The organism is Cupriavidus sp. 05N38, assembly GCF_056397345.1.
Genome location: NZ_JBFTNF010000054.1, coordinates 1 through 49300 on the forward strand (window position 1 = coordinate 1; position 49300 = coordinate 49300).

At 69.7% G+C, this 49300-nt stretch carries 44 protein-coding genes; 23 read left to right on the forward strand and 21 right to left on the reverse strand.

All coding sequences use genetic code 11. The features are described from left to right. The 12 genes from AC1DK4_RS29985 to AC1DK4_RS30040 form a co-directional block, all read right to left on the reverse strand. Positions 1-707, reverse strand: a 707-nt coding sequence (locus tag AC1DK4_RS29985) for a fused MFS/spermidine synthase (RefSeq protein ID WP_477131961.1), incomplete at its 3' end; no start/stop codon positions are given. A 60-nt stretch (positions 708-767) separates the two neighbouring features. Continuing rightward, the gene (locus AC1DK4_RS29990) at positions 768-2471 is read right to left on the reverse strand and encodes an arylsulfatase (protein ID WP_441619264.1); all 1704 of its coding nucleotides are present in this window, start codon (positions 2469-2471) and stop codon (positions 768-770) included. A 99-nt stretch (positions 2472-2570) separates the two neighbouring features. Then, positions 2571-3644 (reverse strand): HAD family hydrolase, encoded by a 1074-nt coding sequence (locus tag AC1DK4_RS29995; RefSeq protein ID WP_477131962.1) that lies wholly within the window; start codon positions 3642-3644, stop codon positions 2571-2573. A 14-nt stretch (positions 3645-3658) separates the two neighbouring features. Then, entirely contained in the window at positions 3659-4942 is a 1284-nt protein-coding gene (locus tag AC1DK4_RS30000) for a formylglycine-generating enzyme family protein (RefSeq protein ID WP_441619261.1), read from the reverse strand. 140 nt (positions 4943-5082) lie between these two features. Continuing rightward, on the reverse strand, positions 5083-6117 hold the full coding sequence (locus AC1DK4_RS30005; RefSeq protein WP_441619259.1) for a LysR family transcriptional regulator: 1035 nt from the start codon (positions 6115-6117) through the stop codon (positions 5083-5085). Between the two features lie 394 nt (positions 6118-6511). Next, positions 6512-7468, reverse strand: a complete 957-nt coding sequence (locus tag AC1DK4_RS30010; protein ID WP_441619257.1) for a SphA family protein — start codon at positions 7466-7468, stop codon at positions 6512-6514. A 181-nt stretch (positions 7469-7649) separates the two neighbouring features. Next, positions 7650-9134: a hypothetical protein gene (locus AC1DK4_RS30015; protein WP_441619255.1), complete on the reverse strand. Its 1485-nt coding sequence runs from the start codon at positions 9132-9134 to the stop codon at positions 7650-7652. After that, positions 9131-10825, reverse strand: a complete 1695-nt coding sequence (locus AC1DK4_RS30020; protein WP_441619253.1) for a vWA domain-containing protein — start codon at positions 10823-10825, stop codon at positions 9131-9133. The genes AC1DK4_RS30015 and AC1DK4_RS30020 overlap by 4 nt, the downstream gene beginning before the upstream one ends. Further along, complete coding sequence (locus tag AC1DK4_RS30025) at positions 10825-11859, reverse strand: vWA domain-containing protein (protein ID WP_477131963.1); 1035 nt, start codon at positions 11857-11859, stop codon at positions 10825-10827. The genes AC1DK4_RS30020 and AC1DK4_RS30025 overlap by 1 nt, the downstream gene beginning before the upstream one ends. Beyond that, a complete protein-coding gene (locus tag AC1DK4_RS30030) occupies positions 11846-12379 on the reverse strand; it encodes a DUF4381 domain-containing protein (protein ID WP_441619249.1) in 534 nt (177 codons plus the stop codon). Before AC1DK4_RS30030 ends, AC1DK4_RS30025 begins: the two co-directional genes overlap by 14 nt. Positions 12380-12398: 19 nt before the next feature. Continuing rightward, the gene (locus AC1DK4_RS30035) at positions 12399-13340 is read right to left on the reverse strand and encodes a DUF58 domain-containing protein (RefSeq protein WP_477116197.1); all 942 of its coding nucleotides are present in this window, start codon (positions 13338-13340) and stop codon (positions 12399-12401) included. Positions 13341-13388: 48 nt separating this feature from the next. Further along, positions 13389-14387: an AAA family ATPase gene (locus AC1DK4_RS30040; protein ID WP_441619247.1), complete on the reverse strand. Its 999-nt coding sequence runs from the start codon at positions 14385-14387 to the stop codon at positions 13389-13391. Between the two features lie 313 nt (positions 14388-14700). On the opposite strand from AC1DK4_RS30040, the gene AC1DK4_RS30045 reads away from it, so the two are divergent. From AC1DK4_RS30045 to AC1DK4_RS30055, 3 genes are all read left to right on the forward strand, one after another. After that, positions 14701-15093, forward strand: a complete 393-nt coding sequence (locus AC1DK4_RS30045; RefSeq protein WP_441619245.1) for an RT0821/Lpp0805 family surface protein — start codon at positions 14701-14703, stop codon at positions 15091-15093. A gap of 179 nt (positions 15094-15272) precedes the next feature. Next, complete coding sequence (locus AC1DK4_RS30050) at positions 15273-17702, forward strand: carbohydrate-binding family V/XII (protein ID WP_477131964.1); 2430 nt, start codon at positions 15273-15275, stop codon at positions 17700-17702. Between the two features lie 101 nt (positions 17703-17803). Then, a complete protein-coding gene (locus tag AC1DK4_RS30055; RefSeq protein WP_441619241.1) occupies positions 17804-18298 on the forward strand; it encodes a hypothetical protein in 495 nt (164 codons plus the stop codon). Here AC1DK4_RS30055 and AC1DK4_RS30060 read toward each other — a convergent pair. After that, a complete protein-coding gene (locus tag AC1DK4_RS30060) occupies positions 18295-18474 on the reverse strand; it encodes a hypothetical protein (RefSeq protein ID WP_441619239.1) in 180 nt (59 codons plus the stop codon). The genes AC1DK4_RS30055 and AC1DK4_RS30060 overlap by 4 nt on opposite strands. Before the next feature lie 1169 nt (positions 18475-19643). Between AC1DK4_RS30060 and AC1DK4_RS30065 the strand changes: the two genes are divergently transcribed. Next, on the forward strand, positions 19644-20372 hold the full coding sequence (locus tag AC1DK4_RS30065; protein WP_441619237.1) for an SDR family oxidoreductase: 729 nt from the start codon (positions 19644-19646) through the stop codon (positions 20370-20372). Between the two features lie 51 nt (positions 20373-20423). After that, positions 20424-21017, forward strand: coding sequence for a 2-hydroxychromene-2-carboxylate isomerase (locus AC1DK4_RS30070; RefSeq protein WP_441619235.1), 594 nt, complete (start codon positions 20424-20426; stop codon positions 21015-21017). A gap of 24 nt (positions 21018-21041) precedes the next feature. Here AC1DK4_RS30070 and AC1DK4_RS30075 read toward each other — a convergent pair whose 3' ends face one another. Further along, the gene (locus AC1DK4_RS30075) at positions 21042-21230 is read right to left on the reverse strand and encodes a hypothetical protein (protein ID WP_441619233.1); all 189 of its coding nucleotides are present in this window, start codon (positions 21228-21230) and stop codon (positions 21042-21044) included. 66 nt (positions 21231-21296) lie between these two features. Between AC1DK4_RS30075 and AC1DK4_RS30080 the strand changes: the two genes are divergently transcribed. After that, a complete protein-coding gene (locus tag AC1DK4_RS30080) occupies positions 21297-21683 on the forward strand; it encodes a hypothetical protein (RefSeq protein ID WP_441619231.1) in 387 nt (128 codons plus the stop codon). A gap of 17 nt (positions 21684-21700) precedes the next feature. Here the strand turns inward: AC1DK4_RS30080 and AC1DK4_RS30085 are convergent, their stop codons facing one another. Next, positions 21701-23038, reverse strand: coding sequence for an AI-2E family transporter (locus AC1DK4_RS30085; protein WP_441619229.1), 1338 nt, complete (start codon positions 23036-23038; stop codon positions 21701-21703). 297 nt (positions 23039-23335) lie between these two features. Between AC1DK4_RS30085 and AC1DK4_RS30090 the strand changes: the two genes are divergently transcribed. Then, on the forward strand, positions 23336-24214 hold the full coding sequence (locus AC1DK4_RS30090; RefSeq protein ID WP_477131965.1) for a YihY/virulence factor BrkB family protein: 879 nt from the start codon (positions 23336-23338) through the stop codon (positions 24212-24214). 20 nt (positions 24215-24234) lie between these two features. Here AC1DK4_RS30090 and AC1DK4_RS30095 read toward each other — a convergent pair whose 3' ends face one another. Together AC1DK4_RS30095 and AC1DK4_RS30100 are read right to left on the reverse strand one after the other, a co-directional pair. Continuing rightward, the gene (locus AC1DK4_RS30095) at positions 24235-24990 is read right to left on the reverse strand and encodes a sulfite exporter TauE/SafE family protein (RefSeq protein WP_441619225.1); all 756 of its coding nucleotides are present in this window, start codon (positions 24988-24990) and stop codon (positions 24235-24237) included. 132 nt (positions 24991-25122) lie between these two features. Next, the gene (locus AC1DK4_RS30100) at positions 25123-26115 is read right to left on the reverse strand and encodes a LysR family transcriptional regulator (protein ID WP_477131966.1); all 993 of its coding nucleotides are present in this window, start codon (positions 26113-26115) and stop codon (positions 25123-25125) included. Positions 26116-26296: 181 nt separating this feature from the next. On the opposite strand from AC1DK4_RS30100, the gene AC1DK4_RS30105 reads away from it, so the two are divergent. The 7 genes from AC1DK4_RS30105 to AC1DK4_RS30135 all read left to right on the forward strand — a co-directional run bounded on the left by AC1DK4_RS30105 (position 26297) and on the right by AC1DK4_RS30135 (position 33212). Further along, on the forward strand, positions 26297-27664 hold the full coding sequence (locus tag AC1DK4_RS30105; RefSeq protein ID WP_441619221.1) for a D-serine ammonia-lyase: 1368 nt from the start codon (positions 26297-26299) through the stop codon (positions 27662-27664). A 44-nt stretch (positions 27665-27708) separates the two neighbouring features. Next, entirely contained in the window at positions 27709-28689 is a 981-nt protein-coding gene (locus tag AC1DK4_RS30110) for a Bug family tripartite tricarboxylate transporter substrate binding protein (protein ID WP_441619219.1), read from the forward strand. Between the two features lie 142 nt (positions 28690-28831). Beyond that, positions 28832-30055, forward strand: a complete 1224-nt coding sequence (locus AC1DK4_RS30115) for a DSD1 family PLP-dependent enzyme (protein WP_477116185.1) — start codon at positions 28832-28834, stop codon at positions 30053-30055. 32 nt (positions 30056-30087) lie between these two features. Continuing rightward, positions 30088-30243, forward strand: a complete 156-nt coding sequence (locus tag AC1DK4_RS30120) for a hypothetical protein (protein ID WP_441619288.1) — start codon at positions 30088-30090, stop codon at positions 30241-30243. A gap of 346 nt (positions 30244-30589) precedes the next feature. Beyond that, complete coding sequence (locus AC1DK4_RS30125; protein ID WP_441619215.1) at positions 30590-32047, forward strand: cytochrome ubiquinol oxidase subunit I; 1458 nt, start codon at positions 30590-30592, stop codon at positions 32045-32047. 2 nt (positions 32048-32049) lie between these two features. Continuing rightward, positions 32050-33057: a cytochrome d ubiquinol oxidase subunit II gene (cydB, locus tag AC1DK4_RS30130; protein ID WP_441619213.1), complete on the forward strand. Its 1008-nt coding sequence runs from the start codon at positions 32050-32052 to the stop codon at positions 33055-33057. Beyond that, a complete protein-coding gene (locus tag AC1DK4_RS30135; RefSeq protein ID WP_441619211.1) occupies positions 33057-33212 on the forward strand; it encodes a DUF2474 domain-containing protein in 156 nt (51 codons plus the stop codon). Before cydB ends, AC1DK4_RS30135 begins: the two co-directional genes overlap by 1 nt. Positions 33213-33342: 130 nt before the next feature. Here AC1DK4_RS30135 and AC1DK4_RS30140 read toward each other — a convergent pair whose 3' ends face one another. Then, entirely contained in the window at positions 33343-34347 is a 1005-nt protein-coding gene (locus AC1DK4_RS30140) for a D-cysteine desulfhydrase family protein (protein ID WP_441619209.1), read from the reverse strand. Positions 34348-34454: 107 nt separating this feature from the next. Next, on the reverse strand, positions 34455-35219 hold the full coding sequence (locus AC1DK4_RS30145; protein WP_441619207.1) for an SDR family NAD(P)-dependent oxidoreductase: 765 nt from the start codon (positions 35217-35219) through the stop codon (positions 34455-34457). Between the two features lie 138 nt (positions 35220-35357). On the opposite strand from AC1DK4_RS30145, the gene AC1DK4_RS30150 reads away from it, so the two are divergent. The 9 genes from AC1DK4_RS30150 to AC1DK4_RS30190 all read left to right on the forward strand — a co-directional run bounded on the left by AC1DK4_RS30150 (position 35358) and on the right by AC1DK4_RS30190 (position 45886). After that, positions 35358-35954, forward strand: a complete 597-nt coding sequence (locus tag AC1DK4_RS30150; protein ID WP_441619205.1) for a TetR/AcrR family transcriptional regulator — start codon at positions 35358-35360, stop codon at positions 35952-35954. Positions 35955-36028: 74 nt separating this feature from the next. After that, the gene (locus AC1DK4_RS30155; protein ID WP_441619203.1) at positions 36029-37348 is read left to right on the forward strand and encodes an MFS transporter; all 1320 of its coding nucleotides are present in this window, start codon (positions 36029-36031) and stop codon (positions 37346-37348) included. 317 nt (positions 37349-37665) lie between these two features. Beyond that, positions 37666-39696 carry a hypothetical protein gene (locus AC1DK4_RS30160; protein ID WP_441619201.1) on the forward strand — a complete coding sequence of 677 codons (2031 nt, stop codon included), beginning with the start codon at positions 37666-37668 and terminating at the stop codon, positions 39694-39696. A gap of 24 nt (positions 39697-39720) precedes the next feature. Then, the gene (locus AC1DK4_RS30165; protein WP_441619284.1) at positions 39721-39900 is read left to right on the forward strand and encodes a hypothetical protein; all 180 of its coding nucleotides are present in this window, start codon (positions 39721-39723) and stop codon (positions 39898-39900) included. An 80-nt stretch (positions 39901-39980) separates the two neighbouring features. After that, the gene (locus AC1DK4_RS30170) at positions 39981-42113 is read left to right on the forward strand and encodes a phosphocholine-specific phospholipase C (protein WP_441619199.1); all 2133 of its coding nucleotides are present in this window, start codon (positions 39981-39983) and stop codon (positions 42111-42113) included. A 130-nt stretch (positions 42114-42243) separates the two neighbouring features. Beyond that, the gene (locus AC1DK4_RS30175; RefSeq protein WP_441619197.1) at positions 42244-43113 is read left to right on the forward strand and encodes a LysR substrate-binding domain-containing protein; all 870 of its coding nucleotides are present in this window, start codon (positions 42244-42246) and stop codon (positions 43111-43113) included. A gap of 122 nt (positions 43114-43235) precedes the next feature. Beyond that, positions 43236-43922, forward strand: coding sequence for an HAD family hydrolase (locus AC1DK4_RS30180; protein ID WP_441619195.1), 687 nt, complete (start codon positions 43236-43238; stop codon positions 43920-43922). A 165-nt stretch (positions 43923-44087) separates the two neighbouring features. After that, positions 44088-45116, forward strand: a complete 1029-nt coding sequence (locus tag AC1DK4_RS30185) for a M14 family zinc carboxypeptidase (protein WP_441619193.1) — start codon at positions 44088-44090, stop codon at positions 45114-45116. Continuing rightward, positions 45113-45886 (forward strand): alpha/beta fold hydrolase, encoded by a 774-nt coding sequence (locus AC1DK4_RS30190; protein ID WP_441619191.1) that lies wholly within the window; start codon positions 45113-45115, stop codon positions 45884-45886. The genes AC1DK4_RS30185 and AC1DK4_RS30190 overlap by 4 nt, the downstream gene beginning before the upstream one ends. On the opposite strand, the gene treF is transcribed toward AC1DK4_RS30190, so the two are convergent. Together treF and AC1DK4_RS30200 are read right to left on the reverse strand one after the other, a co-directional pair. Then, complete coding sequence (gene treF, locus AC1DK4_RS30195; protein WP_441619190.1) at positions 45883-47565, reverse strand: alpha,alpha-trehalase TreF; 1683 nt, start codon at positions 47563-47565, stop codon at positions 45883-45885. The two genes, AC1DK4_RS30190 and treF, sit on opposite strands and share 4 nt — an antisense overlap. Positions 47566-47799: 234 nt before the next feature. Further along, on the reverse strand, positions 47800-49300 hold a 1501-nt coding region (locus AC1DK4_RS30200), incomplete at its 5' end, for a putative bifunctional diguanylate cyclase/phosphodiesterase (protein WP_477131967.1).

The following is a 49300-nucleotide window of genomic DNA, read 5'->3' on the forward strand; positions in this document are numbered from 1 at the left end:
CGGTAGCGCCGCGCCAGCACCAGCGCCGCGCAGCCGGCCACGCCGTTGAGCGCCGCCGCCGCGCAGGCGCTGCCGAGCACGCCCAGCCACGGCACCAGCGCAAAGCCCGCCAGCAAGGTGCCGGCGATGGCGCCGGCGGTATTGGCCGCGTACAGGCGCCCGCCACTGCGGCCCACGCCGTCCGGCGCCGGCGCGAGCGCGCGCATCAGCACCGGCAGCGTCCCGCCCATCGCTACCGCCGGCAGGCCCGCCAGCAGGATCGGCAAGGCCCACGCCAGCACGCCGGCGCGGTCCTGCAGCCAGGCAAACGGCATCGCCGCCATGGACAAGCCCACGGTGCAGGCCAGCGCCAGCACCAGCACGGCCAGTTCAAGCCGCGCGTACAGCCGCAAGGGACAGGCGCTGCGGTCCGCCGCGCGCCCGAACAGCCAGCCGCCGAGGGCCAGTCCGCCGAAGAAGGCGCTGACCGCGATGGTGACCGCGTGCACCTCCACGCCCACCACCAGGGTGAGCTGCTTGATCCACAGCACCTGGAACACCAGCCCGGCCGCGCCCGAGGCCAGCAACAGCAGCGCCGGCCAGGCCCACCCCAGCGTCGCCATGTCTCGCGGGGGCGCCAGGTCCGGCCTGGCCACGGCCGGGCGGCGCGCCGTCCCGCCCCGTCTGCCAGGCTTTTTGTCGATCCGCGCCACGTGGGAATCCAGCATTGCTTGCCACCCTGGAAAACGCGGCCGGGCGAGGCTAGTGCATCGGGCCTTCGCCCCCCGCTACTGCTGCCCTCGCTTCTTGAAGGCCTCGTCGATCTTCCTGTCCACCTGCTTGCGCACCTGGTCGATGCTGAAGCTCGCCGGCCGCTGGCTGGGCGGATAGTCGACGAAGGTCTGCAGGAACATGGTGGCCTTCATGGTCGCGATTTCGGTCAGGTACGCGTTCTTGGCCAGCCAGTCATCGTACTGGTCGGACACGATGTCGGCCCGCTCGTAGGGATCCATGCGCAGATTGAACATCTTCGGGACACGCAGGCAGGTGAACGGATTCCGCCACACGGCGAATCCCCCGGGCGAGGTCTGCTCGCAGAAGACCGCCTTCCAGTCGCCGAAGCGCATCGCCACCAGTTCGCCGTCGTCGTTGAAGTAGTAGAACTCGTCGCGCGCGCTTTTCGGGGATTGCCCGGTCAGCAGCGGCAACTGGTTATAGCCGTCCAGGTGGACCTTGAAGTTCTTGCCGCCGAAGCCGGCCCCCTTGAGCAGCTTGTCCTTGACACCGGCGTCGCCGGCCGCCGCCAGCAGCGTGGGGAACCAGTCCAGCCCCGAGAACATCTCGCTGGTCACGGTGCCAGGCTTGATCTTGCCCGGCCATCGGACCATGGCCGGCACCCGGAACGCGCCTTCCCAGTTGGTGTCCTTCTCGCTGCGGAACGGCGTGGTGGCGGCGTCCGGCCAGGAGAACTGGTTGGGGCCGTTATCGGTGGTGTAGATGACGATGGTGTTGTCGGCGATCTTCAGGTCGTCCAGCGTCTTGAGCAGCTTGCCTACGTCGCCGTCGTGCTCGATCATGCCATCCGCGTACTCGTTGCCGGGCATGCCGCTCTGCCCGCGCATCGACGGGCGCACGTGCGTGTAGACGTGCATGCGCGTAGTGTTCATCCACACGAAGAACGGCTTGTTGGCCTGGGCCTGCTTGGTGATGAAGTTCTGCGCGGCGGCCGTGGTCTCGTCGTCGACGGTCTCCATGCGCTTGGTGGTCAGCGGGCCGGTGTCTTCCACCTTGCCGTCGGCGGTGCTGTGGATCACGCCGCGCGGCGAGAAGTTCTTCACGAACGGGTCGTTCTTGTCCTTGGGCCAGTAGTCGCGCTGGGGTTCTTCCTCGGCGTTGAGATGGTACAGGTTGCCGAAGAACTCGTCGAAACCGTGCTTGGTGGGCAGGTATTCATCCTTGTCGCCAAGGTGGTTCTTGCCGAACTGGCCGGTGGCATAACCCAATGGCTTGAGCGCTTCGGCAATGGTGATGTCGCCCTTCTGCAGGCCCACCGGCGCGCCCGGCGCGCCGACCTTCGAGAGCCCGGTACGCAACGGCGTCTGTCCGGTGATGAACGACGAGCGCCCGGCCGTGCAGCTGTTCTCTGCGTAGTAGTCGGTAAATATCATGCCCTCGCGGGCGATGCGGTCGATATTGGGCGTCTTGTAGCCCACCACGCCCAAGCTGTAGGCACTGATATTGGTCTGCCCGATATCGTCGCCGAAGATCACCAGGATATTGGGCTTCTTGCCCGTACCCTGTGCCGGAGCGGGTGGCGGCTTGGCGGCGGTGGCGGCTGGCGCCGGCGCGGGCTTGGCCGCGCCCTGCGCTTGCGCGTCAGGCGGCGCGGACAGGAAGAAGACGGCGGTCGCCGCGGCGGCCAGGCCGCCGATGCCGGCCAGCGCCAGCGCCGTCCCGCGGCTCCGATGCAATTTCCCCAACGAAAAGTTCATGGCAAGGCTCCCGACGAAATCAAGACGAGTCCGTCCGCGTTCGGCACGAACGGACATGTGCAACAAAGGGATTGCTGAGCGCGACTGCGCCGCGCGGTGCTACTTGGGTGGCGGGTAGATCTGCTGCCAGTCCTGCTTCATGCTGATCACGGTCCAGCCGCGCGCGGTGGCCGCGTCCCAGGCCTTGTCGAGCTTGCCCACCGCCGACTGGCGGTCATAGGCGAACTCGCGCTCGGCATCGTCGTGATGCACCAGCAGCGCCAGGCGCCGGCCGGCGCCGCCGGTGGTGTATTCCAGCATCTGCAGGTCGCCGTCAGAGTTGCCCACCGCCAGGATGGGCCTGCGGCCGATGCGCAGGTAGATGCCGACCGGCTTGCCCGGCCCGTCGTCGACGAAGGCCAGCTTGGGCTCGCGCACCAGCACCGGCTGGCCGTTGCGCACTTCGTACTTGATCGATGCGGTGGAGCCGATCACCTGCTCGGGCGGGATGCCATAGACCTGCTCCGACCAYGGCCGCATGAASTCGATSGTGCCGCCSGARACGATGTAGGTCTTGAAGCCGTTGGCGCGCARGTAGGMCAGCAGCTCCAGCTGCGGCTGGTAGACCAGTTCGGTGAACGGGCGGTTGAGCCTGGGATGGCGCGACTTGTCCAGCCATGCGCGGATCGCCTTGTCGTACTCGTCCACCGTCATGCCGCTATTGGCCGCCATGACCAGTGGCAGCAGCTGTTTCTCCTGGGCGTGCAGCGCGGCCATGTCGTTGGCCATCAGGGCCTTGAGGGCGGCATTGTTCTTCCACTCCGGATGGCTCGGCGCGGCGGCCTTGACCTGGTCGAGCAGGAACAGGAACTGGAAGTACAGCGGCTGCTCGCTCCACAGCGTGCCGTCGTTGTCGAACACCGCGACGCGCTCCGCCGGCGGCACGAAGGTGGGCGCGCCGGCGCGCGTGACATCGGCCACGAAGGCGAGGATGGCCTGCCGCGCGGCGCCGTCGCGCCACGATGGCAAGACAGCGGCGGTACTTGCCTGCGCCGCCCGCACCGGCGCCGCCCCGCCACCGCTGTCCGCTGGCGGCCCCGCGCAGCCTGCCAGCGCCGCCGCCAGCGCGACGGCCGCGAGCCCGGCGGCCTGGCATCGGCGCGCGTGGCAGGACAACAACGTGAAACGCGGCATGGCCGGCTCCTCCCTCAGTGGCGCGCGGCAGGCTGGCCCGCCGTGGCCTGCGCCAGCGCCGCTTGCCCCTGCTCGCGCAGGGCCTCCCATTTGGCGTCGTCCATGACCAGCCGGAAACCCAGGTGCGACATGCTGTTGTACGGATCGGTGCCGCGCCGGGCGCTGGGCCGGTAGCTCAGGCAATAGTCTTCATTGCAGAGGAAGGAGCCGCCGCGCGTGACCCGCTTGGGCGCCGTCACCGGCACGCCAGGGTCGGCCGGGTCCCACGACTGCGCGGGACCCGCCGGAGAATCGATGGTGCGCCTGGCCACGGCCTCGCGCTCGAACTGGTCGGCGCGATACCAGTCGGCCACCCATTGCCAGGCGTTGCCGGTCATGTCGGACAAGCCATAGCCGTTGGGCGGGAAGGTGCCGGCCGCGCTGGTGCCGAGCGCGCCGCCCGCCTTGGCGCTGACCACCGGGAATGGCTGCGCCTGCTGGCCCTGCCAGACATTGGCCATCTGCTTGCCGTCGGGCGCGAACTGGTCTCCCCAGCCGTAGGTGGCCTGCTCCAGGCCGCCGCGCGCGGCGAACTCCCATTCGGCCTCGGTGGGCAGCCGCTTGCCGGCCCACTTCGCATAAGCCTGCGCATCTTCGTAGGAGACCTGCACGACGGGGTGATCGTCCTTGCCCGCGATACTGCTGTCGGGGCCGCCGGGATGGCGCCAGTCGGCGCCGGGCACGTAGCGCCACCAGCGCGAGTAATCCTGCAGCGGCACCGGGCCGGCGGTACCGACGAACACCATGCCACCCGCCACCATTGCGCTGTCCGGCGGCCGCGGCGTGCCAGGCGGCAGCTGGACCCTCAGGGTTTCCCAGTCGGGCGGCTTCTCCGCGGTGGTGACGTAGCCGGTAGCCTGCACGAACTTGCGGAATTCGGCATTGGTGACGTGGTGCTGGTCCATCCAGAAACCGTGCACGCGCACCTTGTGCGCGGGCCGCTCGTTGGGCTGCGCCAGCTTGTGGTCGCTGCCCATCAGGAACTCCCCGCCGGGCACATGCACCATGCCGGCCGGGCCGTGGACGCCGTCGCCGGCTTGCACACCGACTGGCCGGGCCGCGTCCGTGCCGCCCCGCCAGTAAGAAAATGCGCCGCCTGCCGCCACCGCCACGCACAGCAACGCGCCGCCGAGCAGAACGCTGCGGCGCCGCAGCGCCGCGCTGGCCGGCAGTGCCGCCGCCGGCGCCATGGCCGCGTTTGCCGTGCTGGCCCCGGCCATCGCCTCGTTGCGCCGTTTGCTGTTCCGGCTCCGTCCCATCCCGCCTCCTGCCGTAGGCAATGCAAAGATATCCTCACAACTGCGCAGCCATGCTCGCAAATCGCACGGCAAAACGGAAATCAATTCTTTGCGCCTTCGATCTGAATGATTTCATCGTCGCGGTACGGCATCGGCCAGCCTCATGCCGGCACCGCGGCTTCCGTGTCGTAGCGGGCATTGGGCAGCGCCGCCGCCAGGCTGCGCTGCAACTGCGCGCGTACCCTGTGCGCGGTGCGGCGCAAGGCCGGATCGTGCGCGATGGCAGCGATGCACAGCTCCACCGGCGGCGGCTGGCCGAACAGGCCGGACGTGGGCAGCACGGCGAAATCCCGTGCCTGCAGCGCGCTTTCCAGTCCCGGTGCAGGCAGCAGGATGGCCGCCGGCCTGGCCTGCGCGAGATCGAGCAGCGCCTCCATCGAGAGCGATGAAACCCGCGCTGCGCCCAGCGCGCTGACCGTGTGGATCCAGTTGTCGATCTGGCCGGAGAGGCCGAGTAGCGCTTCCGGGATCAGGCATGGCGCGGCCCCGCCAGCCGCACAGCGAGGGCCGGCATGCGAGCGGCAGAACACCGGAATCAGCGAGCTTTGCATCCTGGCCACCGTGCAGCCCCTGCCCTCCAGGCGGGTCTCGCCCAGCGACACCACGATCTCCAGGTCGCCGCCGGGCTCCGCCTGGCCTTGCCTGGCATGCGACAAGCTGAGCCGGCTGACCGGCACCGTGGTCCTGACCACCTTGACCACCAGCTCCGCGGCGAGATCGATCGGCCCCGCCAGGCGCACGCGCGCCAGCCCGACGCAGTCGGCAAGCGGCGGCGCGCGGCCGGAGCACGCATCGTCGAGAATGCCGAGCATGCGCCGCACCTTGGGCAGGATCTCCAGCGCCCTGGCGGTCGGCACCAGCGCGCCCTTCTCCGCGCCTGGTATGAACAGCGCGCCAAGGCGGTCTTCGAGCGCCTGCAGGTGGTACAGCACCGAGGAGGACTGGATGCCGTTGGCCTGGGCCACGGCGTGCACCGTGCCGCGCTCGGCCAGGTCGACAAAGGTGCGCAGGTAGCGCGTGTGGCCGCGCGGCATCGGCGCGGCCCTGCTGTCGCGCAACTGGGCCACGGCGGGCGGCCGGCTCGCGCCCTTGGTCCTTCGGCCTGACGTGGTCAGGGCATCCGTCGTGTTTCGCATTCCAATCGCCACCGCCGCCCCTTTGGTTTGGCAATTGCAGGGCTTACCTTCGTTGCCATTATCAGAATGAAGGCCGGGGCTGCGTTCTCGCGGACGCCTTCGCCCCTGCGTCTCCGGCTTACCGATTTGCGACTTAGCTAAGCAAAATTAGCTTCTTAATTTGTAGGTGCTGGCAGCGTGTCCCGTAGTGAAAGTTTTCGTAGGCGAGAGAGCGCGGCAGCACATGGCAGCGCACAAAAGAGGGGAAAGTGCTGCGCGGCAGACAGGCGGCGCGATGGCGGTGCCACCCGGCGGCAAAACCGGCCCAATGCCATCACCCATTCGGGTAGCGAAAAAATCGAATTCGCCTGATCCGCAGGGAACGCGCGAAGGGGGCTGGCCAAGCCCTTTTTCGTCAGAACACGACAGTCGCGGTTCCCATGAAGGTACTGGTACTGCTCAGCCGGTTCTGGCTCGATACCGTCGGCACCCAGCGCAGGCCGAGCGAGAGCATGCTCTTCGCGCCGATCTTGCTGTCGTAGGTCACGATCGGCCCGATCGCCCAGTCGTGTCCGCGAAAGCCATTGAGCCGGTCGGCGGTGGGCCCGGTATCGTTGCCAAGCTGCTGGGTGGTGCCGATGATCAGGCCGGCCCCGAAGCCATGGCCGAACTGCCTGGTCAGCATCGTGTCGAGCGTAAACAGCGGCGCGTTCTGGTAGTCCGTTGCGCTGTTGCGCGTGTAGAACTGCAGGCCCGCCACCACGTTGATCTGCATTGCGTACTGCGGCAGGATCCGGGTGTACGCCACTTGCGGGATGAACGTCCAGTTGTTGAGGCTGGGATTGGCCAGGGAGCTGGCGTCGTACTTTCCGGTGGGAGCCCAGATATTGAAGCTCAAGGCGATGTGCTCGGTCTTGGAGAAGTGGTAGCCGGCGATGACCGGCGTGAAAGCGATGTCGAACAGGTTGGATGCCGTGTCCTGCCTGCCGCCCTGCAGGCGGCCCACCGCCACGGTGGCGTTCACCTGGGTCCAGACATAGGGCAGCGTGAAGCTGGAAGCGAAATTCCACGCGCCGGTCTTGGTGTCCCACACCTTCATGATGGTAGCCAGGGTGAAGGCCACCTTGCCATCCACGCCGAGCGTGGTCTGGCCACCGATCGGCACTTCCCGGCCGCCGCCGATGGAACCGTTCAGGTAGATCTCGCCGAGATTGACGGCGAGGATGGGCTCCGGCGCCACGATGCCCGCATTGGGCGTGACGCTGGTGCCCGTGACGGGCCGCCCGAGCGCGCCTTCGGTGGCTTGCGCGTGCGCCGCGCCCAGCAGGAGCGGCAAGGCGATGGCGAATTGCTTGGTCAGCGTGGGGCGCATATTGGGTTCACCTCGGACCGTGGGCGGGGATGCCGTGGCGCCGGCAACGCCGGGCGCCGCGCGGGCGTGCGAAGTATTCTGCGGGGGATCGCACCTGGCCTGAACTGAATGTTTTCCCGGCCGGTGGCAAAGATTTTCGGCAAGGACATATCCCACCGCCCCTGGCCGGCCTCTGTTCCGCTCATGCCCCGCCTGCTAGCTGCCTGCTAGCGCCTGCTAGCTGCCTGCTAACTGCCTGCTTGCTGCCTGCTTGCTGCCTGCTAGCCGCTTGCTCGCCGCCGGGGTTGAGCGGTGGCAGTTCCCGCGCATGGCCGCGCCGCGCCGGCGGCTGCGCGGCGAGCACGTGCCGGGCCTCATCCAGGGACCGGTCGAGTGCCGCATCGACGGCCGGGCCCGCCGCCACGGCTTGCGCGCCACCATAGTTGCTCGCAAGCCACGCCTGGCCCGCCTCCGTGAAAGGCCCACGCGCGGCAGCACGCCCGGCATCGGCCAGCGTGGCCGGACCAGCCAGTCCACTGCCCCGCTTCGCTGCCAGCCGGTCCAGCCAGGCGTAGAGCGCGCCGGGCGCTCCCTGCCCGCTGCCCCGCAAGGCGCGCCGCAGCCGCATGAAGGCAGCCCGCTCCGACCCGTCCCGGGCGAGCAGCCGCCGTCGCCGCGATGCCCGCGCGCGCGCCCACAGCAGGCGCAGGCGTGGCAGCAGCAGCCATGCCGCAAACGCGAGCAACGCAACCGCGACGATGGCCCCCGCCACCTGCCGGACAGCGAAGCGGGAGGTGCCGCCACCCAGCGCCGCCGGGGACTCGCCCGGGATGGCGACGGCCGGCTGGTAGCCCCCGCCCGCCGCCGCGCTGAAATGCAGCGGCGGCACGCTGGCAGTGCGCAAGCGGCCCGCGCGCACGTCCCACCATTGCACGCTGACGCCCGGCAGCGTGTAGCGCCCGGGGCGCTGCACGACGTAGGTGGCCGCATCGATGCGATGGCCGCCGAGGAATCCCTGGCGCTCGCGGCTGATGTCTTCCACGCGCGGCGCCTTGGGATAGACCGCCAGCCCGCTCACCGGCGCGAACACGGTGGGTGGCAGCAGCATGGCCTGCACGCCGTCCGCGCTGATCTCGATGGTGCGGGTGAAGGCGTCGCCCTGCTTTAGCGCCCGCAGGTCACGGTCCAGCGTCTGGCGCACCTCGAGGCGCACGGTGCCGATGGCATTCCCGGCGCCGGGCGGGCGCGGCACTGCCTTGATCGCCAGGGTCAGCGGCGGCGTCCTGACCTTGACCGGGCCGGCGGCCTCGCCCACCTGCAGGGTCAGCTCCAGCGGCGGAATGGCGAGGTCGCCGCCGGACTGCGGCGTGATGATGTAGCTGCGCGACACGCCGAACCAGCGCTGCCCGCCGATGTCCTCGCTCAGGTTGCTGGCATCGTCTCCCGGCGGGCTGACGATGGCGCCCGGGATATCCAGCGCGGGAAAGACCGGCGCCTGCGTGAACCAGTTGGTGGTCAGCGCATCCACCACCAGCCGCACGGGCTGTCCGGCCGCGACCGGTCCGGGCGGTTCCAGGTGGGCGCGCGCCATGCTTGCCGGCCCGTCGCCGGGCGCGGCCAGCGCGGGCAACATCGCCAGCAGGCAAGCCAGCACCAGCACGGCGGCCAGCAGCGCGCGGCGGCTCATGGCGCCGCTCCGCGCGCGCCGGACGCCGGGGCCGCCGCCGGCGGCACGGGCGCCGGCTGCCGCGCTTCGATCTGGAACTTCTGCCGCAGGAAATCCGCCGGCGATACCTGCAGGTTGCGCATCCACAGCTCCGCGTTCTGTTGCTGCAGCCGGCTCATGTCCAGCTTGCCCTTCTTGCCGCCCTGCTCCTTGTTCTCGAACTCGACCTTGTCCGGCGGCAGGTCGGGCGCCTGTTCCTGGTCATCCTTGTCGTTCTTCTCCCGGGCGATCAGCGCCGCCACCAGCGCGCGGTTGGCCACGGCCTGCGCGAAGCCGGGGCGAGCCGCCAGCGCGTTGTCGTAGGCGGCAAGCGCGCGCGGGTAGTCGCGCAGGCGCGCGTAGCAATTGCCCATCATGAAGAAAGCGTCCGGCGTGTCCAGGCTCGCGAAGGCGGTCAGCGCTGCCGCATAGTCGCCCGCGCGGTAGCTGGCCCAGCCGCGCCACATGGGGTCCTGGAAACGGGCGGCGGCGCCGGCGAAGTCGCCGCGCTCGAAGCGCCGGCGGCCCTGCTGGTCCGGCGTGAAGAAGGCGCTGGCGATGGCGCTGGTGGTGGCGCTGGTGGTGGCGCTGGTGGTGGCGCCGGCCGGGCGGGAATCCGCGGCCATTGCCGGACGCGGCGCCTGCGCCAGCAGGCCCGCGAGCGTCGCAAGCCACAGCGGCAGCCAGCGTACCACCCAGCCGCGGCGGAACCACAATGCACCCAGCACGACGATGGGCACGGTGATGAGATAGCCGGCTTCCTTCCAGCGCACTTGCGCGTTCTTCTCCTGCGCGGCTTCCATATTGCGCACGGCGCGGCGCTGCACCCAGCGTATGTCGTCGTCGTCCAGCGTCAGGCTGGCCAGCGGAATATCCGCATCGGCAGACAGTGCCTTGAGTGCGGCAAGGTCCAGCGTGCCCCGCAGCGGCCTGCCCTGCGGGTCGGTGGCCACGCGGCCATCGGGGGTGCGGATGGGCCCGCCGCCCTCGGTGCCGGCCGCCAGCGCCAGCACCTGGATCTGGCCCGCCCGCGCCTGCGCGGCGAAGGCTGGAATCTGCGCGCGCTCGAATCCGTCGGTGATCAGGAGCACGGTACCGGCGGCCGACTCGCGCCTGAGCAGGCCATCCGCCAGCGTCAGCGCCGCCGCCGCGTTCTTGCCCGCGCCGGGCACCATGCCGGTGTCGAGCGCGTCCAGGAACAGCGCCATGAAGACCGGATCGTCGGTGGGCGGCACCACCATGTGCGCGCTGCCGGCATACACGACCAGGCCGGTGCGCGAGCCGGCGCGCAGCACCATCAGGTCGCGCACCTTCTGCTTGGCGCGCTCCAGCCGGGTGGGCGCCACGTCCACCGCGTCCATGCTGCGCGAGAGGTCGATGGCGATCACCATCGGCGCCTTGTCCTCGGCAAACGGCGGTGGCTCGCGCTCCCAGGCCGGCCCGGCCGCGGCAATGCCGATCAGCGCCAGCGCCGCGCAGGCGCCATGCACCGGCCGCAGGCGCGGGCCGCCGCCGCTGTCCACGATCAGCCGCGCCAGCAGATGCGGGGCGATCACGCCTTGCCAGCGGCGGCGCGGGTCCGAGAGCCGGTGCCAGGCGAAGGCGATGAGCGCGGCCGCGGGCACCAGCAGCAGCCACGGCGGGCGCAGGAAGTGAAAGGCCGACAGGTCCATCAGCGCCCCCCTGCGCGTGTTGCGGCCGCGCCCGGCTCCGGCGGCGGCTGGCCGCGCGGCCGCCGCGCGGCAGTCAGCAGCAGCATGACCGCGTGGTACAGCAGCAGCAAGATGCCGACCGCGCCCAGCGGGTAGCAGAAAAGGTCGCGCTTGGGCTGGTGCGACTGGCGCCTGACCTTGACCGGCGTGATGCGGTCCAGCGTAGCGTAGATCGCCTCCAGGCCGGCCAGGTCCTCGCCACGGAAGCTCTGCCCGCCGGTGCGCGCCGAGATGGCCTGCAGCGCAGCCAGGTCCACCTTGTTCTCGCCGCTGGCATTGAGGTCGCCGATACCGATGGTATGGATCACCAGGCCACGGTCCCTGGCCACCTGCGYGGCCTGCGCCGGCGGCACCTTGCTGGCGGTGTCGTTGCCGTCGGTCAGCAGGATCAGCACCTTTTCCTGCGCCGGCGACGCCTCGGTCATGCGCACCGCCACGCCGATGGCGTCGCCGATGGCGGTCTGCGGGCCGGCCATGCCGATCTGCGTTTCATCGAGCAAGGCCAGCACGCTGTCATGGTCCATCGTCAGCGGCGCCTGCGGGAAGGCGGCGACGCCGAACACCACCAGGCCGATGCGGTCCTGCTTGCGGCGCGCGATAAACCCGCGCACCACCTGCTTGACGGCGGTGAGGCGGTCCACGGCGCGGCCGTCCGCCCCGGTAAAATCGCGTGCCTCCATCGACTGCGAGAGATCGATGGCGAGCATCAGGTCGCGCGCGGGCTCGTCGCGCTCGATGGGCGGATCCACCCACACCGGCCTGGCCAGCGCGGCCACCAGCAGCACCCAGCACAGCGGCGCCAGCAGCCGCCGGGCCCAGTTGCCGCGCATCACCACCGCGCCGTGGGCGGGACGCTGGCCGCTGCGCTCGGCCATTTCCTCGAAGAACGGCACGCGCACCGCGGGCATGGTCTCCCGGTACGCCGGCAGCAACAGCCAGACCAGCAGCGGCAACGGCAGCAGCAAGGCCGCCCAGGGATGTTCAAAGGCGAGCATGATGCTGTCCGATCCAGTCGCGCAGCAGCGCCACCAGCGCCGTCACCTCGGCGGCCGCGGGCGGCTGGCTGCCGTAGGCCAGTTCCGGCAGCAGGCGCCCCGGCCCGCTGGTGAAGCTGCCCGCGCGCCAGGTGCCGTCCAGGTACGCCAGCCACGCCTGTGCCGACAGGCTGGCCACCTGCGCGCGCGGCGCGAACGCCAGCACCACGCGCTTGACCAGCGCCGGCAGCGCCGCCAGCGCGCCGGCGCGGCTGTGCTCGTCGGCCAGCATGGCTTCGATCCGCGCCAGCTCGGCCAGCGCTTCGCGCCGGTAGCGACTGGCCTGGCGGCGACGGTACACGCGCCACGCCAGCAGCGCCAGCACCGTCAGCAGGAGCGCGGCCAGCACCGCCCAGCCCCAGGTCTGCGGCAACCATGAGACCGGCGCGGGCGTGGGGATCTCCTGCAGCGCGGACAGCGTGGCATCGGCAGGCGCGGCGCCGGGGCTGCCGGCAACGCTGGCGCGGATCAGCTCTGCCATGGCCGTGCGCGCCGTGCGCTCATGGCCGCGGCGCCTTGCCGCGCGGGGCCAGGCGTCCCAGCAGGTGGCGCAACTGGGCCAGCGCCTCGCCCTCGGTATCGATTGCCATCATCGGCACGCCACTGCGCTTGAGCAGCGCGGTGACCTCGTGCAGGCGGCCGGTGAAGAAGGATTCGATCGGCTCGCGCACGGTCCTGGCGCCCATGTCCAGCTCGACCTGCAACTCGCCCTCCGTCACCACCATGCGCCCGGTGTGGTGCGGTACGGCCTGGAACATCGGGTCGAACACCAGCGCGGCGATCACGCTGTTGTGGCTGGACAGCTGGCGCAGCAGATCCTGCGTGCGTTGCCCGGCCCCGGCGAAATCGCTTACCACGCAAACCAGGTGGTCATGCGCCGCCACCTGCAGCGCGCGCTCCAGCGCGCGGTCGAGCTGGCCATAGACGGGCCGCGCCGTGCTGCCGGCATGCAGCGCCTGGTTCATGCCGGCCACCGCGCCCAGCACGGCCTGCACGCGCGCGCGGCTGCGCAGCGGGCGCACCAGCGTGGTGTCGCTGTCGTTGAAGACCACGGCGCCCACGCGGTCGCCGGCCTGCAGTGCCATCCACGCGCACAACGCGGCGAACTCCGCCGCCAGCACGGATTTCATGGCGCGCCGCGAGCCGAAGAACATCGGCATKCGCTGGTCCACCACCAGCAGCACCGGCAGGTCCCGCTCTTCGGTGTAGGCGCGCACCAGCGCGCGCCCGGCGCGCAGCGAGGCGCGCCAGTCGAGATGGCGGATATCGTCGCCCTGCCGGTAGCCGCGCAATTCCTCGAAATTCAGCCCGCGCCCGCGGATGCGCGAGCCGTGCTTGCCCGCCAGCACGCTGGCGTGCGGCTGGCGCATGGTGAAGCCCAGATCGCACACGGCGTGCTCGAGCCGCGCCAGGTGCGCGACATCCACCCACACCGTGCCGATCTCCGCTGCCGTGCGCGCCGCCTCCGTGGCCACCTGGGTTCCCCGTTGCTAGGCCGGCACGGCCACGCTTTGCACCAGCTTGCGCACCACCGCATCGGCATCCACTCCGTCGGCGTTGGCGTCGTAGGACAGGATCAGCCGGTGGCGCAGGGTGGGCAGCGCCATCGCGCGCACATCGTCTGGCGTGACATGATCGCGTCCTTCGAGCCAGGCATGGGCGCGCGCGGCGCGGTCCAGCGCGATGCCGCCGCGCGGGCTGGCGCCCAGCGCGATCCATTTGGCCAGCGCCTCGTCATAGCGGGCCGGCGCGCGGCTGGCGTTGACCAGGTCGACGATGTAGCGGTCGATCGCGTCGGCCACGTGAATGGCGCTGATTTCCGCGCGCGCCGCGAAGATCGCGGCCTGTGGCACGCGCCGTGGCGGCGGATTCTCGCCCGCGGGCGCATCGGCCGGGGCCGGCCCCTCGCCACGCTCCTCCGCGCGCACCAGGCGCAGCACCTCGCGCTCATCGTCGGCGGCAGGATAGGTGATCAGCACCTTCATCAGGAATCGGTCCATCTGCGCCTCGGGCAACGGATAGGTGCCCTCCTGCTCGATCGGGTTCTGCGTGGCCAGCACCATGAACAGCGGGGGCATCGGATGCGTGGTGCCGCCCACCGAGACCTGGCGCTCCTCCATGGCTTCGAGCAAGGCGGACTGCACCTTGGCCGGGGCGCGGTTGATCTCGTCGGCCAGCACGAGGTTGCCGAACACCGGGCCCGGCTGGAAGCGGAAGCTGTTGCGCCCGCCTTCCTGGTAGAGCACGTCGGCGCCGGTGATATCGGCCGGCAGCAGGTCCGGGGTGAACTGGATGCGGCGCATCTGCGCGTCCAGGCTGGCCGCCACGCTCTTGACCATGCGCGTCTTGGCCAGGCCGGGCACGCTCTCCAGCAGCAGGTGGCCGTTGGCCAGCAGGCCGATCACGATCTGGCGGATCACCTCGCCCTGCCCCTTGATGGCCCCCTCGACATGGCGCTGCAGCGCCGCCATTGCCTCTCTTGCGCTCATTTGCCGCTCTCTCGTCAGGACGCACGGACGCAAATCGGGCCGGCGCCGTATCAGGCACTGGCGAGCAGCATGGCATATCGCCTGTCGTGCCGGGTACTGAAATCTTTCGGCGTGGTTATGTCGCTTTTTGTACTGGATGTGAAAGTTTTCACTCGGGCGCGCACCGGCATGCGGATGGCATAAGGTAGCAGGACGCGATGAAAACGTGACGAGCGCGGGACTCCGCACGCGTGCGGGCTTCGCGCCGTCTGTATCCGGACGCGTCCCGCGCCCTTCGATCCATCGAACCACCCACGACAAAAGGACTGCATCCATGACACCGCGCCAGTTGTTCCGAACTTCGCTGGCATGTGCCGCCCTGCTGGCCCCGGCCGCGCCCGCGCTCGCCTACTTCGACACATTCGTCAATGCCACGGTGATCGGCAAGATGAGCCAGAAGGAATCCGCCGCACTCGCCAAGAGCGTGGGCGAGATCCTCAACACCGGCGCCGACGGCGCCGTGGTGCCCTGGAACTATCCCGCCACGAGCGGCCGCCGCGCCATCGAAGGCTCGCTCACGCCGCTGCGCTCCAAGACCGACCAGGGCCAGTCCTGCCGCCTGCTGCGCACCCAGCTCAAGCGCGATGGCCTGGAAGACAACTGGACCGGCTGGTTCTGCAAGCAGAGCGACGGCCGCTGGAAATCGCGCAAGGTGAGCAACGAATAGGCGCCACGCCACCGCGCGCCACGCGCGCCCGGATCGACGAAGCGCTCCGGGCCGTCTGACCCAGGCAGGGGCAATGCCCGCGYCATGGGTGGCCGGGCGGCGCTTGCCGCGCCCGGCCAGGCTGGGACTATCGCCCGCTGCCGGCCAGCCTGCTGGATTTGCCGACAAGGAGCCGCACCATGCCAGCCACCGCCGCCACGCCGGCCACCGCGCGCCTGCGCCTGCTGCTGATTGCCGCCTGCCTGGCGCTGGGCATGCCGCCGGCACAGGCGGCCAATCCGCCCCGGACAGCCGCGCCGCTGACCTGGYCGCGCAACTTCGACGCGGCCAGCCAGCATATCGAGATGTACCAGCCGCAGATCGAGCAATGGGACGGCGACCGCCTCTCCGGCCGCGCCGCGGTGGCGGTGGGGGCGAAGAACGGCACGCCGACCTACGGCGTGGTGCGCTTCTCCGCGCATGCCGATATCGACAAGGCATCCGGCCTGGTGCAGATGCGCGCGATCCAGGTGGACAGCGTCGACGTGCCGACCAATCCCGAGGCGGCCGGCCAGGTGCGGCAGGCGCTGCTGGCGCGCCTGCCGCCGGCCGGGCTCACGGTGCCGCTCGATGAACTGCAGGCCAGCTACGCGGCCTCGCAGGAAGTCGCCAGGGCCTCCGGCGTGGCGGTGAAGAACGACGCGCCGCGCATCGTCTTCGCGCCCGTGCCCACGCTGCTGGTGCTGGTCGATGGCGAGCCGGCCTGGCGCGAGGCCGGCGGCACGCGCTACCAGCATGCCCTCAACAGCCGCGCCCTGCTGCTGCGCGACAGTGCCGGCCAACTCTACCTGCAGGCGGCCGGCTACTGGTACGGCGCCGCCGCGCTCGGCGGGCCGTGGCAGATGATCGCCAGCCCGCCGCAGGCGCTGGTCACCGCCGCTGGCAAGGCCCAGGCCGGCGCCAAGGCCGATCCGATGCTGCCGGCCGACGGCAGGCGTCCCGCCGCCCCGCCCGCCATCCTGGTGGCGACAGGCCCCACCGAGCTGATCGTCACCGATGGCGCGCCCAAGTTGTTGCCGGTGGCCGGCGTCAGCCTGCTGACCGTGAGCAACACCGACCGCGCGGTGTTCGTCGACCCCGCCAGCAACCGCTACTACGTGCTGGTCTCGGGGCGCTGGTTCGCCGCGCCGGGTGTCGACGGGCCGTGGCAGTTCGTGCCGGGCAGTGCATTGCCCGCGGACTTCGCGCGCATCTCGCCCCAGGATCCCAGGGCCAACGTGCTGGTTTCCGTGCCGGGCACGCCGCAGGCACGCGAGGCGCAGATCGCGGCCACCATTCCGCAGACAGCGGCGGTAGCGCGCGCCAAGGCCACGCTGACGGTCGGCTTCGACGGCTCGCCGCGCTTCGCGCCGATCGAGGGCACCTCGCTGAACTACGCCGTCAACGCCGCCACGCCCGTGATCCAGACCGACGCAGAGCACTTCTACGCAGTGGCCAACGGGGTCTGGTTCACCGCCGCCGGCCCGACCGGCCCCTGGCGTGTCGCCACCGAGGTGCCCGGCGCGATCTACACCATCCCGGCCAGCTCGCCGCTGCATTACGTCACCTATGTCCGCATCTATTCGGTCGCGCCCGATACCGTGGTAGTGGGCTACACGCCCGGCTACATGGGTGTGGTGATCAGCGCCGACGGCACCGTGGTGTACGGCACGGGCTATGTCTATCCGGCCTATGTGGGCTCGGTCTACTACGGCTATCCGCCCACCTACGGCTACGGCGCGGGCTTTGCGCTCGGCGCCGCGGAGGGCTTCGCCTTCGGCTTCGCGGCAGGGGCGTTCTGGGGCGCGGCGTCACCCTACTGGGGACCGTACTGGTGGGGCGGGGGCTACAACTGGAACTACGTCAACGTGAACCAGGCCAACTTCTACGGACGCTGGGGACAAGGCACGGTGACCCATGCCTCGGGCTGGGACGCCTGGACCGGCACGCAATGGCGCGGCACCGCAGGCGCCGGCTACAACCCGGCCACCGGCGCCCGCTTCCAGGGCAGCGCGGGCGCCGCCTTCAACCCGTACAGCGGCAATGCCGCGGCCGGGCGCCAGGGCTCGTTCTACAACCCGTCCACGGGCAGCGCCGGCGCCGGGCGCGGCGGCATCGCCGGCAATGAATACACCGGCAACTACGCGGGCGGGCGCCAGGTGGCCGGCTACAACGCGCAGACCGGGCGCGCCGGCGCGGCCGAGTTCGGCGTGGCCGGCAATACCCAGACCGGCCAGCGCGAAGCCGGCAGCAAGGGCTTCGTGGTCAACCGCGGCCAGGGCAACGGCGTGGCCTGGAACAACGGCGACGTCTACGCCGGACATGACGGCAACATCTACCAGCACACCCAGGACGGCGGCTGGCAAAAGCACACCTCGGGCGGCTGGGAGCCGGTGCAGCCCGATGCCAATGCCAACGTCGGCGGCCAGCTGGAGCAACAACGCCAGGCGCGCGACCTGGGACAGCAGCGCTTTGGCCAGACTGCTCGCCAGTGGGGCGGCGGCGCGGGCAACCCCGGCGCCAGCTTCGGCGCGCGCGGCGGCGGGCGGCGCATGGGCGGCTTCCACGGCTTCCACGGCTTCCACCGCTAGCGCGGCAGCTTGCGCGCATCCCTGCATCCCCCATTCCGGGGATGCGCGGCGGCGCATGGCGGCCGATACTCTGCTTGTCGAGTGCCCCGGAGGAGCCAGCCATGGACCGCCGAACCCTGCTGATTGCCGCCCCCGCGGTCCTGATCGCCGGCCGGATGGCCGGTGCCAGCGCGCAACCAGGCGAGGCAGCGCCCTTCCACGCCACCGCCGAATCCCGCATCACCCTGCTCTACCTCGGGCAGGCCAGTTGCCCGCCATGCCGAGGCTATGAAGCGGAATACTTCGGGCGCATGGACAAGATGGCGAAGTCGTTTCCGGAGTTCCGGGAAATCGACTATGTGAAGCTGAGCCTGGGCAGCGGCAAGGCCGTCGTCACCGCCGGCCTGCTGCCTGACCACCTCAAGTGGGTTGCCACCGAGACGCGCGACGGCCACGCGATCATCCAGAACGCCTATGGCACGCCGTTCTTCGCCGCCGTCGTGGACCACGAAGTGTGGGCGCAGGGCCCCGCTGTGTCCGGGCTCGAAGGCGAGGTGCTGCCGGCCCTGCGCCGCGCGGTGCAGGAACGGGCACGCAGCGCGCGGGTACCCAGCTAGTGGCGCGTATGCGGGTCGCTCGGGTCGGGTTCGCGGCGCTCGCGCTCGCGCCGCTGCTGGCTGCGGGCAAGCTCCTTGCTGACGTCCTGGGCAAGCTGGCGCATGTCGGCCACGCGCGCGTCGAGTTCGTTGGGAAAGATGTCGTGTGCCAGGTTGACCTTGAGGGTGAAGGACATGATGTGGCTCTGTTGGTATGGAGTTCGTCGATGAGTGCGCATGCCTGACGCTGGCGTGGCCGGATCGACCGGGTCGCCTGTGTCGCCTGCGGCACCCTGGCTCGCTGTGGCGCTAGAACCCGCCTTGGAAACGGCAGGTTGTCACGGTATCGCGAACCTCTTTGCTACCAGTATGGGATATCGCACGCAGGTTTTCCTTTGATGTTGTTTATCGGTGCGATAGGCATCGACCCCGCGCTGGAATGTGGTGTCGCGGACCGCGCCGGGATCCCCAGGCCCGCTTCCCGCCCGGAGGGCAACCCGCGCCATCCCGGCAGGCGAAGCGGCCAGCGCGTCCCCCGCCCGGACGATGCGTCGGTGCGACGCCGAACATGGTCCCCGCGCGGGCCCATGCGATCCTCGGGACCGCGGCCGGCGCCGCTGCCAATGGCATGCAAATACCGGCAAATGCACGGAAAAACGCGCATGGGAGGCCGACGTGGCATCAATGCTGCTGTCGTGCCGCGCGCTGCCCGGCTGGTCCCGGACGTGCCCAGTGGCGGCTTCCGGCTTCGTGGTGCGCGCGTCGGCACTTGCAACGGCCTTGATCGCGGTCCGCGACGGGTTCTCCACCGGGCACGGCAGGCTCTGGCACCCGTCGCAGACGATCCGCGACAGCCTTGCCGCCAGGGCACGGGCAGACGCTGCGCACGGGCGAGCGCGGCAGTATCGCCGTGCCGCTGGCATGGGGGAGAAACACTGCGCGTGGACGTGGCTGCCGCCGGCCTGCGGCTGCTCCTGTCGGACGAGCCGCTGGCCGTCGTGCGGCTGCGCCGCAATAGCGCATCCAGCCAGCCGGACGCCGCCGGTCAGCCCGGCGGCTCCCATGAGCGGATCCACGCCCGTGGTGGCGAAGCCCCCGCGCCTGGCTAGCGCGCCGCTGGCTGCTATCACACGCTCGCGCGTGGCGGCTTTGTGGATTGCGGAATCACGCAGTGCTGTTCCTGGGGGGGCGGGGTATGGTGCCAAGGCTTGACGCCGGCCGCATTCGTACCATAAAGTTCGCTTACTAAACGATCGTTCAGCTTAGGGCAGATTCGCCGCCACAGCAAGGCGGCGCACCGCGCAGCGACGAAAAAAACCGCCCGGGGTCCTGCCCGGGCGCAATATCGCAGACTGGAGACAATGCAATGACCAACAAGAAAGCCGTTCTGGTGGTGGGTGCGGGCGACGCTACGGGCGGCGCCATTGCGCGCCGCTTTGCGCGCGAAGGCTATATCGCCTGCGTCACGCGCCGCAATGCCGACAAGCTTGCGCCGCTGGTGGAGCAGATCCGCGCCGAGGGCGGCGAGGCGCACGGCTTTGCCTGCGACGCGCGCAAGGAAGAAGACACCGTGGCGCTGATCGAGCGCATCGAGCGCGAGATCGCGCCGCTGGAGGTGGCGATCTTCAATATCGGCGCCAACGTGCGCTTCTCCATCCTGGAGACCACCTCGCGCGTGTACTTCAAGGTCTGGGAGATGGCCTGCTTCGGCGGCTTCCTGATGGGACGCGAGGCCGCCCGCGTGATGCTGCCGCGCGGCCACGGCTCGATCTTCTTCACCGGCGCCACGGCCAGCCTGCGCGGGCGCGACGGCATGAGCGCCTTCGCCGGCGCCAAGCATGCGCTGCGCGCACTGGCGCAGAGCATGGCGCGCGAACTTGGCCCGAAGAATATCCACGTGGCGCACCTGGTGGTGGACGCCGCCATCGACACCGACTTTATCCGCTCGAACTTCCCCGACCGCTATGCGGCCAAGGACAACGACGGCATCGTCAATCCCGAGCACATCGCCGATACCTACTGGATGCTGCACCAGCAGCCGCGCGACGCCTGGACCCACGAACTGGACATCCGCCCGTGGATGGAGACCTGGTGAGCATCGGCGCAAGAGAATGTCCGCCAGGAAAACCATGAACGGAGACAACAGATGAGCAAGCAGGTCACCTTCTATTTCGATTTCGGCAGCCCCTACTCTTACCTGGCCTACAAGGAGCTGCCGCGCGTGGCGCAGCGCACCGGCGCGCGGATCGACTGGCAGCCCATCCTGCTCGGCGGTGTGTTCAAGGCCACCGGCAACCACAGTCCCGCGGAGATTCCCGCCAAGGGCCGCTGGTCAAACACCGATACCGCGCGCTGGTCGAAGCGCTACGGCGCCAACCTGCAGCAGAATCCGCATTTCCCGATCAACACGCTGGCGCTGATGCGCGCCGCGAAGGGCTACCAGCTGCGCGACGAAGCCGCCTTCCACCGCTATGTGGAGGCCATGTTCGCCGCCATGTGGGAGCAGCAGCGCAACCTCAACGATCCCGCCGAGATCGGCGCGGCGCTGGCGGCGGCCGGCCTCGACCCGCGCGAGGCCTTGAAGATGATCGAGGACCCCGTCGTCAAGGACGCCCTCAAGCAGGCCACCGAGGCGGCAGTGGCGCGCGGCCTGTTCGGTGTGCCGAGCTTTGTCGTCGGCGACGAACTGTTCTGGGGCAACGACCGACTGCTGTTCGTGGAGGAAGCGCTGGGCGCGTGAAGGCACGCCAGCGCCGGCCGCGCGTCAGAACGCGGGCAGGATGGCACCCTTGAACTGCCTGGCCAGGAAGTCGCGCACCTCCTGCGACTGGTACGCCGTCACCAGCGGCTTCACCCATGGCGCAGCAGCGCGGTTGCCATTGGAGGGATCGTTCTGGATGCCGACCTTGGCGCCTTCCGGCAGCGCGTGTTCGCCTAACGATATGCGCGGCATGCACCGTGCGTGGCGGCCAGGTCCGGTAGAATTGCGCTCCCTTCGCGGCACCCTGTACGGCAAGCCATGACGCAAACCCCACCGGCATCGCCTGCCGCACCTGACTACCGGATCCTGTTCGCGTTCAGCGCCGCCGCGGGCACCGTGCTCGAGATCAAGCGCCTTGGCCTGCCCGCCGAGGCGCCGCGCGCGCGCAAATACCAATGGCTGTGGCTGGACGGCGAAAGCCAGCCCATGTGCGTGCGGCCGCTGCGGTTCGTATCGATGCGCGAAGACGAAGGCGCGGCGCTGCCTCACGAGCGCGTCTTCGCCGAAGGCGTGTTGCGCTTCGGCGCGCAAGCGGCTGAACTGATCCTGGCAGGAGAAGGCACGCTGCGCTTGCTAGCGTGCGAGCCGCAGGCGCTTTCGCCGGCGGCGGCGGCGCTGGTGACGCAGTTCGCGGCCCCCGCTTGAGACAGCCCCGGCCGCGCTCACTCGCCCAGGAATTCGGCCAGCACCTCCATGCCTTCCACATGATCGGCCACCACCTTGGCGATCACCGCGATGGGAATGGCCAGCAGCACGCCCCAGGCACCCCATAGCCAGGTAAAGAGCAGCAGCGCCACGAACACCGCCACTGCATTCATCTTCGCCATGCGGCCCGTCATCCAGGTAGTGACCACCGAGCCGATCAGCGTGGCGATCAGCAGCGAGCCGCCGGCCGCCAGCGCGGCCAGGCCGAAGGCACCGCCGGTCTGCATGAAGGCGGCCAGCCCGATGCACACCGCGATCAGCGCCGCGCCGAAATACGGCACCAGGTGCAGCGCCGCCGCGGTCAATGCCCAGGTGCCGGCGTTATCGAGGTGCAGCCACTTCAGCAACAGCCACGTCAGCATGCCCACCATGGCATTGGCGACCAGCAGCATCACCATATAGCCCTGGATCTGGCGGTTGATCTCGTCGAGCATATGCACGCTGATCTTCTTCTGCGAGAGCGTGGTACCGGCCATCTTGACGAACTTGCGCTTGAACATATCGCCCGAGACCAGCATGAAGAAGGCCAGGAACAGCACCACCGCAGCCTGTGCCAACAAGGCGAGGATGCCCATCGATCCGGCCACCAGCATATTCGTCATGGCGTCGCCCGAGCGCTCCACGACGACCTGCGGCGTGCGGGCCGGCGGCGGCTGCCCGGTGCCCGCCAGCACCGTGGCCGCGCGGCGGACCTTCTGCACCATGGAGTCGTCGCCGCTGAGCAGCGCGCCTAGCGAACGCGAAAGCTTGGTGGCCACCTCCGGCAGGCGGTCCACCAGCCCTGCTGCCTGGTCCTGCAGCAGGTAGGCGCAGCACACCACGCCGGAAAGCATGGCCAGCAGCACAAGCGATGCGCCGATCACCCGCGGGATGCGGCGGCGGAACAGGAAGGTAACCAGCGGATCGAGCATATAGGCGATCACGATCGCCAGCACCACCGGGATCACGAAAGCGCTGGCAAGATGAAGCGTATAGAGCGATGCAAGCACGGCCAGGATGACGAGGGCCTGTTCGCCGCGGCCACCTGCAGCCACGGGAGCGGCGGCCGGCCCGGCGAGCGTCTCTGCGGGTGTGGCTGCCGGCGCCTCGGGCGGTGCATTGCCGCTGTCAGGCAGGCCGACGGCTTGCGCCGCCCCGGCTGCCTGCGCCGCTGGCGCGGTGGCGGTGGCCTCGCCAGGCGCAGCGGCGGCGGCGGCCGCGGCATTGGCATCGGCCGCCGATTGGGCCGCCGATTGGGCCGCCGATTGCCGCTGCCTGAGGCGGAGATGGCTGAGCGAAGGCAGGGAAAAGGGCATGGCGACAGGCGTGGTGGCGATGGGAGGGGCTGATGACTGGGGCTGGGCTTGGGCTGATGGCTGGAGCCTTCTTCCCAGCATAGCCCCGCCGGTCCCCATTGCTGTCGGAGAATGCCGCCCGCCCATGTAGGACAAGCTCGTCTTGCCCTTGTACGCGTCATGCACCACATTGAACATTGACTGGAACTTCAAGGGCAAGGCGGCGCTTTGCGCCGGGCCAGGCGCGCCCGCCGCCGCATGCCTGCGCCGCGCCGCTTCCGCACTTTTTGCGGCCCGAACAATCACAGCCCCTTCGCCATGCCCATCCTCGATGCGCGCGCCCGGCTGGTACTGAAGCACCCGGGCGCCTTCATGCTGCGCACGCTGCGGCATTTCCGCGCCAACCAGGGCTTGCTGCTGGCCGGCGCGGTGGCTTACTACGCCCTCCTGTCGATCGTGCCGCTGCTGATCCTGATGGTGATCGCGCTGTCCCACGTGATCGAGCCGCAGGCATTGCTGCGCACCTTGTCGCGCTACCTGGAATGGCTGGTGCCCGGGCAATCGCGCGCGCTGATCGCCGAGCTGGCGAACTTCCTGGACAACCGCGGCGTGATCGGCTGGGTGMTGCTGGCGAGCATGATCTTCTTCAGTTCGCTGGCGTTCACGGTGCTGGAGAACGCCATGTCGGTGATCTTCGAGCACCGCGTGGCAATCCGCCGCCGCCACTTCATGGTGTCCGCGGTGCTGCCCTACTGCTATATCGTCGTGCTCAGCCTCGGCCTGCTGCTGGTGACGGTGGTGTCGGGCTCCCTGCAGGCCTTCGGCCAGCGGCATGTGGAGGTACTGGGGCACGACTGGTCGCTGGACCGCCTCTCGGGCAGCCTGCTGTACCTGCTCGGCCKGGCGGGCGAGATCCTGATGCTGACCTCGATCTACCTGGTGATGCCGGTGGGCCGCCTGTCATTGCGGCATGCGCTGCTCGGCGCCGTGACCGCGGCGGCGCTGTGGGAGATCTCGCGCCACGTGCTGGTGTGGTACTTCACCACGCTGTCGCAGGTCAGCGTGGTGTACGGCTCGCTGGCCACGGCCATCGTGGTGCTGCTCAGCCTGGAGATCRCCGCCACGCTGCTATTGCTTGGCGCGCAGGTGATCGCGGAATTCGAGCGCAGCGGCAACGATGAGCCCTTCCACACCTGAGCGACCTGAGCGGCTACGGCTTAGTGCATGGCTCCGAGCAGCCTGGGCAACGAGGCCGCCAGCAGCGCCACGCCCGAGGCCGTCAGCAGGCTCAGCACGATGCGACGGAAAGCGATCTCGCTGATGCCGATATACAGGCGCGCGCCCAGGATGCTGGGCACCAGCATGGCCGGCCCCACCACCAGGAACATCGGCAGCATGTCGCGCGTGACGATGCCGGTGCCGACGTAGGTCGCCATCGTCACCGCCAGCGTGGCCAGGTTGAAATTCTGGATGATGGCGCGCTGCTCGTCCTTGGGCAGTCCGCGCAGCGTGCACCACAGGGTGGGAATCACGCCGGTGAAACCGCCGATGCCGCCCATGATGCCGCCGGCGGCGCCGATCAGGCCATCGGCCAGCCGTCCGCCGAAGCGGATGCGCGGCAACTGCGCGGACATCAGCATGAGCGGGCACCACACCGCCAGCAAGGCGCCCAGGCAGGCCTTGAAGACATTGGCATTGAGCACCGGCAGGATGGCCACCCCGATGGGAATGCCGACAATACCGCCGGCCACGAAGGGCAGCAGCTGGCGGAGCGAGAAGCTGCGCCGCACCGTGATGGCCGCCACCACCTGCCCGGTGAGCGAGCCGAACACCGCCATGGCCGCCGCCAGGCGCGGCTCGACCGTCCACACCCAGAACGACATGGCCACCATGCCGAAGGCAAAACCGGACAAGCCCTGCACGAAGCCGGCCACGACGGCGCCCAGCGCCACGATCACGAGAGGAAAGTCCATCTGAACCCAGGATAGCGGCGGCGGCCTGGCTTGCCGCGTCGCCGCATGTGCGCTGCGCGCATCGCGCGAAAGCCGCAAACTATGCCGATAATCGGCCCGCTTGTCATCCGTGGCTGTGCATGCCGCAGCGCATCAGGCGCGCCGCCGTGCCCCGGGGCCGCCGGGCGGGCGGCGCGCCCGGATATCGAGCACCTTGGCCCGCGCGGTATCGAAGCGCGCACCCTCGGCCGCCAGCCAGTCTTCCACCATGGCGATATGTGGCGTCTGGCCGTGCGCGCTGACAAAGAAGTAGGACGCCTGCGAGCGGGCATGGATGCCGAACAGGTCGACCAGCCGCCCGGCCTCGATATCCTCCAGCACCAGCGCCGAGCGGCCCATGGCGATGCCCTGCCCCGCCAGTGCCGCCCCCACCGCGAGCTGGGACAGGTTGAAGCGCTGCCCCGCGTCCAGGCCCGTCACCTCGGCCCCGGCCATGCGCAGCCAGTGCAGCCACTCGTCGAACGGCTGCGCGCCGTCCCAGGGGCTGGTGTCGTGCAGCAGCCACGCGCCCTTGAGGTCGCGCGGGGCGCGCAGTTCGGGATGCGCGGCCACGAAGGCGRGGCTGGCCACCGGCAGCAGCCATTCATCGAGGAACAGGCGGGCCTTGAGGTCGTCGTAGCCGCCCAGGTCGAAGCGCACCGCGGCGTCGATGCCGTCGCGCACCATGCGGCCGCGGTCCAGCGCGTGGAACTCGCCATAGACGCGCAGGCCCACCTGCGGATGATCGCGGAAGAAATCGCCCAGGCGCGGGGTCAGCCAGCGCATCGCGAACGACGGCGCGCAGCTCAGCGCGATGGGACCGGACTCGCGCGGCTTGCGCAGCTGCGTGAGCGTGCCCTCGATGGCCTGGAAGGATTCGCGCAGCACGAAGCGCAGCCGGTCGCCCTCGGGCGTGAGCACCAGCGCGCGCGGCGTGCGCAGGAAAAGCGGCCGGTCCAGCCATTGCTCGAGTTGCTTGACCTGCTGGCTGACGGCGCCCTGCGTGACGCAGAGCTCGGCGGCGGCATGGGTGAAGTTGCAATGTCGCGCGGAGGCTTCGAAGCAGCGCAGCCAGCTCAAGACGGAAGACGACAGCAGAGTGCTCACGGGACGGACTCACGGTAAAGCGGCGCGCCCGGCGCACCGGACCGACGACATGCACCCGCATGGGGAACAGATCGCATCGCCATTAGTAATACTGATGCCTGGCTAAATATAAATGGATTGTCACGGCGCCGGCCGGGACCAACAATGAAGCCATTCCGAAACGCAGCAGGCACCCACCTCCATGCATGCATCCGCAGCCGCACCCCAACCACTGTTCTCCGATGCGGGCCTCGCCGGCCTGAGCACCGCCACACCCCTGCTGTGGTGCAATCCCGGCCGCACCGACGCGCCACCGGCGGCGCAGCCCGCAGGCGAGCGCAGCATTAGTCTAGCTGATATCAGGGCGGCACAGGCACGCTTGCGCCGCTTTGCGCCGTTGCTGGCCACGCTGTTCCCAGAGCTGGCGCGGACCGGCGGCACCATCGAATCGCCGCTGCTGGCGGCCCCCGGCATGCAGCAAGCCCTGGGATTGCCGCACGAACTGGGCCGCCTTTGGATCAAGGCCGATCACAGCCTGCCGGTGGCCGGCTCGATCAAGGCGCGCGGCGGCATTCACGAAGTGCTCGAATTTGCCGAGACGCTGGCCCTGGAACACGGCCTGGTCGGCCCCGGCCGCGACGCACCCCCGGATTACCTGGCGCTGGGCGCGCCGGCGGCGCGCGCGCTGTTCGGGCGCTACCAGGTCGCGGTCGGCTCCACCGGCAACCTCGGACTGAGCATCGGCGTGATGGCCTCGGCGCTGGGTTTTCGCGCCGCCGTGCATATGTCGGCCGACGCCAAGGCATGGAAGAAGGCGCGCCTGCGCAGCCGCGGCGTGGAAGTGGTGGAGCATGCCGGCGACTACGAAGAAGCCGTGGCCGCCGGCCGTCGCCAGGCGCAGCATGACCCGTTCACCTACTTCGTCGACGATGAGCGTTCGCTGTCGCTGCTGCTGGGCTACGGCGCCGCGGCGCTGCACCTGCGCGAGCAACTGGCCGCGCGGGACATCCTCGTGGATGCCGCGCACCCGCTCTTCGTCTACCTGCCGTGCGGCGTGGGCGGCGCGCCGGCCGGCATCACCTTCGGCCTGCGCCAGCTGCTTGGCCCGCATGTGCATTGCTTCTTCGCCGAGCCCACGCAATCGCCCTGCTTCCTGGTGCAGATGGCGGCGCAGGACGGTAACCCCTCGGTCTACGATGCCGGCCTCACCAACCTCACCGAGGCTGACGGCCTGGCCGTGCCGCGCGCCTCCGAACTCGCGGCCGGCGTGATGCGGCCGCTGCTGTCCGGCGTCTTCACGGTGGCGGACGACACGCTGTTCCGGCACCTCGCGCTGGCATGGCGCAGCGAAGGCGTGCGCATCGAGCCCTCCGCCGCGGCCGGCTTCAGCGGGCCGCGCATGCTGTGCGAAAGCGAAGCCGGGCGCGCTTACCTGGCCCGGCACCAGCTGGACGCCGTCATGCCGCAAGCCATGCACCTGGTGTGGACCACCGGCGGGCTGTTCGTGCCGCAGGCCGAATACCAGGCCTTCCTCGACAAGGCTGCCGCGCTGGCGCGCCAGGCGCGCTGATTCTGTTCCGATCCACGACAACCCCGACCCGCAGGAGAGCCAGCATGACATCCTTCCAACCCATCAAGCTTGCATGGCTGGCCGCCTGCTGCCTGGCGGTCCCCGCCGGCAGCGCGCTGGCCGATACCTACCCTTCGCGTCCGATCCAGATGGTGATCCCCTTCCCGCCGGGCGGCGCCACCGACGTGATCGGCCGCCTGCTGGCCAAGAAGCTGGGCGACCGGCTGGGCCAGACCGTGGTGATCGACAACCGGCCGGGCGCCGGCACCATCGTCGGCGCCGGCATCGTCGCCAAGGCCGCGCCCGACGGCTACACGCTGCTGGTGAGTTCCGGCACCACGTTTACGGTCAACCCGGCCATCCATCCCAAGCTGCCCTACGATCCGCTCAAGAGCTTCGAGCCGATCGGGCTGACAGGGCGCACCGGGCTGATCCTGCTGGCCAACCGCGACGTACCGGTCAACAACCTCAAGCAACTGGCGGCAGCGGTCAAGGCCGCGCCGGGCAAGTTCTCGTATGGCTCCTTCGGCAGCGGCACCACGGCGCAGTTCGCCGGCGAGATGCTGCTCAACGACCTGGGCATCAAGATGCTGCACGTGCCGTACCGCGGCAGCTCGCCCGCCATGACCGACCTGATCGGCGGGCAGATCCCGTTCTCAGTGGACACCGTGGCGGCCGCGGTGCCGCAGATCCGCGCGGGCAAGGTCAAGGCCATCGCCATCACCACCGCGAAGCGCTCCAGCCTGCTGCCCGAAGTGCCGACCGTGGCGGAAAGCGGCTTCCCCGCCACCGACATGGACACCTGGCTGGCGGTGGTGGCGCCACGCGGACTGCCGCCCGAGGTCAAGGCACGCCTGGAAAAGGCGCTGGCCGATACCATGGCCGACCCGGACACCCGCAAGAAGCTGCTCGACAACGGGTTCGAGCCTGCCTACGGCAATGCGGCCGAAGTGACCGCGCTGATCACGAAGGAGCTGCCGCGCATGCGGGCCATTGCGCAGCGCGCCAATATCCAGGCCGACTGATGGCGCCAAGTGTCGAGGCGGGCGCGGTGACCGGCGCGGCGGCACGCTGGTTTGACAGCGCCCGCCCGCGCGCCACATCATCGCAGGCACGGCCGCCCGCCGGCGGCGCCATGCCAACCGAACGACACCAGACAGGCCTTCCATGACAACTACCGCTTCCGCTTCGCCATCCCCGCAGATGCCTTCGGCCCTGGCCGCCCTGCAGCTCGCGCCGGCCGCCGTGGCCGGGCAGCCGATGACCGCCATCGACACGCCCGCGCTGGTGCTCGACCTGGACGCATTCGAGCGCAACGTGGCGCACATGCAGCAGGCCGCCGACCAGGCGGGCGTGCAGCTGCGCCCGCATGCCAAGGCGCACAAATGCCCGCAGATCGCACTGGCGCAGATCGCGCGCGGCGCGGTCGGCATCTGCTGCCAGAAGGTCAGCGAGGCGCTGCCCTTCGTGCAGGCGGGAGTCAGGGACATCCATGTCAGCAACCAGATCGCCGGGCCCGCCAAGGCCGCGCTGCTGGCGCAGCTGGCCGTGCATGCGCGCATGAGCGTGTGCGTGGACGACACCCGCCAGGTGCAGGCGCTGGCCGCCGCCGCGGCACAGGCCGGCAGCACCATCGGCGTATTCGTGGAGATCGACGTGGGCCAGGGCCGCTGCGGCGTGTCCGGCGCGCCCGCCGCGCTGCAACTGGCGCAGGCGATCGGCGCGCACGCGCAGCTGGAATTCCGTGGCCTGCAGGCTTATCACGGCGGCATCCAGCATGTGCGTGACTACGCCGCGCGCCGCCAGGCCGCGGCCGATGCCGCCAGGCGCACCGCGGCCGTGGTCGCGGCGCTGGCCGAAGCCGGCGTGACCTGCGCCACGGTCACCGGCGGCGGCAGCGGCAGCGTGGAGTTCGACCTGCACAGCGGCGTCTATACCGAGATCCAGCCCGGCTCGTACATCTTCATGGACGGCGACTATGCCCGTAACAACTACTGCGGGCCGCTGCGCTTCGAGCACAGCCTGTTTATCGCCAGCAGCGTGATGAGCGTGACGGCCGCCGCGGCGCCCGCGCCGGCTACCCCCCGCGTGGTGGTGGATGCCGGGCTGAAATCGATGGCGGTCGATTCCGGGCTGCCGCTGATATGGGGCAGCGACGGGCAAGACTTTGCGCTGGCCTATGTGGCGGCCAACGACGAGCACGGCATCGTGGAAGCGCTGCCCGCGCCGGGCGCGCGCTCGGCGCCGGTGCTGCCGGCACTGGGCAGCCAGGTGCTGCTGGTGCCCGGCCACTGCGATCCCACCCTCAACCTGTACGACGAGATGATCGGCGTGCGCGGCGGCACGGTCGCCTGCCTGTGGCCGGTGGCCGCGCGCGGGCTGAGCCGCTAGCCACGCGGGCTTCAGTCACAACCCCATCCACCATGACCCGGAACGACGGCTTGCCAGCGCAGGCCGCCGTGGCGCTGCGCCGCATGATCGGCAGCAAGGAGATCTCTCCCGTACAGCTGCTGGAGGCGTGCCAGGCGCGGGCCGCCGAACACGCCGTGCTCGGCGGTGCGCGGCCAGCACCACTTTGAGCGCAGCAAACTGATACGGTCTTTTTTCAAGTCGTTGCTTCTGTTATCCACGCCGGCCTGCCGGTAGCATGTTGTCCATGGCATGCGCCGGGCGCGCTCCGCGCCCCGGTTGCGAGCCCAACTCATGGCTTTCGCACATGGACATCCCCGCTTCAGGCCTGCCCGCCCGGGCAGGCTCCCCGCTCGCTTCCGCCCTGCCGTACCAGGGGCCATCTCCCGGCGCTGGCCGCCGCCACGCACAAGCGTCCTTCAACGCGCTCCCGGCGTGGTCTACGCTATCCCTACGCGTTACCGGGTGCGATGGACCAGCCACCCCGGGCAACCACCGCATCACGGAGACCACGCCATGTTCGGCCTGAGCGCGCTCGACCTCGCCCGCATCCAGTTCGGGTTCACCATCTCGTTCCACATCATCTTTCCCGCCATCACCATCGGCATGGCGAGCTACCTGGCGGTGCTGGAGGGCTGCTGGCTGCGCACGAAGGATCCGGTGTATCGCGACCTCTATCACTTCTGGTCCAAGATCTTCGCGGTCAATTTCGGCATGGGCGTGGTGTCCGGCCTGGTGATGGCGTACCAGTTCGGCACCAACTGGAGCTTCTTCTCGGACTTCGCCGGCAGCGTGACCGGCCCGCTGCTCACCTACGAGGTGCTGACCGCGTTCTTCCTCGAAGCCGGCTTCCTCGGCGTGATGCTGTTCGGCTGGAAGAAGGTCGGCCCCGGCCTGCACTTCTTCGCCACCCTGATGGTGGCGCTCGGCACGCTGATCTCGGCGACCTGGATCCTGGCCTCGAACAGCTGGATGCAGACGCCGCAGGGCTACGAGATCATCGACGGCCGCGTGGTGCCGGTGGACTGGCTGCGCGTGATCTTCAACCCGTCCTTCCCCTACCGGCTGGCGCATATGAGCGTGGCGGCATTCCTCGCCACGGCGCTGTTCGTCGGCGCCTCCGCGGCCTGGCACCTGCTGCGCGGCCGCGATAACCCGGCGATACGCAAGATGATGTCGATGGCGATGTGGATGCTGCTGGTGGTGGCACCCGTGCAGGCCGTGATCGGCGACATGCACGGCATCAACACGCTGGCGCATCAGCCTGCCAAGATCGCCGCGCTGGAAGGCCACTGGGAGAACCGTGGCGACGAACCGCTGCCGTTGATCGTGTTCGGCTGGCCCGACATGGCGCGCGAGGAGACCCGCTTCGCGGTGGAGGTCCCGCGCCTGGGCAGCCTGATCCTGACGCACAGCCTGGACGGCCAGATCGCCGGCCTGAAGGAATTCCCGCCGCAGGACCGGCCCAATGCCACCATTTTGTTCTGGAGCTTCCGCGTGATGGTGGGGCTGGGCATGCTGATGATCCTGCTCGGGCTGTGGAGCCTGCTGCTGCGCCGTGGCGAAGCTCTCTACCGCGCGCGCGCCTTCCTGCGCATGGCGCTGTGGATGGGACCGGCCGGGCTGGTGGCCCTCCTGGCAGGCTGGTTCACCACCGAGATCGGGCGCCAGCCCTGGGTGGTCTACGGCGTGATGCGCACCGCCGATGCCGTCTCGCCGCACGGCGCGCCGGAGCTGGCGCTGACGCTGGCCTTGTTCGTCGTGGCCTACTTCTTCGTGTTCGGCGTGGGCATCGCCTACATGATGCGGCTGGTGCGCAAGGGGCCGGTCATGCATGAAGGCGACGACGACGCCGAAGAGAGTCCCCACCCGGCGCGTACGTCGGCCCACACGCCGGCCCGCCCGCTGTCCGCCGTCGACGACCCCGGGGACGTGCCCGGCACGGCCGCCGCATCCACGCATTCCCGGAGCTGACCATGGGCATCGACCTCTCCCTGATCTGGGCCGTCATCATTTTCTTCGGGGTGATGATGTACGTGGTGATGGATGGCTTCGACCTCGGCATCGGCATGCTCTATGCCTTCGTGCCGGACCGCCATGACCGCGATGTGATGATGAATACAGTGGCGCCCGTGTGGGACGGCAACGAGACCTGGCTGGTGCTGGGTGGCGCGGGCCTGCTGGCCGCCTTCCCGCTGGCCTACTCGGTGGTGCTCAGCGCGCTCTACCTGCCGCTGGTCCTGATGCTGCTGGGCCTGATCTTCCGCGGCGTGGCGTTCGAGTTCCGCTTCAAGGCCAACGACCGCGAGCGCCATGTCTGGGACAAGGCGTTCATCTGCGGCTCGCTGGCCGCGGCCTTTTTCCAGGGCGTTGCGCTGGGGGCCTATATCGACGGCATCCGCGTCAGCGGCCGCGCCTTCGCCGGCGGCCCGCTGGACTGGCTGCATCCCTTTCCGCTGTTCTGCGGGCTTGGCGTGGCGGTGGCCTACACGGTGCTGGGCAGCACCTGGCTGATCATGAAGACCGAGGGCGAACTGCACCAGCGCATGCTGCACCTCACCGGCAGACTGGCCTGGGCCTTGCTGGGCGTGATCGCCATCATCAGCATCTGGACCCCGCTTGCCCATGCGCGCATCGCCCAGCGCTGGTTCAGCCTGCCCAACCTGATCTGGTTCGCGCCGGTACCGCTGCTGGTGTTGCTGTGCATGTACCGGCTGGTGCGGTCGCTGGCCGCGGATGCCCACCTCGCGCCCTTCATGTACACGCTGGCCCTGGTCTTCCTGGGCTACAGCGGGCTGGCCATCAGCGTGTGGCCGAATATCGTGCCGCCCGGCATCACGATCTGGGATGCCGCCGCGCCGCCGCAGAGCCAGGGCTTTACGCTGGTGGGGGCGTTGTTCATCATTCCTTTCATCCTGATGTACACGGTGTGGGCGTACTACGTGTTCCGTGGCAAGGTCAAGCACGGAGAGGGGTATCACTGATGGCGGCGCGACGGCGCGGGCACCCGCGGGCGCCGCGCGGCTGGCTGGCGCGGATCGGCTGGATGCTGGCGATCTGGGGGATCAGCGTGGCGGGGCTGGGACTGGTGGCCCTGGCGATCCGCGCGCTGATGCGGCTGGCGGGGATGCACGGATGAGTGCGCCCCGCGCGGCGCGGCGACGCGTCGGCCGAGCGTTCGCTATTGCCGCCGCGGGCGATGCCATGGCAATGGTTGTCCGCGCCTGCCGCGATCCGGCCGGCTGCGGCCGCCAGCGGCGGCGCTTGCGCTAGAAGATGCTCCGGTAGGCAAACAGCGAAGGCACGCCGCCGCTCATGACGAACAGGATCTGCTGGCCTTTGCGATATCGTCCGGCCCTGACGTCATGGACCAGGCCGGCAAACGCTTTGCCGCTGTAGACAGGATCGAGCAAGATGCCCTCTTGCGTGGCGACAAGGCGCAAGGCGTCGACCATGCCTGCGGTGGGCTGGCCATAGCCGGGTCCGAACTGGCTGCCGTCCACGTCCACGGATTCGGCCGCAACGCCGAGCGCCGGATCGAGCAGCGCCAGGGTCTGCCTTGCCTTGGCAAGCGTGTCCTCGCGCGCCTTCTCGAGCGGTGCCAGCACCGAGTAGCCGGCAACGCGCGCTGCCGGACGGCCGCAGGCGATCTCCCCCGCTATCAGCCCGGCCTGCATGCCGCCGCTGCCGTTGGCCACCAGGATGCGATCGAAGGACAGGCCGCGCGTACTGGCTTCGTCGTCGATTTCCACGGCGCATGCCGCGTAGCCCAGGCAGCCGGTCGGGCTGGAGCCGCCCAGCGGGCAGACGTAGACGCGACGCCCTTGCGCGCGCAGCGCCTCGGCGCGCTGGTTGGCATACCCCAGCGCGTCGGAGCCCGCCGGCAGGTCATGCACGCGCGCCCCGAACAGGTCGTCGAGCAGCACGTTCCCGCTATTCACGTAGTCGGCGTCCTCACGCGGGACCAGGCGTGCAAGGATCAGCTCGCATGCCAGCCCCGCCTTTGCCGCGGCCGCGGCGGTCAGCCGTGCGTGGTTCGATTGCCTTCCGCCCACCGTGATGATGGTATCGGCACCGTCCGCCAGTGCCTCCCCGACCAGGTATTCGAGCTTCCTGAGCTTGTTTCCGCCTCCGCCCAGGCCGCCGATATCGTCCCGCTTGACGAAAATATCGGCGCCGCCAAGGTACTGGCTCAGCCGTGGCAGATGCTGGATCGGCGCCACGCCTTCGCGCAGGGTGTAGCGAGGGAAACGGGATAGGTCGATTGCCGTCATGTCTTGCGTCTTGCCCGAAAGAAAGACACCGAGAATAGCGCCAATCCCGACGGCACGCTCGCGCCGGCCTGCGCGACGACGGCGGTGCTCAGCGCACGCGAAAGCGCTTACGCCGACAGGCCGCCATCCACGCCGATGCTCTGCCCGTGGATGAAGCGCCCGGCCGGCGAGGCCAGCAGCACTGCCAGCCCGGCCACATCCCTGGCCTCGCCGATGCGGCGCATGGGAATGCCGGCCGCCAGCCGCGCTTCCTGCTCCGGATTTCCCCACAGCGCCTCGCGCGAGAACTCGGTGCGCACCGGGCCCGGATTGATGGCATTCACATTGATGCCATGCGGGCCAAGTTCCTGCGCCAGGCTGCGCACGGCCTGGTCGGTCGCCCCCTTGGTGATGCTGTAGAGACCCAGCATGGCCGAGCCGCGCTTGGCCGCGATGCTCGACATGAACGTGATGGAGCCGTCGCCGCGCGCGATCATCTGCGGCGCCAGGGCGTTGACCAGCACCAGGTTGCCGCGCACATTGCCGGCCATGGCCTGGTCGAACAGGTCCGGTCCCTGCGTCAGAAGCGAACCCACCTCCGCGCTGGCCGCCGCGTTCAGCACCAGCACATCGACGCGGCCGAAGGCGGCCAGTGCCTGCTCGGCGAAGGCGCGCACGCTGCCGACATCGGCGATGTCGCAAGCGATTCCCCTGGCCTTGAAGCCTTCGGCTTCGAGCGTGGCGGCGACTGCCGCCGCGCCAGCCTGGTCGCGGCCCGACACCACCAGGGCGGCGCCGGAGGCACCGAGCGCGCGGGCCATTTCGAGGCCCATGCCTTTGGTGGAGCCGGTGATGACGGCCACGCGGCCAGTGAGATCGAACAGATTCTGCATGAAATGCCTCCTTGAGGGCGGAAGGATGCTGCGAGCCAGGGCGGCCAGCAGCTTTTTAAATGATGAGCAACATTTATTGAATAAATTATGGGTGTCATATAAAATCCGGTCAAGAAAAAACTTGCCAGGAGAGCGGACATGGCGCGCGCATCACGAGAACAGGCAGAAAAGAACCGCGAAGCGATCGAGGCAGCATCTACAAGGCTGTTCCGCGAGCGCGGACTGAACGGCGTCAGCGTGGCCGAGCTGATGGCCGGGGCCGGCCTGACCCATGGCGGCTTCTATGGACACTTCTCGTCCAAGGACGCGCTGGCGGAGCTGGCGTGCAAGCGCGGCTTCGAAGAATCGGCGCGGCGCTGGGCGGGCCGCATCGGCCGCGGCGGCGACGACAAGCGCGCCATGCGCGCCAACCTGGTTGAACCCTATCTGACGCAGGATCACTGCGCGCACCCCGGCGAGGGCTGCTCTGCGGTAGCGCTGGCCAGCGACGTGGCGCGCGAACCCGCGGACAAGCCGGTGCGGCAGGCCTATATCGACGGCCTCAAGGTCATGGTCGAAGACTGGATGAAGACGGTGGCGCACGATGACCCGGCCGAGCGCCGCAAGCTGGCGCTGGCGCAACTGTCCACGCTGGTGGGCGCGATGACGCTGGCGCGGGCGACGGCCGGCGACGCATTGTCCGACGACATCCTCGCCGCCGCGCACGACATGCTGCTGGGCCCACTCGCACCGTAAGGACAAGCAACGCCCACCCCTCGCTCACAAAACCGAACCGAAACCGAAACCGAAACCCTGCTCCTGGATACTTCATGTTTGCTCAAGCGCTTTCCAGCCGGCTCGACCGGCGCGGCATCCACTACGCCTGGCTGATCGCCGCCATCACCTTCTGCGTGATGCTGACCACATCGGCCGCCCTCGGCCTGCCCGGCGCCTTCCTCAAGCCGCTGACCCGCGAGATGGGCTGGGATACGGACCAGATCTCGTCGATCCTAGCCTTCCGCTTTGCGCTGTTCGGCCTGATGGCGCCGTTCTCGGCCATCCTGATGGAACGCTTCGGGGTGCGCAACGTGGTGTGGGCCGCGCTGGGGCTGATCGCCGGCGGCATGGCGCTGGCCACGGTGGCCACCGAGCTGTGGCAACTCTTTGTCGCCTGGGGCCTGATGCTGGGCGTCGGCTCCGGACTGACCGCGCTGGTGCTGGCGGCGGTGGTGGCGAGCCGCTGGTTCAGCGCGCGGCGCGGGCTGGTGATCGGCGTCCTGACCGCGAGTTCCGCCACCGGGCAACTGGCGTTCCTGCCGGTGGCGGCCTGGCTGATCGAGCATATGGGCTGGCGCACCGCCGTGCTGCCCGTGCTGCTGGCCTGCGCGGTGCTGGCCGTGCTGGTGTTCTGCTTCATGCGCAACCGCCCGGCGGACGTAGGCCTGGCGGCCTTCGGCGAAGTGCCGCAGAAGGTGCCGGCCACGGCGGCCCAGCCGCCGGCGGCTCCCGCGCCGCTGACGCTGCGCGGCCCGTTCGTGGTGCTGCGCGATGCGGCCCGCAGCCAGACCTTCTGGGTCCTCGCCGGCACCTTCTTCATCTGCGGCCTCAGCACCAACGGCCTGATCCAGACGCACTTCATCTCGCTGTGCGCGGACTTCGGCATGAGCGCGGTGCCCGCCGCCGGCGCGCTGGCCATGATGGGCGCCTTCGATTTCGTCGGCACCATCCTGTCGGGCTGGCTGTCGGACCGCTATGACTGCCGCAAGCTGCTCTTCTGGTACTACGGCCTGCGCGGGCTGTCGCTGTTCTGGCTGCCGCACTCCACCTTCACGCTGTACGGCCTGTCGATCTTCGCCATGTTCTACGGCCTGGACTGGATCGCCACGGTGCCGCCCACGGTCAAGCTGGCAGGCTCGGCGTTCGGCAAGGAGCGCGCGCCGATGGTGTTCGGCTGGATCTTCGCCGCCCACCAGGTCGGTGCCGCCACGGCCGCCTTCGGCGCCGGCCTCACGCGCACCCTGCTGCTGACCTATACGCCGGCCCTGTACGCCGCCGGCGCGGCCTGCCTGGTGGCCGCGCTGATGGCGCTGGCGGCCGGACGCAAGACCGCCCGTGCCGGCGGCAAGCCCGCGCAGGCAGCCAACGCCTGATCGCCCGCAGCGCCCGCCGCTCGCGCGGGCGCTGTCCTGTCCCTCTCCTGCCCCACCGCACCGGCCTCACCCGCCTCACCCGCCTCACCCATCCCCCCGCATTTTCCGCTCCGCAGCCACGCCGCCCGGCCCTGGCTGCGCTTCGCGCATGCCTGTTCCATCAGGAATGCGAATAGGCGCATCAGCATTCTTTGCCCGCCTGTCACCCGGCTGACAACCCCTTTTCTTACTCTGCCAACGCGTCACGGGCAGCGTGATTGGCAGCGCCGCCGTTGCGGCGCGCGGCTAGCGAGACAACAGAAAAGAGGGAAGCAGACATGGCATGGAAACAGCAGGCACGCGTGGCGTGCAGCCTGGCCCTGGCGGGCGCGGTAGCAGCATGCGGCGGCGGCAGCGATGCGCCGGCGACCGTTGCCCCGGACCAGGGCAATGCCGGCAACGGCAACGCGGGCGCCACCAGCAAGAAGATCCTGCTGGTCGGCGTGGACGGCGCCACCTACAGCCAGCTGCAGAGCGCGATGATCCAGCGCGGCATGCCCAACCTGGCCACGCTGGCGATCACGCCTTCGTCCACCGGCGGCAGGCTCGGCACCACCACCGAGCAGGCACCGCTGGACGGCCCGGGCTGGGCCACCGTGCTGACCGGCACCTGGCAGGACCGCCACGGCGTGAACGACGACGTGGCGACCCTCGGCGGCCTGAAGGCCCCGACCCTGTTCCAGTACCTGCGCACCGCCAACGCCAGCAGCGCCGGGGCCGCCAGGCAGCGCCTGGGCGTGGCCAGCAGTTCGGCAACCCTGCCGGCACTGCTCAAGGCCGACGCGGCCACCGGCAATATCGATTCGCTACGCGACTGCGCCTACGACGACGGCTGCGTCACGCAGGAAGGCCTGAAGCTGGTGCAGTCGGGCTACGACGTGGTCCTTGCCCAATACGCCGCCCCCGACCTGGCCGCCGCGACGCAAGGCTTCCAGGGCGGCGGCTACGCGAGCGCGCTGGCCGCCTTCGACCAGGCGCTCGGCAAGCTGCTGGCCGCCGTGCAGGCGCGCCGCCAGGCCAACGCCGGCGAAGACTGGCTGGTGGCCGTGACCACCAGCCACGGCCTCGACGCCACCGGCGCCACCACCACGCTGCCCACCGTGGAAAACCGCACCGCCTTCATCGCGCTGAACAAGCCGTTCAACGCAGCGCTGGCCAGCAACCTGCCCGCCGCACCGGCCACCGCCGCCGCGCTCTCGGCGCTGCCGGGCGAGACGGACCTGCTGCCCACGCTGCTGGCCCATGGCGGCGTGGCCATCCCCGCCGCGTCGTACAAGCTCGACGGCTCCGCGCTGACCGGCAGCGCCGGCGCGCGCGCACTGAAATCCACCGTCGGCACCTTCAGCGATTCGCTGGTGCTGTCCTGGCAGAATCCTGCCGCCGCCACCGGCGACATGACGCTGCTGCGCGACGGCGTGCAGATCGCCACCCTGCCCGCCGGCACCACCAGCTACGAGGACAAGACCCTCAACGCGCCAGCCAGCGGTGTCTACCGCTACAACTACACGCTGGTGCGCAATGGTGTGCCCGCCTCCCTGCTGGCGCAGATCAACTACGTCAAGCCGGTCGTGCTGGCCGACACGCTGCGCAACAACCTCGCCGCGTACTACAGCTTCGAGACGCTGCCCGCGGTCGACGCAAAGGGCACCACCACCATCGGCCCGTGGGTGGCCGGCACCGACGGCGGCTCGCCCGGCACCGACAACTTCGGCACCAGGTCGCTGAAGGTCAACTCCAACGTCGACGCCTACGTGCTGAACCAGAGCGGCGCCGATATCGCGCTGTCCCCGCAGTTCACCATCGGCTTCTGGTTCAAGTCCGACTGCACCCAGGGCAACGGCACCGGCGAGCCGATCCTGTCGAACAAGAACTACGTCTCTGGGTCGAACGCCGGCATCGCCATCGGCCTGTTCGGCAGCTGCGAGGTGCGCTTCAACATCGGCAGCGGCGGCAAGCGCGACGACATCCAGGGCATGAAGTTCAGCGCCAGCCAGTGGGCCTACCTGGCCCTGTCGGTCAACGCCACGGCCAAGACCTTCAGCGCCTACATCATCGACCCGGTGATGGGGGTGCAGAAGAAAGAAAACCAGGCCATCGTCAACACCGACGTGACCAGGCTCGGCGGCCTCAACACCAGGCAGTGGGGCATCAATGACGACGCCACCCACGCCTACGTGCCCAACAACGCCGGCTCGCTCAAGGGCGTGATGGAGTTCAACGACCTCGCCATGTGGACGCGCCAGCTCAGCCTGGCCGAGCTGCAGACCATCACCGGCTCGCGCCAGCCCCTGTCCACGCTCAACCCCTGATTCCCCACGAGAGCAAACGTGACCATGAAGCCTTCGATCTCGATTCACGCACTGCCCGCATGGCTGGCGGCGCTGGCGCTGTGCGCCGTGCTGAGCGCCTGCGGCGGCGACGCCGGCGACAACAACGCAGCCCAGCCTCCCGCCAAGCCGGCCGAGCCCGGCGCACAACCGGCGGTGACGCCGCAACTGCGCTGCGCGCCCTGATGGATGGGCAGGCCCGGCACCGCGCCGGGCAACGTCCGCACCAACCGACCAGCCGAACAGCCTAGCCAGAACCAATCAAGATGAGCCTTCACAGCAGACGCAACTTCCTCAAGATGGCCGGTGGCGCCTCCGCCGCCGCGGCGCTGGCCGCCTTCCCGCCGTCGATCCGCCGCGCCCTGGCGATTCCGGCCAACAACGCCACCGGCAGCATCCGCGATGTGGAGCACGTGGTGATCCTGATGCAGGAAAACCGCTCCTTCGACAATTACTTCGGCACGCTCAGGGGCGTGCGCGGCTTCGGCGACCGTTTCCCGATCCCGCTGGCCGGCGGCCTCAACGTCTGGCAGCAGACCTTTACCAACCGCATCGTGCAGCCGTATCACCTGGACAGCGCCACGGGCAACGCCCAGCGCGTGAGCGGCACTCCGCACAGCTACCCCGACGCGCAGAACGCCTGGGACCTGGGCCGCATGAACAAGTGGCCCACCTACAAGCAGACCCAGTCGATGGGCTACTACACCGAGGCCGAGCTGGACTTCCAGTTTGCCCTGGCGAACGCCTTCACGCTGTGCGACGCGTATCACTGCGGATTCCACGGCGGCACCAACACCAACCGCCTGTTCCACTGGACCGGGACCAACGACCCCACCGGCGCCAACGGCGGGCCGGTGATCGACAACAGCGGCGACTCCATGGGCGCCTCCACCGGCGGCTACCGCTGGACCACCTATCCGGAACGCCTGCAGGCCGCCGGCGTGAGCTGGAAGGTCTACCAGAACATGCCGGACAACTTCACCGACAATCCGCTGGCCGGCTTCGTGCAGTACCGCAAGGCCAACGAAGCGCGTGGCAATGCTTCCAGCGGCAGTCCCTACCCGGCCTATACCGTCGCCGACGAAGCCATCAACCCGCTCATCAAGGGCATCGGCAACACCATGCCGGACAACGGCTTCCTGCAGGCGCTCAAGGACGACATCGCCGCCGGCGGCCTGCCGCAGGTCTCGTGGATCGTGGCCCCGGCCAACTACTCCGAGCACCCCGGGCCTTCGAGCCCCGTGCAGGGCGCCTGGTACACGCAGGAAGTGCTCAACGCGCTCACCGCCAATCCGGACATCTGGAGCAAGACCGTCCTGCTGATCAACTTCGACGAGAACGACGGCTTCTTCGACCACGTGCCGCCGCCATGCGCGCCGGCCTACGACGCCAGCGGCGTGCTGGCCGGCAAGTCCACCGTTTCCACCGACGGCGAGTACCACACCGACAAGCATCCCTACGGCCCCGGCCCGCGCGTGCCGATGTACGTGGTGTCGCCCTGGAGCCGCGGCGGCTGGGTCAACTCGCAGGTGTTCGACCACACCTCGGTGCTGCGCTTCATGGAGGCGCGCTTCGGCGTCGCCGAAACCAATATCAGCGCCTACCGCCGCGCCATCTGTGGCGACCTGAGCTCCGCCTTCAACTTCGTCAGCCCCAACAGCGCGGCCCTGCCGGGCATGCCCAGCCGCACCAAGACCGCCGCCGATGCCGTGCGCACCGCACAGGAGGCCAAGGCGCAGGTGCCGCTGCCCACCGAGAGCGCGCAGGCCGCTGCGCCCGCCACCCAGCAAGCCGGCCAGCGCCCGTCCCGCGCGCTGCCGTACGAGCTGCACGTGAGCGGGCGCGAGGATCCGGGCTCGCGCGTCATGTGGCTGCTGTTCAGCAACACCGGCAACGCCGCCGCCGTGTTCCATGTGTACGACCGCCTGCACCTGGACCGCGTGCCCCGCCGCTACGTGGTGGAGCCCAGCAAGGAACTGCACGATAGCTGGGACGCCTACGCCGCCGACAATGGCAAGTACGATCTGTGGGTGCTCGGCCCGAACGGCTTCCACCGCAGCTTCCAGGGCGACGTCAGCGCCGTGGCGGCGGCCGGCGGCACCGCGCCGGAAATCCGCGTGTGCTACGACGTCGCCAATGCCGCGGTCTACCTGACCATGATCAATACCGGCCCCGCGCCCTGCACCTTCACCGTCACACCCAAGGCCTACCGCACCGACGGGCCCTGGAGCTTCGACATCCCCGCCGGCAAGCAGCTCGACCAGCACTGGCCGCTGGGCCTGCAGGACAACTGGTACGACTTCGCCGTCACGGTGCCGCAGGGCGGTTTCCAGCGCCGCTTCGCCGGGCGCGTGGAAACCGGCGCGGACGGCAAGTCCGATCCCGCCCTGGGCAAGTAGGCGCGGGGAGTGGCCCCGGGCCTGGCCGCCCGGCCCCGCGTGCAGCGCCGCCGCCCCCGTGGCGGCGCTGCGCGGAACTGTCACAAAGCGCCGCTAGACTGGCGCGCTTGCTTCCTTCCCCCGGATTCCCATGCTCGGCGACCTGCTGACGACGTTTTATGAAGTGGCGCGCCAGGGCAGCATCACCACCGCCGCCAAGCAGCTGCGCGTGAGCCAGCCCACCGTCACCGGCCGCATCCGGCAGCTGGAAGAAAGCTACGGCGTGGAGCTGTTCTACCGCCGCGGCGGCCGGGTCGACCTCAGCGATGTCGGCGTGGCCCTCATGCCCGTGGTGGAACAGCTGATGCAGCACGAGGGCAGCGCGGATTTCCTGCTGCGCAACGCCGGCAACCTGCACCTGGGCAAGCTGCGCGTGGGCGCTACCGGCCCCTACTACATCCTGCCCAGCGTGGCCGCGTTCCGGGAACGCTACCCGGCCATCGGGATCAGCCTCGACATCGGCAACTCGCAACAGATGCTGGACGCGCTGTTCGAGTACCGCATCGACGTCGCGGTCTCGTCGCACGCCGTCGACGACGATCGCCTGGCCCGCATCACCCTGGCGTCCGATCCCATGGTGCTGGTGGTCGACCCCGGCCACCCGCTGGCGCGCGCGCCCAGCGTCACCCTCGCCCAGATCTCCGGCTGCCACCTGCTGATCCGCGAACATGGCTCGATGACCCGCAAGGCGGTCGAGACGGCGCTGGAAGATGCCGGGCTGAAGCTGCCGTCGAGCACCGTGATCGGCAGCCGCGAGGCCATCTACGAAGCCATCCGCCAGGGCCTGGGAACGAGCGTGGTGCCGCTCGGCGAAGTCCCGCGCGATGCCGGGCTGTGCGTGGTACCGTTCGCCAGCCACCCGCCGGTACTGCACGAGTACCTGTACTGTCTCCAGGGCCGCACGCATACCCGCCTGATCGGCGCCTTCCTCGAATGCCTCGCCCCCCGCGCAGCCGCCTAGGCGAGCGCTTTCCCGCGGCGGCGGAAATTCGCCGATAACGGTATCGGAATTCTTGCGCCGCGCATCACGCGCGGGTCACCGCGCCTGCCCATCCTGTGCGGTTTTCCGACCGGAGACGGCGCATGCCCCGCCTTGCCTTGTTTGACCTCGACCACACCCTGCTACCGCTGGACAGCGAATACGAATGGGCTCGCTACCTGGTGGCGGCCGGCGCCGCCGACGCGCGCGAAGTCGAAGCCAACAACGCGCTGTGGCTGGCCGAGTACAGCGCGGGGCGACTCGACTTCCGGCGCCATGCCGCCTTTGCCCTCGGCCTGCTGGCACGCCATCCGCGCGCGCGCCTGGAGGCGCTGCGCGCGAGCTTCATGCGCGAGGTGATCGTGCCTGCCATCCGCCCGCCAGCCCGCGCGCTGCTGGCCCGTCACCGCGATGCCGGCGACCTGTGCTGCATCGTCACGGCGACGTGCCGGTTCGTCACCGAGCCGATTGCGGCGGCGCTGGGGGTGGAGCACCTGGTGGCCGTGGAGGCCGCGTGCGACGCGCGCGGCGGGTTCACCGGCGCCGTCGCCGGCGTGCCGAGCTTCGGCGCGGGCAAGATCGAGCGGGTTGCGCAGTGGCTGGCTTCGCTGGGCTTGCGGTGGGACCGGTTCGAGCGCACCGCGTTCTATAGCGATTCCCGCAACGACATTCCGCTGCTCGAGGCGGTGAGCCATCCCGTGGCGACCAATCCGGATGCCGCGCTTGGCGCCTTGGCGACGGCGCGGGGGTGGACGATACTAGAACTGTTCGCACCCGGGATGGCCGGGTAGGCGCCCGCGCACCGGCACGGTCCGTGCCTCGGAGTCAGATTCGAAGCCGGATTCGAAGCCGGTGCACGGACAACCTCATCCGCCGTCACGGGGATTTCACATTGGCGGCCGATGATGGGCGCAACCCCGTCTGCCTGGACCGCGCCCCCGGATCTGCCCTCGCCCATGCCCCTGCCCGCCGCCGACGGTTTCGCTGAAATGCGGCAACTGGAAGCCCTGCTCGAAACCGGCGCGCATCGCCTGGACGCCCGCTGCGTCGGCGAGGTCAGCGCAGGCGCACAGCGCTTCCCCCTCTACACCGCCAGCATCGGCTCGGACGACCCGCGCGCACCCGCCATCGGGTTCTTTGCCGGCATCCACGGCCTGGAGCGTATCGGCACCCACCTGCTGCTCGACTACATGCGCATGCTGCTGTGGCGGCTGGAGTGGGACGAGTTGCTCGAGCGGCAACTGCAATCGGTGCGGCTGCTTTTCATGCCCATCGTCAACCCGGGCGGCATGTGGGCGTCCACGCGCGCCAACCCCAACGGCGTCGACCTGATGCGCAACGCGCCGCAGGACGCCGTTGGCCGCGTGCCGCCGCTGGCCGGCGGACAGCGGCTGGGCCCGTGGCTGCCGTGGTATCGCGGCAGGCTGGGAGCACCGATGGAGCTGGAAAGCACGGCCATGCTGCGCGTGGTCTCCGAGCAATTGCAGCAACGCCCCCTGAGCTTCGCGCTGGACTGCCACTCCGGCTACGGCTGGGGCGACAGTATCTGGTTTCCGTACGCGCGCACGGCCGCGCCGATGGCGCACCTGCCCGAAATGTTCGCGCTCAAGACGATGTTCGAGCAGGCGCATCCGCACCACGGCTATGCGTTCGAGCCGCAGAGCAACCAGTACCTGCTGCATGGCGACCTGTGGGACTGGGCCTACGACCATACGCCGCCGGCCAACATCTTCCTGCCGATGACGCTCGAGCTGGGTTCCTGGCTGTGGATCAAGAAGAATCCGCGGCAGCTGTTCTCGCGCCATGGCTTCTTCAATCCGGTCAAGGCGCACCGCACCGAGCGCGTGCTGCGCCGTCACGCCAACCTGCTCGACTTCCTCGGGCGCGTGGCCTACGCGCCCGAGCGCTGGCTGCCGCGCGGCGAGCGGCGCGCGCAATTGCTGGCGCAGGCCACGGCGCAATGGCAGGGCGGCCGGCTCCGATGAACGCCCGGCTCAACGAATGGATCCTGCTGCGCGGGCTCACGCGCGAAGCGCGCCACTGGGGGGCGCTGCCCGCCGCGCTGCGGGCGCGTTGCGGCATCACGCGCCTGACCCTGCTGGACCTGCCCGGCAACGGCACGGAGGCGGCACGGCGCGCACCACCGAGCGTGGCGGCGATGGTCGAGCACATGCGCGCCAGCGCGCGCCGGCAGGCCCTGGCGCCGCCCTACCGCGTGCTGGCGATGTCGCTGGGCGCCATGGTGGCGGCGGAATGGGCGCGGCGCTACCCGCAGGAGATCGGCGCGCTGGTGCTGGTCAACACCAGCATGCGGCCGTTTGGCAGCGTGGCGCAGCGCCTGCGCCCGCGCAACTGGGCGGCGCTGGCCGGCATGGCGCTGCGCTGGCAGGACGGCCCCTATTGCGAGCGCACCATCCATCGCCTCACCTGCAATACCAGGGCCGCCCTGGCTGCCGACGTGGCGGCATGGAGCGCGATCCGCGCGAGCGCGCCGGTGAGCCGAGGCAATGCGCTGCGCCAGCTATGGGCCGCGGCGCGCTACCGCGCCGCGGCGGCGGCGCCGCGCTGCCCCACGCTGGTGGTGTCCTCGGCGGCCGACCGCCTGGTCGATCCGGAGTGCTCGGCCCGCCTGGCGGCGGCATGGGCCGTGGCACACCGCAGGCACGCGTGGGCCGGCCACGACCTGCCGCACGACGACCCGGCCTGGCTGGCCGCCACCGTGGCGCACTGGATGCGCGAGCCCGGGGCAAGCTAGCCCGGCTCTCCCGCGCGCGAGGCGCAGGCCGCGTGGCTGGGATGCTGCTGCAGCAGGCGGCGCACCACGCCGTTGGTCCAGCCGAAGCCGTCCTGCAGGAGATACTCGCCGCCGCCACCGCCCACGGCCCCATGCGGCGCATGCCGCAATGCGTATTTCTCCACCAGCTTGTACTCGCGGCGATAGAGGCTGGCCACGGTATGCAGCCAGCGGTGCGCGATCTCGCGCGCGAGCGCACGCTGGCCGTGGCGCGCAAACCCGCCGATGGCCAGCCATTGCAGCGGCGCCCAGCCATTCGGCTGGTCCCACTGCTCGCCGCTGATGCGCTCGGTGGTGGCCATGCCGCCGGGTTGCAGCAGGCGCGCGGTCACGGTGCGTGCGAGCCGCGCCGCCTGCGCGGGGCTGGCGGCATCCACGTAGAGCGGCATCACGGTGGCCGCCGTGAGGTTGGCGCGGGGCTGGTGGCGCTGCCAGTCGAAATCGAACCAGGCACCTTCGGCCTCGTTCCACATCAGGTGGTCGATGGCATGCCGCCGCGCCTGCACGCGTGCCAGGAAGTCCGGCGCGTCCGCCTCGCCCGCGGCTGCCGCCAGCTCGGCCAGCTTCGTCTCCAGCTTGTACAGCAGGCTGTTGAGATCGACCGGCAGGATGGCCGTGGTCCGTATCGTTTCCAGGCCGCCGCCGGGCTCCTGCCAGCGCGAGCTGAAGTCCCAGCCCGATTCCGCCGCGGCGCGCAGGTCGCGGTAGACCTCGGGCGCGGGGCGCGACGAGGCGGCGGCCGTGCCGATATCCTCGATAAAGGCTTCTTCGCGCGGCGTATCGCGCTCGTCCCAGTAGCGGTTGAGCAGGCTGCCGTCCGCGAGCCTGACCACGCGCCGGCAAGCCTGTCCCGGCGCCAGGTGCTCGGCGCCGCGCATCCAGAACGCATACTCCTTGCGAAGCTGCGGCAGGTAGGCCAGCTCGGGCTTCACGCCGTGGTCATCGAACAGCTCCACCATCAACGCGAACACGGGCGGCTGCGAGCGGCTGAGGTAGTAGGTCCGCGTGCCGTTGGGAATCACGCCATAGGTATCGAGCAGGTAGGAGAAATTGTCTGCCATGCCATGCAGCAGGCTGGCGTCGCCGCTGACGGTCAGGCCCAGCATGGTGAAGTAGGAGTCCCAGTAATAGAGTTCGGTAAAGCGCCCTCCCGGCACCACGTAGGCATTGGGCAGCGGCAGCAGCGAGCATTGCGGCGGGTGCTCCGCCGGATGGCGCGTGAGCACCGGCCACAGAGCGTCGATATGGTCGCCCAGGGTCTGGTGGGGATCGGAGACATAACGGCTGCGCGGCACTTCCTGCAGCGTGAAATGCGCCTGCACGAAGCCCGCGAGGTCGAATCCGGCAGCGCCCGCGCTGGCCCGGTATGCGGTCAGGATCGATTCCGGGTCCTGGCGCGGGATGGCATCGGTGAAGGTCTTGCTGTCGCTGAAGACGCGGGCCATCTGCACCGCGACGAACAGTTCCTGGTAGCGGTCGGCGGGCGTGAGCGGATCAGCGTGCGCGCATCCGGGCAGCCGATGGGGAGAGACATGGTGGCCGCCGCTGCGATCGCCCACCTCGCGCACCGGTCCCGGGTGCGGGGACCCTGCCTCGGGGCCCGGTGGCTGGCATGCGGCGACGCGGGGCAGGTCCTTCATGACGGGCTTGAGCCGCCATGGCCGCCATCGCCGCCATCGTCGCCATCGGCTTCGATGACGCCGCCGATGCCCGCCTGGATGCGGGTGATCCGTGCTGGCACTGCCGCTCCCTGTTCTGGTCCGGGCGGCGGCCAGGGCGGCCGCCGATAAGGGATCAGAGTGCGGCCCGGCAGGCGAGTTCCGCGCGCTTCCCGGGCGAGATGGGGTTCGCCGCGCGCCCGCGCGCCTCGTGCGTCACCCTGGCGATCGGGAGCGGGGGTCTGCCTGCGCCTGCGGCGCCACGAGCACGGCATGGTCGCGGCGGAACAGCGCGAGCGGTTGCGGGCGGCCGAGCAGATAGCCCTGCGCTTCGTCGCAGCCTTCGGCTTGCAGCAGCTTGAGCTGCTCGGCGGTCTCCACGCCTTCGGCCAGCACCGGGATGGCCAGGCTCTGGCCAAGCGCCAGGATGGCGCGGATGATGGCCTTGGCCTGCTGGTTCCCGGCGATCTCGGCGATAAACCTGCGGTCCAGCTTGATCTTGTCGAACGGGAAAGAACGCAGGGTATCCAGCGAGGAATTGCCGGTGCCGAAATCGTCGATGGCGATGCTGACGCCCAGCGCCTTGATGCCGCGCAGGATGTCCAGCGCGCGCTCCCTGTCGCCGGTGATGGTGGATTCGGTGATCTCGAGTTCGAGCCGGCCGGCTTGCAGTCCGGTTTCCTCCAGGAGGCGCGCCACCAGCGTCACCAGGTTGCCGTGGGTGATCTGCACCGGCGACAGGTTGACCGAGATCTTGCGCGGCAAGGTCCATCGCGCGGCCTCGCTGCAGGCGGTGCGCAGCACCCACTCGCCGATCGGCAGGATGGCGCCGCACGCCTCGGCCAGCGGCATGAAACTGTCGGGCGGGATCAGGCCGCGCTCGGGATGCTCCCAGCGCAGCAGTACCTCGCAGCCGATCGCCTCGCCGCTGGCAATCGCGGTCTGCACCTGGTAGTCGAGCACGAACTGGTTGGCGGCGATGGCCATCCACAGCTCGCCGGCCAGCGCGCGGCGTTCGCGCTCCGTCTCATCCATGCGGCGTTCGTAGAAGCAGATCGATTCCGACAGGCTGCCCTTGGCGCGGCGCATGGCCAGGCCGGCATTGCCGACCAGCTGGTCGCGGTGCGTGCCGTCGCCGGGATAGATCGCGATGCCGATGCTGGCGCTGGTGGTGAGGTCGTAGCCATCGAGCCGCACCGGCTCGCTCAGGCAGGTCACCAGGCGCGCGGTGAAATCGCTCAGTTCGGTTTGCCGCGTGAAACGCTTGACGGCCATGAACTCGTCGCCGTCGATGCGGGCGATGAACTCGCCCGGCTGCATCTGGGCGGCAATACGCGCGGCAAGCGTGCGCAGCACGGTATCACCCGCGGCGCGGCCGTGCAGGTCGTTGACCTCCTTGAAGCGGTCCAGGTCGATGCCCAGCGTGGCCACCTGGCAGCCCTGCAGGTGCGCGCGCTGTAGCTCATCGTCCAGGTAGGCATCGAGGAAGCTGCGGTTTGGCAGCCCGGTCAAGCCGTCGTGACGCGCCAGGTGGTGGATCTTGGCCTCGATACGGCGTTGCTCGGTGACATCCTCGCAGGTGGTCACCCACGCCCCGTCGGGCATGGCGCTGTGCGACAGCGCGATGGCGCGCCCGTCAGGCAGCGCTTCCACGCTGCGCCAGTTCTTGTGGCGGCGCAGGATATCGCGGTGGCGTTCCGACAACGACTGCGCATAC

Coding starts and splice junctions, on each gene's coding strand:
- AC1DK4_RS29990 (WP_441619264.1), bottom strand. CDS start 2,471: ATGAACTTTTCGTTGGGGAAATTGCATCGGAGCCGCGGGACGGCGCTG.
- AC1DK4_RS30000 (WP_441619261.1), bottom strand. CDS start 4,942: ATGGGACGGAGCCGGAACAGCAAACGGCGCAACGAGGCGATGGCCGGG.
- AC1DK4_RS30005 (WP_441619259.1), bottom strand. CDS start 6,117: ATGCGAAACACGACGGATGCCCTGACCACGTCAGGCCGAAGGACCAAG.
- AC1DK4_RS30010 (WP_441619257.1), bottom strand. CDS start 7,468: ATGCGCCCCACGCTGACCAAGCAATTCGCCATCGCCTTGCCGCTCCTG.
- AC1DK4_RS30015 (WP_441619255.1), bottom strand. CDS start 9,134: ATGAGCCGCCGCGCGCTGCTGGCCGCCGTGCTGGTGCTGGCTTGCCTG.
- AC1DK4_RS30020 (WP_441619253.1), bottom strand. CDS start 10,825: ATGGACCTGTCGGCCTTTCACTTCCTGCGCCCGCCGTGGCTGCTGCTG.
- AC1DK4_RS30030 (WP_441619249.1), bottom strand. CDS start 12,379: ATGGCAGAGCTGATCCGCGCCAGCGTTGCCGGCAGCCCCGGCGCCGCG.
- AC1DK4_RS30040 (WP_441619247.1), bottom strand. CDS start 14,387: ATGAGCGCAAGAGAGGCAATGGCGGCGCTGCAGCGCCATGTCGAGGGG.
- AC1DK4_RS30045 (WP_441619245.1), top strand. CDS start 14,701: ATGACACCGCGCCAGTTGTTCCGAACTTCGCTGGCATGTGCCGCCCTG.
- AC1DK4_RS30055 (WP_441619241.1), top strand. CDS start 17,804: ATGGACCGCCGAACCCTGCTGATTGCCGCCCCCGCGGTCCTGATCGCC.
- AC1DK4_RS30060 (WP_441619239.1), bottom strand. CDS start 18,474: ATGTCCTTCACCCTCAAGGTCAACCTGGCACACGACATCTTTCCCAAC.
- AC1DK4_RS30065 (WP_441619237.1), top strand. CDS start 19,644: ATGACCAACAAGAAAGCCGTTCTGGTGGTGGGTGCGGGCGACGCTACG.
- AC1DK4_RS30070 (WP_441619235.1), top strand. CDS start 20,424: ATGAGCAAGCAGGTCACCTTCTATTTCGATTTCGGCAGCCCCTACTCT.
- AC1DK4_RS30075 (WP_441619233.1), bottom strand. CDS start 21,230: ATGCCGCGCATATCGTTAGGCGAACACGCGCTGCCGGAAGGCGCCAAG.
- AC1DK4_RS30080 (WP_441619231.1), top strand. CDS start 21,297: ATGACGCAAACCCCACCGGCATCGCCTGCCGCACCTGACTACCGGATC.
- AC1DK4_RS30085 (WP_441619229.1), bottom strand. CDS start 23,038: ATGCCCTTTTCCCTGCCTTCGCTCAGCCATCTCCGCCTCAGGCAGCGG.
- AC1DK4_RS30095 (WP_441619225.1), bottom strand. CDS start 24,990: ATGGACTTTCCTCTCGTGATCGTGGCGCTGGGCGCCGTCGTGGCCGGC.
- AC1DK4_RS30105 (WP_441619221.1), top strand. CDS start 26,297: ATGCATGCATCCGCAGCCGCACCCCAACCACTGTTCTCCGATGCGGGC.
- AC1DK4_RS30110 (WP_441619219.1), top strand. CDS start 27,709: ATGACATCCTTCCAACCCATCAAGCTTGCATGGCTGGCCGCCTGCTGC.
- AC1DK4_RS30115 (WP_477116185.1), top strand. CDS start 28,832: ATGACAACTACCGCTTCCGCTTCGCCATCCCCGCAGATGCCTTCGGCC.
- AC1DK4_RS30120 (WP_441619288.1), top strand. CDS start 30,088: ATGACCCGGAACGACGGCTTGCCAGCGCAGGCCGCCGTGGCGCTGCGC.
- AC1DK4_RS30125 (WP_441619215.1), top strand. CDS start 30,590: ATGTTCGGCCTGAGCGCGCTCGACCTCGCCCGCATCCAGTTCGGGTTC.
- cydB (WP_441619213.1), top strand. CDS start 32,050: ATGGGCATCGACCTCTCCCTGATCTGGGCCGTCATCATTTTCTTCGGG.
- AC1DK4_RS30135 (WP_441619211.1), top strand. CDS start 33,057: ATGGCGGCGCGACGGCGCGGGCACCCGCGGGCGCCGCGCGGCTGGCTG.
- AC1DK4_RS30140 (WP_441619209.1), bottom strand. CDS start 34,347: ATGACGGCAATCGACCTATCCCGTTTCCCTCGCTACACCCTGCGCGAA.
- AC1DK4_RS30145 (WP_441619207.1), bottom strand. CDS start 35,219: ATGCAGAATCTGTTCGATCTCACTGGCCGCGTGGCCGTCATCACCGGC.
- AC1DK4_RS30150 (WP_441619205.1), top strand. CDS start 35,358: ATGGCGCGCGCATCACGAGAACAGGCAGAAAAGAACCGCGAAGCGATC.
- AC1DK4_RS30155 (WP_441619203.1), top strand. CDS start 36,029: ATGTTTGCTCAAGCGCTTTCCAGCCGGCTCGACCGGCGCGGCATCCAC.
- AC1DK4_RS30160 (WP_441619201.1), top strand. CDS start 37,666: ATGGCATGGAAACAGCAGGCACGCGTGGCGTGCAGCCTGGCCCTGGCG.
- AC1DK4_RS30165 (WP_441619284.1), top strand. CDS start 39,721: ATGAAGCCTTCGATCTCGATTCACGCACTGCCCGCATGGCTGGCGGCG.
- AC1DK4_RS30170 (WP_441619199.1), top strand. CDS start 39,981: ATGAGCCTTCACAGCAGACGCAACTTCCTCAAGATGGCCGGTGGCGCC.
- AC1DK4_RS30175 (WP_441619197.1), top strand. CDS start 42,244: ATGCTCGGCGACCTGCTGACGACGTTTTATGAAGTGGCGCGCCAGGGC.
- AC1DK4_RS30180 (WP_441619195.1), top strand. CDS start 43,236: ATGCCCCGCCTTGCCTTGTTTGACCTCGACCACACCCTGCTACCGCTG.
- AC1DK4_RS30185 (WP_441619193.1), top strand. CDS start 44,088: ATGCCCCTGCCCGCCGCCGACGGTTTCGCTGAAATGCGGCAACTGGAA.
- AC1DK4_RS30190 (WP_441619191.1), top strand. CDS start 45,113: ATGAACGCCCGGCTCAACGAATGGATCCTGCTGCGCGGGCTCACGCGC.
- treF (WP_441619190.1), bottom strand. CDS start 47,565: ATGAAGGACCTGCCCCGCGTCGCCGCATGCCAGCCACCGGGCCCCGAG.